The sequence below is a fragment of the Ruegeria meonggei genome (assembly GCF_042768335.1).
Taxonomy (GTDB): Bacteria; Pseudomonadota; Alphaproteobacteria; order Rhodobacterales; family Rhodobacteraceae; genus Ruegeria; species Ruegeria meonggei.
Map to the genome: position 1 here is coordinate 1,771,113 of NZ_JAXHBT010000001.1, position 56,833 is coordinate 1,827,945.

A 56,833-nucleotide genomic window follows, 5' to 3' on the forward strand; every position below is an offset into this window, starting at 1 on the left:
AGCGGCCCGACGGAATCAGCGGCCAACCCCATGACGTCAATCGGAGCCTCTAGTTGCTCCAGCACAAAGGCGCGTTCTTCTTCGCTGACATCGTCGCCCAGCGTGCCCAGAATTGTCTTTTTCTCCTGCTCATCCAGTTCACCATCCGATTTGGCGGCCTGAATCATGGCGCGCAGCATCAGCTTGGCTTGCTCTTCCATGACCGCACCACCGGGTGTGCCCTTGAAGACGGTCTCCATCATGTCGACAGTTTGCTTGTTGCCGGCCTGCGCCGCCTGCATGGCGTTCATCAGCCCGCCCAGGCCAGCGGCACCTGCCGGATTGCCCATGCCCATCTGTCCAAACATTTTCTGCATACCGTCAGCTGCGCCTGGCATTCCGAACTGTTCGGCCATCTTGCCCAACTGGTCCATTCCGAAACCGCCTCCGGCTCCCTGCATCATGTCCTGCAGCCCGGCCATACCGCCCATTTGCTTGTATTTTTCCATACCTTTGGCAGCCGCAAATCCGACCGCGACAGAAGCCAGTGCTTTCATGAAACTCATGATTATCCTCCCAGTTGTTGCCTAAACGTGCAGCCTAGCAGGTTTTACGGCCCTGTGTTCAAAACAGGGGCTAGTGCGGCACAGCGCCACTTCTGGCTTGGTGTGATTGCGCGCTGGCCAATACTTCGAAGCGACGGCGCAAGGGCGGGTTCCGACCGATGTGGCACGTCCTGAAATTGCGCCAATCACGCGTTCGTGATAGTCATGTCCAAACTTCTTGAGCCATGCGCCCCTCAACGAGCGTGGCGATCGAGGCGCCAGAAACGGGCAAGAACCTCTGTCGGCAGAGTTTGTAACCAAGGAGAAGATATATGCCCATTTTCATTACCTATGCTTCCTATTCTCAATCTGGCGTTCAGGGCATGTTGAAAAAACCTGCAAACCGCACCGGACCGGTCAAAGCGTTGATGGAAAAAGTTGGTGGCAAGTTGCTGGCTTTTTACATGACAACCGGATCGAATGATGTGGTTGTGATCAGTGAAGTTCCTGATGGGACAGATGCAGTTGCAGTTGGTATGGCTGTTGCTGCCTCGGGTGCAGTTGAAAAGATTGAAACTGTGCGCGCCTGGACCGCAGATGATTTTGTGGCAATCACCCAGAAAGCCGCTGGATTGACTGGGGATTATACACCCCCAGGGGGTTGAACGGGAATACGCGCGGAGGGCCTGTAAGCCGGATCTTGTTCCAGGGTTGCCCCCTTCGATGACCATTCCTCTAGGCCGTACATTGCTGCACGGCTCAAGCTGCCAACCCGGTCCCTCTCGGCCAGGACATGCCTAGCGGTGGTATCGGCTGACGCCGACCGACCCGCGCGGGGACCCTATTTGGCATTGCTCCCGGTGGGGCTTGCCGTGCCGCCACTGTTGCCAGCGGCGCGGTGGGCTCTTACCCCACCGTTTCACCCTTACCTCAGACCGAAATCCGGGGCGGTCTGATTTCTGTGGCGCTTTCCGTCGGGTTTCCCCGCCCGGGCGTTACCCGGCACCGTTGTCTTGTGGAGTCCGGACTTTCCTCTCGGGTTTACACCCCAGCGGCCATCCGGCCCTCCGCGCAGAGTGTAGGTATGCTGAGTGCCCACTGCCGTCAAGAGCGGAGAAGGGTAGAAGGGGCCAGCCCCTTTCTACCCCGGGATATTTCCTGCCAGATGAAGGGCGAATCCAGATCAGCGAAATTTGGATGTCAGGGGTACGAAATCTGCCGGAGCAAGGGGGCCATTGGCCCAGGGCCGATATCTGAGACGCACCGCGGCGAGCAGGGTTTCGTCGTCCACATCCGGTGGGAAACCCGCGTTTTCAACCAATGTGCGGAACGTTCGCATGGACGCGCATTGCGGATCGTTGTTCCGGCCGCGTTGGCCAGCCAGGTTCAAATACTCCAGCCGTTGCCAGGGGAACCGGGGGCCCGGATCGATCTTGCGACCTGGGGCCATGTCTGAATGGCCGATAACCCTGTCTGGTGAAATCGACCAACGCGCCATGGTTTGGGTCAGAAGGCGGTCCAGTACAGTCAACTGAGGCTCGGGGAACGGGTGTGTACCGGTGTTGTCTAGTTCGATCCCGATTGAGCGGGAGTTGATGTCTGTTTGGCCGTGCCAGCTGCCGGCACCCGCGTGCCAGGCGCGGTCTTTTTCGTCGACCATCTGCCAGAGCGTGCCATCTGCACCGATCAAGTAGTGGGCCGAGACTTCATACGCAGGGTCGCACAAACGATGCAGTGCGGCCTGAGCACCGTTCATGGCAGTGTAATGCAGAACGATCAAAGATGGCATTAGCCCGTCCCGGCGTGGACCAAAATTGGGGGACGGGTGCCAGATGGGCGATACGGGATTAGTTGTTAACGGCACTGCGGAACGGGCTGGGATCCCAGCTGCAAGCATAGCCATCGCCATCCGGGTCCAAGCCTTTGCGGTCGCGCTGCGGCCCGCCGCTGGACAGGAATTCGATCTGGGCCTGATCGGCTGAGGCGTAGCGGGCACAATTGCGCTGTGCCTTGGCCTGCAGGTTGAACCCTGCGCGGCTGTAAAGCTGAGTGCCGACCGGGTTGGAAGTGCTTAACGCATACTGCACAATATTAGGTTGGCCATCGGTTCCGCGTTGCGGGACGGCGGTTGGTGCGACCACCTCATAGGTTTGGCGGTTTTGTTCGATCAGCGCCGCGTCGGATTCGATACTCCGGCGGTCAGAGACAGCTGCAAAATCCTGTTCGTCGGAAATTGCCGTGTTGTTGCCCGCCTGCGCAGGGGCGCTTTGCCCTGAAGTGCTGGCTAAAGCTGCCGCTGTCGCAGAGGCAAGATCGGCGTCATCGCCCGTTGGCACGGCAGACGCTGCGCCAGGTGCACCAGGTGCGCCAAGCTGCTGTTCGGATACCTCAGCCGGGCTGAGCAGTGTGCCTCCCGAATACCCCTGCCCAGCCAACTGCGCCTCACGCTGGGCCTGATAGGACGGCGTATTGAACTCAGTCCCAGAAACGGGGGCCACCGTGTTGCACGCGGCCACAAACCCAATTGCGGGGATCAGAAGCGTAAAGCGCATTCAGCTGCTCCGTCTTTCGTTGTCTTGCCTGACCTGAGGCTTACCACCATTTCCCGGGCTTTGCCACAAACCCGGCGGCGCTTTCCAGCGCATAGGCTGTGTTCAGCAGATCACCTTCGTCCCATGGGCGGCCGATCAGCTGCAGGCCAAGGGGCAGACCCTGTTTGTCCAGACCCGCAGGTATGGAAATACCTGGCAGACCAGCAAGGTTCACCGTGACGGTGAAAACGTCGTTCAGATACATCTGAACCGGGTCCGCCTCGGTCATTTCACCCAAGCCGAATGAGGCCGAAGGTGTTGCCGGGGTCAGGATCGCGTCGACACCCGCCGCGAAGACGTCTTCGAAGTCTTTCTTGATCAGTGTGCGAACCTTGCGGGCGCGATTGTAGTAAGCGTCGTAGAACCCCGCTGACAGCACATAGGTGCCGATCATGACGCGGCGCTGGACCTCATGCCCAAAGCCTTCGGCGCGGGTTTTCTCGTACATCTCGGTGATGCCGTCACCTTGTGCCATCTGCGCGCGGCGGCCATAGCGGACACCATCGTACCGGGCAAGGTTCGAAGACGCCTCGGCCGGTGCAATCACGTAATAGGCTGGCAGCGCGTATTTGGTATGCGGCAGTGAGATATCGACTATCTCGGCGCCTGCGTCTTTCAGCATTGCGGCCCCGTCAGCCCAGAGCTTTTCGATCTCATCTGGCATGCCATCCATGTGGTATTCTTTCGGAATACCGATTTTCTTGCCTTTGATGTCGCCTGTCAGCATCGCCTCAAAATTCGGCACAGCCAGTTCGGCGCTGGTCGAATCCTTGGCGTCGTGACCACACATGGTTTCCAGCATGATCGCCGCGTCGCGCACGTTCTTGGTCATCGGCCCGGCCTGATCCAGCGAGGAGGCAAAGGCCACGATGCCCCAGCGCGAGCAGCGGCCATAGGTGGGCTTGATGCCGGTTATGCCAACAAACGCCGCAGGTTGACGGATCGAGCCACCGGTATCGGTGCCGGTCGCGGCCAAACACAGATCAGCAGCCACGGCAGACGCCGACCCACCAGATGAGCCACCCGGTGTCAGCTGCGCGTCATCATTGCCACGCCGCCAAGGGCTGACCGCATTGCCGTAAGTCGAGGTCTCGTTTGACGAGCCCATGGCAAACTCGTCCATGTTCAGCTTGCCCAACATCACGGCGCCTGCGTCGGCCAATTGCTGCGATACGGTGGATTCGTATTCCGGCTTGAACCCGTCCAGAATCTTCGAACCCGCCTGTGACGGCACGCCTTTGGTGCAGAAAAGGTCCTTGATACCAATCGGCAGGCCGCACATCGAAGGCGCATCGCCCGCCTTGATCCGCGCATCCGCAGCCTTGGCACGTTCCAGCGCGATCTCGGGGGTTTTGTGGACAAAGGCGTTCAACGCGTCGGCGGCGTCAATGGCCGTGAGGCAGGATTCGGTCAACTCGACCGAAGTTACATCACCTTTGCGCAGCGCATCGCGGGCCTCGGCCAGGCCCAGTTTGTTCAGATCGCTCATGTCTTACTCCACCACTTTGGGGACTGCGAAAAAGCCTTCGCGCGCGTCGGGGGCGTTGGCCAGAACCTTGTCCTGCTGATTGCCGTCGGTGACCACATCTTCGCGGCGTTTCAGGCGCATCGGTTCGACCGAGACCATCGGCTCGACACCATCAACATCCACTTCGTTGAGTTGCTCGATGAACCCAAGGATTGTGTTGAACTCGGACGCCAGCGCGGGCAGCGCGTCATCCTCGACCTTGATCCGGGCCAGTTTGGCCACCTTGGCGGCAGTGCTTTGGTCAATCGACATCGGAAAACCTCATATGCGTTAGGGGGCATTTACCCGTCTGATGCTCCGGTCGCAAGACCGCCAGAGGAGGGATGTCGCCCTGTCATGCTCTGTTTGCCCAATCTGCCATTCAATTTTGCATATGCCCTATGCACAATAGTAAACCGATTAGTTCATTTCTCGCCTTGAAAAACTAAACCGTACTGTTCATTTCATTTCGTACGACACAACGCAAACCGGAGAACGAAAATGAAAACCCTCATTACTGCCCTTGTTCTGTCTGCGACCACCCTGACGGCCCCCGCATATGCATTTGTTCAGGTCGGCAGCCTGCCCCCGACGCTGACCTTCCCCAAACCTGCTCCTGATACGGTGACGCAGGATCAGACTAAGGTGGACAAATAAGTCTTCTACTGTCCCGGGCCAGGGCCCCCTGACCTGGCTCGGGAATTTTTCAATTGAGTGCTGCACTTGCCCTGACATACCGCTACGATGGTGATGAAAAACCCGCCCGGGCTGCACCGCAGATCGGGCCAGCCAACGGAGCGTAAGATGAGTGCGCGAAAGCAATCGGTTCTGGACTCTATCGATGCGGCCAATATCCAAGACCCAAACCTCGAAGACGGCCAGCCAGCCGCCCTGTTGTACGGCCAGCGCATGAGCGCCGAGCTGAACCGACTTGTCCCTGACGCATCAGAACCGCTGCAGATTGCAGCACGTGGCCAGCATGTGGAACGCTGGAAACTTGCCCGCACCGAATATCCAGAAGGCCGCGCCGGATATCTGGCCTGGCGCAAGGCGCAGGGGGTCCACCATGCCGAGATTGTCATGACTCTGATGGAACAGGGCGGCTATGGCGCCGACGAAGCCGAAGCCGCGGGTCGAATGCTGCGCAAACAAGGCATAAAACGCGATGCCGAAGTCCAATCGCTGGAGGACGTCATTTGTTTCGTGTTCCTCAAATGGTATTTTGCGCCCTTCGCCGCCAAACACTCGGCAGCGAAAATCCAAAGCATTGTTGAGAAAACCGCGCGCAAGATGTCAGCCGATGGTCGCGCGCGCGTGCTGACAGAGTTTGACCTGCCCCATGACCTTGCCGCCGCGTTTCAGGCCTGACGGGTACGGATCAGATGCCTTCGATACACCTCGATCATCCAACCCAGCATGATGGCGTTCAGGATGTGCCACAGAAAATGGATGCCCAACGGGATTTGCCCACACAAGGGTTCATCCAGGGCGCGGAAGGTAATTGAGGCGACAAGAATCGCCGCACCAATCGCCAGACCTCTGGCCGTCTCTGGTACCCTGCCCCGCAGCAAGGCCGCATAGATCAGAATCAACAAGGGCACGGGCGCATAGGCCGCAGATCCGCCCAACCCTGGGATAAGCTGAAACACCGGCACAGTGACCACCGCATAGGGCACGAACAAAACCGTGCCTCCAAAGGCATAAAGCGGCCGCATATGCCAGACATCCCGGTTGATCGCAAAGATATAGACGAGAATGAACAGCATTATGGGCGTCGTGTCCGCAATGGCCGCCCAAACCTGTGCATGGGTGTGGAACAGATAGCTACCGACACCGATTCCGGCGAGAATGACAACCAAAGCCACCGCAACGGGCATCCCCTGCCCCCGCACCCGTCGCCACATGATCCAGGCGGCGACCAGAAAGGCGGCGTTTGTCACCGCATTTATTGGTTCGGCCCAATAGGTGGGCGACAAACGTTCGCAATAGCCGTCAATTTCCTGCAACCAGTCCATGAACTTTTACATAACCGATGCTAGATTGAAGCCAACAGTTTGTTTTGGGAGGACGAATTCATGAACATCATCTGGTTAGGTCACGGCAGCTTTCGTATTGAAACCCAAGGGCAGGTCCTGCTGATCGATCCCTGGCTGACTGGCAATCCCGTTCTGGGCGAAGATCAGCACGACGCAGCGCTGGGCGGGGCAACGCACATCCTTTTGACGCATACGCATTTCGACCATGTGGCTGATGTCGTCTCATTGGCTAAGCATCTCAACGTGCCAGTGGTCGGCCAATACGATCTGATGGGCTATTGGGCCGAGGCCGAAAGCCTGGAGACCATCGGCTTCAACAAGGGTGGTACGGTGAACCTGAATGGTATCAAAGTCTCGATGGTGCCAGCCTCACACAGTTCAACTTTTTCCACACCAGATGGCCTGCGCACTGGTGGCAGTGAGGTTGGCTTCATGATCGCCTCCGAGGGCCACATGGTATATGTGTCCGGCGATACGGATATCATGGCCGATATGGATTGGATGGGGGATTTCTACAAACCCGATATCGGCATCCTGTCGGTGGGCGGTCATTTTACCATGGATATGAAAGGCGCCGCTTACGCGGCCAGGCGGTATTTCAACTTCAAGACGGTGATTCCCTGCCATTACAAGACCTTCCCCATTCTGGAACAGTCCGCTCAGGTGTTGGCGGATGGCTTGCCCGGTGTCGACGTGATTGAGCCCGAGTTGATGCAGGCGATCACCCTTTAGGCTCAGCGCCGCGCGGCGAAGAACTCTTTCAACATCGCGGCAGCCTCTCGCCCCCCGATGCCATCGTAGACCTCAGGCACGTGATGCGCCTGACTGTGGGTGAAAACCCGCGCGCCATGGGCCACACCACCAGATTTGGGATCAGCCGCCCCGTAATAGATGCGCCGAATGCGCGCTGCTGCCAACGCTGCTGCACACATCGCACAAGGTTCAAGTGTCACATAAAGGTCGTGATCCGACAGCCTCTCGGATCCGGCGGCGGCGCAGGCTGCGCGCAGGGCCAGAATCTCGGCATGGGCGGTGGGATCGTTCAGTTCGCGCGTCCGGTTGCCCGCCTGTGCCACCACGTGACCGTCAGGCGCGACGATGACGGCCCCCACGGGAACCTCGCCGCGATCCGCGGCAGCGCGGGCTTCTACCAGTGCCTTGTCCATATGCGATTTAAACACCATGACCCTGACTGCATCAGAAACCCGCCTTTCGCAAGCGGACGGGATGCGCTATGGCCTGCGGATGAACAAAACCCCTCCTCCCGGCGACCGGATCGCCAAAGTGCTGGCCCGCGCGGGCGTCGCCTCGCGCCGCGAAGCCGAACGCATGATCGAAGCCGGTCGTGTGACCGTGAATGGCAAGGCCATCGACAGCCCGGCGCTCAACGTCACCGCCAAGGACAAGATCGCCGTAGATGGCAAACCTGTATCCGAACCGGAACCCTCGCGCCTGTGGTTGTATCACAAGCCCTCGGGCCTGGTGACGACAACCCGCGACGAAAAAGGGCGCGCGACGATCTTTGACAAACTGCCCGAGGACATGCCCCGCGTCATGAGCGTTGGCCGGCTGGACTTGAATTCCGAAGGTCTGCTGCTTTTGACCAATGACGGCGGCATCAAACGCAAGCTGGAACTACCTTCGACTGGCTGGCTGCGCAAATACCGTGTCCGGCTGAACGGCCGCCCCAAAGACGAAGATTTCGCCCCTCTGCGCAAGGGTTTGGTGATCGACGGCGAGCGGTTCTTGCCGATGGATGTGTCACTGGATCGTCAGCAAGGGGCGAATGCCTGGCTGACCATCGGTCTGCGCGAGGGCAAGAACCGCGAGATTCGCCGCGCGATCGAGGATATCGGGTTCACCGTGAACCGCCTTTTGCGTGTCTCTTACGGCCCGTTCCAACTGGGCAATCTGAAACCCGGCGAGGTCGAAGAAATCCGCCGCCGCGTGATGCGCGACCAATTGGGGCTGGAAGCAGAAGCAGACGCGCCGGTCAAACGCCCCGCGCGCCCACAGCGAAAACGACCCGTTGTTGGCAAGAAACCTCGCAAGTGACGCAGGTTATGCAACCTTTCCCCTAGCGCCCGGCCCCCTCATCCCCTAAATTTTCCGTGAGGAACGTCATTGAGGGGCACCATGTCCGGAACCGGAGTACAGAAACTGGCCTATGCGGCGCTGCTGGTGTTGCTGTTTGGTGTATGCACCGGCGTGTTGGGGGGCTTGTAGGCGCATGGCCAAACGCTATGGCGGGAAATTCAGCCCTGACGGCAGCTCTGACCCATCCGAGCCACCCCGGCGCGGTCAGTTTGACGGCGCACGGGTGGAACCTGCCGGAGCGCGGGTGAACTTGTTGTTTCTGCCTGCCGTTCCGCTGGTGTTTCTGTCGCTGAATGACGGTGCTGTCGGGATGACACTGGGTTTGGTTGCGGCGGGCTTACTGACAGGGGCTGCGTTCCTGTTGCGCGAAGGTCTGCGTGCCGAGGCCGCCTATAAATCGCGGCGTACTGCGCGGCGACCGGCTTTCCCCCGCAAGATATTCTCCAGCGTTCTCACCGGTCTGGGCGCGGCTCTTGCCTCGTACCGGACCGAGTTCCTGGATGCGACAACTGCGGCCGAGGCCAGCCTGATTGCGCCCATCCTGTTCGGTGTCGTGGCAACCGCTTTGCATTCGGTGTCCTTTGGGCTTGACCCTATGAAAGACAAGGGGATGGAGGGGGTCGACACCTTTCAGCAAGATCGTGTTGCCCGCGTGGTCGAGGACGCCGAAACCCACCTGACCCAGATGACCGATGCCATCAAACGGGCCGGTGATCGCCGGATCGAGGCCCGCGTCGAACAGTTTCAGGACACCGCCCGCGATTTGTTTCGCACGGTCGAGGAAGATCCCCGCGATCTGGCCGGGGCACGGAAATATCTGACCGTGTACCTGCAGGGCGCACGCGACGCGACAGTCAAGTTTGCCGATGTCTATGCCCGCACACGCGATGCACAGGCCATGAAAGACTACTCATCCCTGTTGGATGATCTGGAACAGAATTTCGCAGCCCGTACCCGCAAGATGCTCTTGGACGATCGCAGCGATCTAACAGTTGAAATTGACGTGTTGCGTGAGCGTCTGCAACGCGAAGGCGTCCGGTTGGACTGACCGGCCAAAATGTTGAGGAAGGATTATCCCCATGTCCGATGAGATCAAGAACAAGGCGGTCGAAGCCGAAACGCTGGTTCAGGAAGTGACCGCCGTGGCGCTGCCCGATCCAACGGCCGAGGTTATCACACTGGAAGAGGCCGACGAGCCTGTCAGCGCGGAAATCCGCAAGCGCATGTCCGAGATCGACATGAGCAATACCAATTCCATCGTCTCGTTCGGGTCGTCCGCACAGGCCGAGCTGCAGGAAATCAGCCAGGCCATGCTGGCGGATGTACGCAACAAGGATGTTGGCCCTGCCGGGGACAGCCTGCGCAATATCGTGACCACCATCCGGGGCTTTTCTGTATCTGAGCTGGACGTTCGCCGCGAGCGCAGCTGGTGGGAACGCCTGCTGGGGAAGGCTGCGCCTTTCGCCAAATTCACCGCGCAATACGAAGAGATACAGAACCAGATCGATCGGATCACGGACGACCTGCTGGGCCACGAACACACGTTGTTGAAAGACATCAAGTCATTGGACCTGCTCTATGAAAAGACGCTGGGGTTCTATGACGAACTGGCGCTGTACATTGCGGCAGGTGAGGAAAAGCTGACCGAATTGGACAGCCAGGACATTCCCGAAAAAGAAGCCGAAGTTCAGGCTGCACCCGAAGATCAACAAGTGATGAAGGCGCAGGAATTGCGCGATCTGCGCGCGGCCCGTGACGATCTGGAACGCCGTGTCCATGACCTGAAGCTGACGCGGCAGGTGACCATGCAGTCACTGCCCTCGATCCGGCTGGTACAGGAAAACGACAAGTCACTGGTGACCAAGATCAACTCGACCCTGGTCAACACCGTGCCGCTTTGGGAAACGCAGCTGGCGCAGTCCGTCACTATTCAACGCAGCGCCGAAGCAGCTGCTGCGGTGCGCGACGCCAACGATCTGACGAATGAGCTGCTGACCACAAACGCGGCCAACCTGCGTCAGTCGAACAAGATGATCCGCGAGGAAATGGAACGTGGCGTGTTCGACATCGAGGCCGTCAAGCAAGCCAATGCGGACCTGATCGGCACAATCAACGAAAGCTTGGCAATTGCTGACGAAGGCAAAGCCAAACGCGCCGCCGCCGAACAAGAGCTACAGAAGATGGAGGTCGAGCTGCGCGACACGCTGGCCTCAGCAAAGGCGCGCAAGGACGGGATCGGCGACAACGCCGGAACTGCGGTTCCGGGCTAACGGCGGGCGGACCGTGCGGTTGCGGGGATATCTGAGGCCTGTACTAGGGGTTTTGTTGCTGTTGGCTCTGGCCAATTGCGATGAGACTTTGACATCCTCGGTTGCTCCGGAACCGCGACCTGCGGTGCCCGCCCCTGCGCCCAACGCTTATGTCCCGCCTTCGGCGGCCAGTCAGGATCTGGCGCGGTTTTACCAGCGGATCGAACGCGACCTGCTGACGCGCGGTTTGCTGCGAACGGATGGTGGCGGACCTGATACGCCCTATGACGCCAGTGATCTGGAGCGCAATTTCGAAACCATTGCCTTTTACAGCGAGTATCCGGATCACGCGGTAACAACGACGGCCTACACAACAGAAGGGCAGCTTAGCCGCTGGTCTGGCCCCGTTCGCGTTCAGGTCGAATTCGGCCCCACGGTGTCTCCCGAGACACGTAAAAAGGATGCAGCCGAGGTCGAGGCGTTCACCGCGCGGTTGGCTAAACTTACGGATCATCCGATCTCGGTTGTCAATCGCAAGGCCAATTTCCACGTGTTTTTCGCCGGCAAGGATGACAGCGCCTATGTGGTGTCACGGCTGAAACAGCTTGTCCCCGGCATCAGTCAGCCGTCGCTTGATCTGATAGCCAATCCGCGGTCCAATATAGACTGCTTTGTGTTTGCGTCGCCAACCAAGGCAGCCCCTTATCGGTTTGTGCGGGCGGTGACCCTGATCCGGGCCGAACTGCCTGATCTGACACGCCGCAGCTGCATTCACGAAGAGATCGCGCAAGGTTTGGGGCTGTCCAATGACAGCCCCAAGGCGCGCCCATCGATCTTCAACGACGATGATGAATTTGCGCTGTTGACCAGCCATGACGAAAAACTGCTGACAATGTTATACGATCCGCGCCTTCAACCCGGCGTGACAGTGCAAGACGCCCGCCCTGTGGTGCGCATCATTGCACGCGAATTGATGGGCCAGCCGCTCTGAGCCCAAAAAGAGGAGACCCCTAATGGGCATTTTCGATTTTCTGACCGGCGAATTTATCGACGTCATTCACTGGGTGGATGACACCCGCGACACCATGGTCTGGCGATTCGAACGTGAAGGCCACGAGATCAAATACGGTGCCAAGCTGACCGTGCGCGAAGGGCAGGCAGCGGTCTTTGTCCATGAAGGGCAGCTAGCGGATGTGTTCACGCCGGGTCTCTATATGCTTGAGACCAACAACATGCCGATCATGACCACCCTGCAGCATTGGGATCACGGCTTTCAATCCCCGTTCAAATCCGAGGTCTATTTCGTCAATACGACCCGGTTCAATGATTTGAAATGGGGCACCAAGAATCCGATCATGCTGCGTGATCCCGAGTTCGGACCAACCCGCATACGCGCCTTTGGGTCTTACACAACGCGGGTCAAGGACCCGGCGAAATTCATGATCGAAATCGTCGGCACCGATGGTGAGTTCACGATGGATGAGATCAGCTTTCAGGTCCGCAACATTATCGTGCAGGAATTCAGTCGCGTGATCGCCGGGTCGGGCATCCCGGTTCTGGATATGGCGGCAAACACTGCCGATCTGGGCAAGCTGATTGCGGCCGAGGTTTCCCCGGTGCTTGAAGGTTATGGCCTTGAGATGCCGGAATTCTACATCGAAAACATCTCTCTACCACCGGCGGTTGAGGCTGCGCTGGACAAGCGGACCTCGATGGGTTTGGCAGGTGATCTGGGCAAGTTCACTCAGTATTCAGCGGCCGAAGCGATGACCGCAGCCGCCAACAATCCCGGACAGAGCGGCGGCATGGGCGCTGGCCTTGGCATGGGTATGGGCATGGCGATGGCCAACCAGATGGCGAATATGGCAGCGGGCCAGCCGAGCGGTCCGTGGGGCGGACCTGCCCCCGCTGCCCAGCAACCGGCAACGCATGCGGCCCCGCCGCCGCCCCCGCCGGTTGAGCATGTCTGGCACACCGCAGTGGATGGGCAGACCAACGGGCCGTTTTCCAAGGCCAAGATGGGCCGCATGGCGACAGACGGCGAGATCACCCGGGACACCCATGTCTGGACCGCTGGTCAGGACGGTTGGAAAAAGGCTGGGGATGTTCAGGAACTGGCGCAGTTGTTTACAATCTTGCCGCCACCTCCGCCGGGGAGCTGAGTTTTTTGCCGGGCAACGATCAGACGGCGCCATATTCCAGGCGCGACATACGGCGCGCAGTAAACCTGTCCGCCTTGCTGGGATGGACAGTGTTTACTGGATTTGCGATTGTTTCATACGGCGTTGGAACTGATTATTGGGCCTCTACGCTGAGCCTAGTTTTTTGGTACGGCTTGTTCGGCATCCCGACGGCCTTGCTGATCTGCTGGATACTTGTTGCGCCATTTCTGAAAATCATGATGCGTAACCGCGTGAGTTTTTTTCGCGCCGCGCGGTGGGGCACTGGGATCGGTGTTTTTCTCGTGACCCTCACCATTGCGATTGGGCGTTACCGGGGCTGGCGCCAATCTCTCAACCCCAACTTTAGTTCTCGCATCGGTGGTGACGGAGCCATTCGTTCCGTCGACGGGATACTTACCCCTTACGGTTGGTGGGTGCTGGCGCAGAACTCCATTTTCTTCATCTTTTTGTGCATATTGGCTGCTCTTGTAATTCGCATGATCATCGGGTCCGGCTCCTTCGCTGGATCAACCGAGGCACAGAAATGACACAAGAACATCGTTTCCCCTGCGATCAGTGTGGTGCAGATTATCGCTTCAACCCCGGAGACGGCACTCTGACCTGTGACCATTGCGGGCATTCTGAGGTCATCGGGGCCGGACCCTGGGGTGGAGCCAGCCTGAAAGAGCTGGATTTCGACGCCGCCCTCGCCGATAGGCTTCCCGACAGTGACATCGAAGAAACCCGGGTTCTGACCTGCCCGAATTGCGCCGCTCAAGTCGAGTTTGATCCCGACACGCATGCAGCAGAATGCCCGTTCTGTGCCACACCGGTGGTGACTGACACAGGGGTCAGTCGGCACATCAAACCGCGCGGTGTGCTGCCTTTTGCACTGGATGAACGCGCGGCCCACGCAGCGATGAGCGATTGGCTGGGCGGATTGTGGTTCGCTCCCAACGGATTGAAGGAGTACGCCCGCAAAGGACGCAAGATGCAGGGCATTTACGTGCCCTACTGGACTTTTGACGCGGACACGAAATCCAGTTATCGCGGCGAGCGCGGCGTGGTTTACTATGAAACCCGTACCGCTATGCGGGACGGAAAACGGGTTCAGCAACGTGTGGCCAAGGTCCGGTGGTCGCCAAAATCTGGTCGCGTTGCACGGTTTTTTGACGATGTGCTTGTGCTTGCATCGCAATCGCTGCCCAAAAACTATACCGACGCTCTGGAACCCTGGGATTTACCCGCGCTTGAGCCTTACCAGCCCGAGTACCTGGCCGGTTTTCGGGCCGAGGCTTATACGGTTGCATTGAAGGACGGCTATACCGAGGCGCGCGGTCACATGGCCCGCGTGATCGAACGCGATGTCCGCTTTGACATCGGCGGCGACCGGCAACGCATACATGCAATAGACACGGATGTGCGCAATGTAACCTTCAAGCATATTTTGCTGCCGGTGTGGATGGCCGCCTATAAATACCGCGGTGAAACCTATCGTTTTGTGGTCAACGGGCGAACCGGGCGCGTTCAGGGCGCGCGCCCTTGGTCCGCCATCAAGATCACCATCGCCGTCGTATTGGGCCTGCTGGTGGCGGCAGGTGTCGGATATCTGGTGGCGACAGGCCAGCAATAAACTCTGGGATCCGGCCCCCGCCAACATTGCGTTTTAAGCGCTTGATCATCCACCTGTCTGACGCCATCCTGCGCCTCGTCAACGCGGAGTGGAGGCCAGTGTGACGCTATCCGATCTTAACAGATTGCTGACCGGGCGGCATTCCTGCCGGGCATTTCGCCCGGACCCGGTGCCGCAAGATCAAATCGAACAGATTCTGACCAGCGCCTCCCGCGTCCCTAGTTGGTGCAACGCCCAACCCTGGCATGTGGTCGTCACCAGTGGCGTAGAAACAGACCGGTTTCGCGCAGCGATGCAGACAGAGGCCGCAACTGGTGCCCCCGCACCGGACCTGCCCTTTCCGACCTCGTATTCCGGTCCCTATCAGGAACGCCGCCGTGAATGCGGCTGGTCTCTGTACGAAGCCGTCGGCGTAGAACGCGGTGACCGTGCGGGCTCGGCTCGGCAAATGATGGAGAATTTCAGCCTGTTTGGCGCACCGCATTGCGCCATCCTGTCCAGCCCCGCTGAGCTTGGCCCCTATGGTGCGATGGATTGCGGCGGGTTCATTACTGCCTTTTCACTGGCGGCTCAGGCATTGGGGGTGGCAACAATCCCGCAGGCCGCCCTTGCCACTTACAGCCCCTTCCTGCGCCGGTACTTTGAGATTCCGGACGACCGGATCGTTTTATGCGCGATTTCATTTGGATATGCAGATAAAGACCACCCAGCCAATAGCTTTCGAACCGACCGCGCCGATCTGAGTCAGATCGTCAACTGGGTCGGGTGAGCATCGCAGCAAACGGAGACCGATTTTGCGCGCAGTTTTACAACGGGTTTCACATGCCAAAGTATCCGTCGAGGGTCAGGTGATCGGACAATCAGGTCCGGGGCTGATGATTCTGGTCTGTGCGATGCAGGGCGATGAGGAACACAAGGCCGATCAACTTGCTGCCAAAGTGTCAAAGCTGCGCATCTTCAAGGATGAGGCCGGCAAGATGAATTGCTCGGTCGTCGATACCCAAGGCTCGGCGTTGGTGATCAGTCAGTTTACTTTGGCTGCCGACACGACGCGCGGTAACCGGCCCGGTTTTTCCGAGGCCGCCCCACCCGAGGTTGGTAAACACCTTTATGAAGTCTTTGCCCAGCGGCTTCGAGATCATGGCGTACCAACCGAGACCGGGCAATTCGGGGCGGATATGGCGGTGGAACTGGTCAATGATGGGCCAGTCACGATTTGGATGGAAAGCTGATGGACAGAAAAGATCAGGCAATTCGCATCTGGAAAGCCGGTGTTGACGCGGTTGGCGGTCACTCGGCGACCAGCAAAGTGTTGCACGCTATTCCTGAACCGGATCAAATTCTGGCAGTCGGCAAGCCTGCGGCGGCAATGGCCCGCGCGGTGCTAGAGCATTTCGGACCGATCCCAACACTGGTTGTGACCAAAGATGACCACGGGCGCGATCTGCCCGAGCATGTGACGGTGATCGAAGCCTCTCACCCAGTGCCAGATGATCGCAGCCTGTTGGGCGGTCAGGCCCTGTGCAAAGCGGTTGAGGCGATGCCCTCCGGGTCGCATTTGCTGCTGCTGGTTTCAGGTGGTGCCTCTTCGCTGGCCGAAAACCTGGTGCCGGGAAAAACTCTGGACGATCTGGAGCAACTAAACAAAACTCTGCTGGCCCAGGGGCTGGACATCACTGCGATGAACACCGAGCGTCGCAAGCTTTCGCGGATCAAGGGCGGTGGGCTGCTGTCTCATTTTCAAGGTGACAGGGCGACGGTTTTGGCAATCTCGGACGTGCCCGGCGATGACCTGAACGTTGTTGGTTCGGGGATAGGTGCCGTGCCGGATACTTATGATTTTCACGCCAGCACGCAGATCGTGGCGTCCAATGCCCACGCACGTACGGCTGCTGTTCAAAAGGCAAAGGACGAAGGCATCGCCGTGCTGGCCAATGAAGAATGCCTGCATGACGATTTCCTGAAAGTTGCCGCGTCGCTGGGCGAGCGTCTTCGCAACATGCCCAAAGGGGCCATGATTTTCGGAGGTGAGCCAACAGTTGTTTTGCCGGACAACCCAGGTCGAGGCGGGCGCAATCAGGCGCTGGCACTTGCCCTGGCGCAGGAAATTGCCGGGTGCACAGGGATCACGCTGGTTGTTGGCGGAACCGATGGAACGGACGGCCCGACGCAGGCAGCTGGCGCCATCGTAGATGGGTCAACCTGGGGAGATGGAGCCGTAAGCGCTCTGCGCGCGGCAGACAGCGGCAGCTTTCTGGACCGTCAGGGCGCGTTGCTGGTCACTGGCCCGACGGGGACAAACGTGATGGACCTGCTTGTCGCAATCCGCCAGTGAATTGACGGTTTTGTTAAGTCCTGAAATGTCGAAGGCGCTGAAAGTACTGCGATGACGCGACCCTCCAATGCGCTGCCAGATATTGAAGCACAACCAGACATCGGTATCACGATGCCCGATAACTGCCGGTTGTCCGCAAGAGATTTGCGTCCCCTGGATGCCGCAGGCGATCCTGCCGCCGCTAGTCTCGAATATTCACCTAATCGCAAACGCGACGACACCCGCAATTCCTGCTGGACGCAAGAATTGAGTCGGAACGGCATCAAACTGCGAACTGAAACCTCCTGCCAGATACGGCCGGATCGGGAAAACTTGTTCCTGAAGGCAAAAATAAATGCCTTTAAAGACGAAACCTTGGTAATTTCCAAACCAACGGAGGATTCCGCACCTCGCAACCAGATGTAATTCTCGCGCGCGTTTGGGGCAGACTTTTGCTCTTGCCCGCCAGATAGAAATGCGCCTAGTTTGACTCATGCGTCAATAAAAAGCCTGAAAAAGGCCACCAAAACAATCCACAGGGAGAATTCTTGATGAACGAACAACTCACTCACATGACCAAACAGGTCACGGCCGGCAAGCTGACCCGCCGCGAATTCATGGGCAAAGCAGCGGCTTTAGGTGTTTCCGCAGCGATGGCCAGCACCATGTTCGCAGGCGCTGCACGCGCCGCAGGCCCGAAGAAGGGTGGCGATCTGAAGTTCGGCCTACAGGGCGGTGAATCAACCAACTCACTGGACCCGGCAACCTATGCAAGCTCGGTTCCGTTTCAGAACGGCAAACAGTTTGGTGACCAACTGGTCGAAGTGGCACCTGACGGCACGATCGAACCCCGCCTGGCCGAAAGCGTCGAAGGCAGTGCCGATGCTAAGGTCTGGACCTTCAAACTGCGTCAAGGCGTCGAGTTCCACAACGGCAAGACCATGACCAGCGAAGACGTGCTGAAAACCATGGAGCGCCATTCGAACGAAGATTCGAAATCCGGTGCTTTGGGTATCATGAAGGGCATCGAGTTCGATGAAGGCCGATGGTGACAATTTTCAGGTCACCCTGACCGAGCCAAACGCGGACCTTCCGTATCTGATGGCCGACTACCACCTGATCGTTCAGCCCGACGGTGGCATGGAAGATCCGGGCGCGGGCATCGGTACCGGTCCGTATCAGGTGGAAGTCAACGAACCGGGCGTTCGCCATGTATACAAGAAATTTGCCAACCACTGGAACCCGGATTTCGGCAACTTCGACAGCGTCGAAGTGATTGTGATCAATGACGCAACTGCACGTACCGCTGCACTGCAATCCGGTCAGGTTCACGCGGTCAACCGGGTTGAGCCCAAGGTTGCCGATCTGCTGGGTCGAGCGCCAAACCTGACTGTGCATTCAACTGCAGGCCGTGGACACTATGTCTTTATCATGCATTGCGACACAGCACCGTTCGACAACAACGAACTGCGCCTGGCCCTGAAACATGCGATCAACCGTCAGGATCTGGTCGACAAAGTTCTGCGCGGCTACGGCACGATTGGCAATGACATGCCGATCAACGCGGCTTACCCGTTGTTTGACGGGTCTATCCCGCAGCGTGAGTTCAGCGTCGAAAAAGCGGCAGAGCATTACAAAAAATCCGGCCATGACGGATCACCAATCATTCTACAGGTCGCTGATGGCGCCTTCCCCGGTGCTGTGGACGCGGCCGCGTTGTTCCAGCAAACCGCTGCTCAGGCCGGTATCCCGCTGGAAATCAAACGCGAACCCAATGACGGTTACTGGTCCGAAGTTTGGAACGTACAGCCGTTCTGTGCCTCATACTGGGGTGGCCGTCCGGTACAGGACCAGATGTATTCGACCGCGTATCTGTCGACCGCAGACTGGAACGACACCCGTTTTAAGGTTCCGGCCTTTGACGAGATGCTGTTCCAAGCCCGCGCCGAACTGGACAACGACAAGCGCAAGGACATCTATAGCCAGATGGGTCAGATGGTCCGCAACGAAGGCGGCGTGATCTGCCCGATGTTCAACGATTTTGTCGAAGGCGTCAGCAACCAGCTGGAAGGCTGGGAAAGTGACCCGACACAAGAGATGATGAACGGCAACATGTCGCGCAAGATGTGGTTCTCCTGATAGGGCCCACGGTTAATGCATCCTATCATCAAATTGGTTTCCCAGCGCCTGGCGCTGGGACTCCTATTGCTGTTTGGCGCTTCGGCCCTGATTTTTGGTCTGACTGAAGCCCTGCCCGGAGACGCCGCGCAAGCCGTCCTGGGACAGTCCGCAACTCCTGAAGCACTTGCAAACCTGCGTGAGGAAATGGGGCTGAACCGCCCTGCCCTGACACGTTATTTCGATTGGCTGGGGGGGATCGTTCAGGGTGATCTTGGCAAGTCGTTGACCAACAAGCTCGACATTGCTGATAGCATCGGGAAACGGCTTGGCAACACGTTGTTCCTGGCCAGTGTCGCAGCGATTGTGTCTGTTCCGCTTGCGATCTTTCTTGGCTTGCTTGCCGTCCGGTTCCGCAACCGCTGGCCGGACAAGCTGATTTCGGCCATCACACTTACGACGGTTTCGATTCCCGAATTCCTGATCGGCTACGTTCTTGTCTACTTTATCTCGGTCAAACTGGGCTGGTTTTCATCCCTTGCCATGGTCAACGATTCCATGTCCATCGGCCAGAAGCTGTACGCCGTTGCCCTACCGGCATTTGTTCTGACACTTGTGGTGTTGGCTCAGATGATGCGCATGACCCGCGCTGCAATTTTGAACCTTATGCAATCGGCCTATATCGAAACGGCAGAATTGAAAGGTCTGTCGACCTTTCAGGTCATCGCCCGACATGCTTTCCCCAATGCGATTTCACCCATCGTGAATGTCGTAATGCTGAACCTCGCCTATCTGGTGGTTGGCGTCGTCGTGGTTGAGGTCGTGTTTGTTTACCCCGGCATGGGCCAATACCTGGTGGATGCCGTAACCAAACGTGACGTACCGGTGGTTCTGGCCTGCGGCGTTGTTTTCGCAGCCGTGTATATCGGCCTGAACATGGTGGCTGATATCGTATCAATCGTTGCGAACCCAAGATTGAGGCATCCGAAATGATGAAGAACCTTCCTATTTCGGCAGCCATTGGTCTGTTTTTCACTGGTGCCTACTTCTTTGTGGCGTTCACCGCCCCCCTGATTGCCCCCTACGGGATGGCTGAAGTGGTCGGAGACGTATGGGAACCTTCCAGTGCCCAACACCTTCTTGGAACCGACAATATCGGGCGTGACCTGCTGACCCGCATGATCTATGGCGGGCGCACGACGATCTTCATCGCTGCCGCCGCCACCTTGCTGAGCTTTCTGACCGGCACTTCGCTTGGCCTGCTGGCCGCGGTTCTGGGCGGTTGGGCGGATCAGGCGCTTAGCCGTACGGTCGATCTGATTATGTCGATCCCCACCCTGATCCTTGCGTTGGTTATTCTGGCGATTGTTCCCGTAACCGTTCCGATCCTGATCCTGGTGATGGGCTTCCTGGACGCAACCCGCCCTTACCGGCTGTCACGATCTGTCGCCGTGGACATCAATGTGATGGACTATGTTGAGGCCGCCAAACTGCGCGGCGAAGGACGTATGTGGGTTATCTTCCGGGAAATCCTGCCCAACGCGCTGTCACCGCTTGTGGCCGAGTTCGGGCTGCGGTTCATTTTCATGGTGTTGTTTATCTCGACCCTGTCTTTCCTGGGTCTGGGCGTTCAGCCGCCGCTGGCGGACTGGGGCGGCATCGTGAAGGAAAACAAGGACGGCATTGTCTATGGCATCGGCGCGGCGCTTTACCCCGCTGTCGCCATTGCAACGCTCGCAATCTCGGTCAACCTTGTGGCTGACTGGGTCCTGAACCGAACCACTTCGCTGAAAGGAGGCCGGGGATGAGTGATACCCTTCTCAAGGTCCGCGACCTCAAGATCGGAGCGACCGTTTATCCGCCGGGTGAAAAACCCCATGACATTGAAATCGTGCACGGGGTCAGCTTTGACCTTGAACGCGGTAAGGTGCTGGGGTTGATCGGTGAATCCGGGGCTGGCAAATCCACCATCGGTCTGGCCTCGATGGCCTATGGCCGCGGTGGTGTCGAACTCACGGGCGGAGAGGTCTGGGTCAACGGGCGCGATATCCTGAAGACCCCACATGGTGATATCCGCAATCTGCGTGGGGGTGAGGTTGCCTATGTCTCGCAATCTGCTGCCGCGTCGTTCAACCCGGCCAAGAAGATTATGGATCAGGTTGTCGAAGCCGCAGTCGAGCACAAGAAGTTCAGCCGAAAAGAGGCCGAAGGCCGGGCGCGGGACTTGTTCGCCAAGCTGGGTTTGCCCGATCCGGACAATATCGGAGAGCGTTATCCGCACCAGGTCTCGGGTGGTCAGTTACAGCGTTGCATGACAGCGCTGGCGCTGTGTCCCGAGCCAGACCTGGTGGTTTTCGATGAACCCACGACGGCGCTGGATGTGACCACGCAGATCGACGTTCTGATGGCCATCAAAGAAGCCATTCGCGACACCGGCGTTGCTGCGCTTTATATCACGCATGATCTGGCCGTGGTGGCGCAAGTGAGCGATGACATTATGGTGCTGCGGATGGGTGATACTGTCGAATACGGCAGCACCGATCAGATCATCAACAACCCGCAAGAGGAATACACTCAGGCGCTCGTCTCGGTACGATCTATCGAGCATGAAGAGAAACAGCCCACACCGGAACCGGTGCTTAGCGTCGAGGGCATCACCGCGCGCTACAAGGGGCTTAACTTTGACGTGCTGCACAACGTCAATGTTGACCTGCATCCGGGGCAGACTCTGGCTGTTGTCGGCGAGTCCGGGTCGGGCAAGTCCACTCTTGCACGGGTCATCACCGGGCTGTTGCCCCCGCGCGATGGTGAGATCACCTTTGCCGGGCGCAAGCTGTCGTCCAGTCTGGCGGGGCGCAGCCGTGAAGATCTGCGCGAGCTGCAGATGATCTATCAGATGGCGGATGTGGCCATGAACCCGCGCCAAACTGTCGGGACGATCATCGGGCGCCCGCTGGAGTTCTACTTCAATATGCGCGGCGCAGAAAAGCGTAAGCGGGTCATCGAATTGCTGGATGAGATCGAACTGGGCGAAAAATACATGGATCGCTATCCAGCAGAGCTTTCCGGTGGCCAGAAACAGCGCGTTTGTATTGCGCGCTCGCTGGCGGCCAAGCCCAAGATGATCATCTGTGATGAGGTCACCTCGGCGCTCGATCCGCTGGTGGCGGACGGTATCCTCAAATTGCTGCTGGATCTGCAGAAGATTGAGAATGTTGCCTATCTGTTCATCACCCACGATCTGGCAACGGTGCGTGCCATCAGCGACAGCATCGCCGTGATGTATCAGGGACGCGTAGTCCGCTATGGCTCCAAGTCCGAGGTGCTGAGCCCGCCCTTTGACGACTATACCGACCTGCTGCTCAGTTCTGTGCCCGAGATGCACCTGGGCTGGTTGGAAGAAGTTGTTGCCCACCGCAAAATGGAAAGTGCCGGGAACTGATTCCGGCATATTCCGCACCTTTCTGAAATCCCGGCGCTTGTCATAAACACGTGTCGGGATTTTGTTTTTTACGACGGGAACAGGCGGCCTCGGGGCAACGAATCTCTTAAGGTCACAGGAACCATTCAACAAAGGGGTCAGGGCATGGACCGCAAGCTGCTGCTTATCATTCTGGACGGCGTTCCGTGGCGCAATTTCCGCCGGTTGTTCGGCAATCTCGAAGGCTGGGTCGATAGTGGCGAGGCGCGGGTCTGGAAACTGCGTGCGGGTCTGCCTTCAACCTCGGCCAGTTGCTATGCGTCGATTCATACCGGGGTCACCCCGCAGGAACATGGCTGCACCGGCAATGGCAACGTCTTTCGGCTGAGCCACAAGGACGTCTTTAGCCAGGTACGCGAGGCGGGCGGCGTGACCGGGGCGGTCGCCCACAGTTTCTGGTCGCAATTCTTCAACCGTCACCCGTTCGATTACGTGCGTGACGTGGAATATGACGAACCGGACAGCAAGACCATCAACCACGGCCGGTTCCACACCATGACGGGCTATGGCAAGGCCAATCAAATGACGCCCTGTGATGTGGACCTTTTCGCGACGCTGACCAACATATGCCTGCGGTTCGGTTTGGATTATGGGTTGTTGCACACCAGCACGCTGGACAGCATGGGTCACAGGTTCTTTCACGACTGCGAGGAAATGGACCACGCCTGTTTCGTCATGGACGAGATGCTGGCCCCCTTCATCCCGCGCTGGCGGCAATTGGGGTATGAGGTCATAGTGACTGCCGACCACGGCCAGGACGAGCGTGGTCACCATGGCGGCCGCGGTGCGCTGCAACAGGAAACGGCGTTGTATTACTTCGGTGATGCCGAGGGTCCAGAGGCCGATACTGTAATTGACCAGCTCCAACTTGCACCCACAATCTTGGACCGGACAGGCGCACCGGTGGCTGCAACGATGACTGCGCAGCCGTTCCTCAAGTGAGTTATCAGTCGTAGGGCCAGATGCTCTGACCCAGGGCCTCAACCGCGACCGAGATGCGTTCGAAACTGTCGGCGGCGCGTTTTACGCTGGTGCGTGCGCGCAGGTATCCGTGCACAAGGCCCGGCTCATTGATCCAATGCGCCTGCCCGCCGGCTGCTGTGATCTGCTCGCAATAAATCGCCCCGTCATCGCGCAACGGGTCGCAATCCGCGGTCACAACCACAGTCGGCGGCAGCTCTGAGAAATCCGTGTCGTGCAACGGCGCAAAGGCTGGATCGTCTTGCGGCGCCTCACCCCCACATCGTAACTTTTCGTAGAAAAGTATCTCTTCCCGCGTTAACAGCGGCGCGTGGGCGTGTTCGACATAGGAACCTTTCGAAGCGTCCCCACCCAACCCGGGATAGATCAGGACTTGTCCCAGGACGTTTTCCAACCTGCCCCGCCCATGCTGTGCAATGGCGGCCGCAAGGTTACCTCCAGCGCTGTCACCGACCAGAACCAGCGGGTCAGCGAATTCCCCGATCACCCAGTTCGTAGCGGTCCAGCTGTCCTGAAACTGGGCCGGATGCAGATGGTCCGGGCACAGTCGATAATCCACCGCCACCACCCGGTACCCGGTTTGCGCGCAAAGCTCTGCACAGACATCGTCGTGGCTGTCCAGCCCGCCAACGACGAAACCGCCGCCATGGAAATAGACGACGGTTCGTGTTGGGTCTCCTGCGGTGTAAACCCGGACAGGTACGCCATCAGCGGACCTGTCCTGTGTATCCACCGCCATTGGGCGGGGTTGGCGAAAGTCGCGGCACATCGCGTCATACACGCGACGCTGATCTTCGATCGAGAGATCAACGGCGTCCTCAGGATAGCTTTCAGCCGTGCGTCTTATGAACGCCCACGTTTCTTCATCGATCAGGCGTTCATAATCCATGTCCCCTCCTGGTCAGGCAGCCCGTTCCCATTGCTGAGTAAAGGCACCCAGCACGCTGTTAACATCCTCATCAGTCGCACCGTTGGGGTCAAGCTGTGCAACCAGTCCACGCTTTTTGTCGTCCACCACTGATACAACACGCGCGGCGCTGCCCGATTTTTCCAAAGCTTCGTTGTAAATTCGGATGATCGCGTCTTTGCGCAGATCCGGCTTAAAGACTTTGCCGACCGCAGTCTTGGGCAGTTCGTCCAGGATTGTCAGGTGCTTTGGATGGGCGGCCCGCTCGTGGATATGAACCGAGCAATACTCTTTGAGCTCTGCTTCGGTAACCGAGGCACCGTCGATCAGTTCGACATAGACGCATGGTACCTCGCCCGCATGGGCGTCTGGCTGACCGATTGCACCAGCAAAGGCAACCGCGCTATGACCCAGCAGCGCTTCTTCGATCTCGGCAGGGTCAATGTTGTGGCCACCGCGGATGATCAGGTCTTTGGCGCGACCAGTGATCCACAGGTACCCGTCTTCATCAAACCGACCAAGATCTCCTGACCGCAGGTATGTGTCGAAGTGGTACAGGTCTTTGTTTTTGTCGACCTCGGTATAGGTGTGCCCTTCGAAAACACCAGGGTTCGAGATGCAGATTTCGCCGATCTGATCGACACCGCATTCCTTGGGACCTTCGGGGCTGTCCAGCAGGATTTTGACATCCGTGTAAGGCAGCGGGATACCAACCGAACCGACCTTTTTATCGCCGTCAACGGGATTGCAGGAAACCAGACAAGTGGCTTCGGTCATGCCGTAGCCTTCGACGATTTCTACACCGGTTGCCTCTTCGAAGCGACGGAACAGTTCCAGCGGCAGTGGGGCCGAACCAGAGAACGCATTCTTGACGCTTGAGATATCCGCATCGACCGGGCGCTGCATGGTGGCCGAGATCGCCGTTGGAACAGTGATGATGAACGAGACCTTCCAGCGCTCGATCAGCTTCCAGAAGTTGTCGAAGACACCGTCGCCGCGATAACCGGCGGGCGTCGGGAACACCACATGCGCGCCTGACTGCACAGCAGCCATCACGATCACATGGCAGGCAAAGACGTGGAACAGGGGAAGCGGGCAGATCACCGTGTCCTCTGCACCGAACATCAGGGTGCCACCCAGCCAAGCATTATACATCATGCCGGAATATTTGTGCTGCGCGACTTTGGGCATGCCAGTCGTGCCGCCGGTGTGGAAATAACAGGCGACGCGATCTTCCTTGCTGTCCTCGAAAGCAAGGGTCGTCGGTTGTTTGGCTAGTTCGCGGTTAAAGCTTTTGTAGTCCGCGTGGGCCAGATGTTCCTTGTCGGCCATCTTGGGACGCACAAACGGAACGATCCATGATTTCGGCGGGGTCAGATACCGATTCAGGTCAATCTCAAGAACAGTGTTGACGCTGGGTGCATGGCGAACGGCTTCAGCCACTTTCTGAGCCACATCGGTTTTCGGGAAGGGTTTCAGTGTGACCACAACCTTGGCGCCGGTTTCCCGCAGGATGGCGGCGATCTGCTCGGGCTCCAGCAATGGGTTGATCGGGTTTACGATCCCGGCAACTGCACCACCCATCATTGTGATCAGCGTCTCGTTGGAGTTTGGCAGGACATAGGCCACCACATCCTTTTCGCCAACACCCAGCGAACGGAACAGGTTTGCTGCCTGCGTGACCTCGTCCAGCAGCTGTGACCAGGTCAGCGTTTCTGCCGGATCGGTTGGGCCTGACATCAGCTGAAAGCTGGCGGCCGCGTTATTCGGATACTTTTTCGCTGTGCGCGTCAAAAGCTGGTGGAAGGTAACGGGGACGTCCCGATCTTCCCACGACATTTCCTGTTCTAGTTTCGCCTTGTCTTCTATTCCCGCAAAGGCCATTTCGGCTCCTCCCTGTTCGTCTCCCGTGTCACGCACAGGTTTTCCCATACAGGATGGAAGCAAAACCGCGCGCGTGCAAGCAAGGGCTTAGTGGCAGTGCAGTGCTGGGGGTAGAATAACGCTACGGCGGTACGAAAGTTGCCCCTGCGTCACCTCATTCTGCCGCCATGCCGTCAGTGAACTGAAGCCGGGCCAATCGAGCGTACAGCCCGTCTTGCGCCACCAGATCGTCATGGGTGCCCTGTGCCACGATCTGGCCGTCCTCTAACACGACAATCCGATCCGCCTTTTTCACCGTCGCCAGCCGGTGTGCAACGATCAGCGTGGTACGCCCGGCCCGCATCTGATCGACGGCACCCTGCACAGCACGTTCGCTTTCGGCATCCAGTGCTGAGGTCGCCTCGTCCAGCAGCAAAACCGGCGCGTCCCGCAGGATCGCACGTGCAATGGCGATGCGTTGTTTTTGACCACCCGACAGCATCACGCCCCGCTCGCCGACAAAGCTGTCATATCCGTCTGGCAAGGCCGAGACAAAATCATGGGCCGCGGCGGCGCGAGCGGCGACTTCGACCTCGGCATCAGACGCGTCCAGACGGCCGAAGCGGATGTTTTCACGTGCAGAAGCTGCAAAGATAACCGGGTCCTGCGGAACCAACGCCATATGAGATCGAAAGTCCGCCCGGTCGATGTCACGCAAATCCATCCCGTCCAGGCGTACTTGCCCGGATTCGGGGTCGTAGAACCGCTGAATCAACTGAATAACAGTGGTTTTGCCTGCCCCTGACGGGCCTACGAAAGCCACGGTTTCACCGGGGCTGACCTGCAAGCTCAGATGATCCAGCGCCACGACACCAGGCCGCGCGGGATACCGGAACGTCACATCATCAAAGCGGATCTCTCCGCGTACCGGGGTCGGCAAGGTCTGCGCCTTTGTGGGGTCGGTCACGGTGTCCTCGGCGTTCAGCAATTCGACCAAGCGTTCTGTGGCACCTGCTGCGCGCTGCAACTCGCTCCAGATCTCAGAAAGGGCGGCGACCGATCCGGACATTATGATGGAATAGATCACGAACTGAATCAGGACCCCTTCGGTCATCAGCCCGTTGCGTACGTCATTCGCACCCATCCACAACACGCCAACGATCCCTGAGAACACCAGGAAAATCACGATAACCGTCAGCACCGCGCGGGTCTGAATGCGCCGCAGCGACACGACATATGACGTCTCAGTCATGTCACCAAACTGTGTGCGGCTGGCCTGTTCGTGGGTAAAGGCCTGTACGGTCTGGACCGCGCCCAGCGCCTCACCCGCGTTGCCGGATGAGGCGGCGATCCAGTCCTGATTTTCACGGCTGATCACGCGCAAACGCCGCCCCAACACAAGAATTGGAACAATGACCAATGGTATAAGCAACAGCACCATACCCGTGAGCTTGGCCGAGGTCAGCAGCATCAGAACCAACCCGCCGATGAACATCAACAAGTTGCGCAATGCGATCGAGACCGAAGAACCCAGGACCGATTGGATCAGCGTGGTATCGGTTGTAATCCGGCTGAGCACCTCGCCGGTCATGATGCGTTCGTAAAACTCGGGGCTCATTCCGATGACACGGTCGAACACGGCTTTGCGGATATCTGCCACAACGCGTTCGCCCAGCCGGGTCACCAGCGCATAACGGATACCGGTTCCCACCGCCAGAATCGCAGCAATGCCCAGCGCGGCCAGAAAGTACCAATCGAGCAATTCGCCGTCTTCGATACGAAAGTTGTCAACCACGCGACGCACCGCCAGCGGTAGGGTCAATGTCATGCTGGCCGTCAACACCAGTGCCAGCGTGGCGCCCAACATCAACAGCCGATAGGGTTTCATAAAGGGCCACAGTGAGGCCAGCACGCCCACTTTTCTTGACCGGGCGCGTTCTTCGCTGGCACCGGGCGCGGGTTTGTTTGCTGGACTGGCGGGAGCGGATCTTGCCATGTCTGGCCCTTATATCGTGTTCGTACCTGAGTGATCGCTTCTAGTCGGCAGCAAGACACCGGGTCAAGCAAGCTGGCACGGTTTGACGACCCAAATGGGCTATTTGACGCATATCTAAGGGGCTGATTTTGGAGCGGGCGGCGGGAATCGAACCCGCTTCATCAGCTTGGAAGGCTGAGGTAATAGCCAGTATACGACGCCCGCTCAGCGGAGGTCGGTTTATGCGATGCGACTAGTGCCGTCAAGCGCCGTTCGACCCCGAAAATCAATTTCGCAGCAAGGAGTTTGGGGCATCAGTGGTACGGCTAGCCCAACGCAGGCAACCAGTCGCACGCGTCCAGATCGGCCGAAATGCGAATCATCGCATCATACCGCAGCGGCTGCGATCCCGACTGCCCGATCAATTGGCCCGGATAGGTGGTCGCGGCGGCCAGCGCATCCTGCAGCGGTACGCCGACCTGAGTGACCAGAACCTGGATCGCAGTTGTCAGATCAAGGTCCGCCCCAGCCAGCGTCCCGTCATCAAGCGTCAGCCGCCCGTCTGTTCGCGTGATCCGCCGGCCCTCCAGCTCGAACTCGGTCCGATCTGTACCGGCCACGGCCATGGCATCGCTAACCAAAAAGATCTGTCCCGGTGCGGTTTTCGCGGCCCAGGCTGCGCGAATGACTTCGGGGTGAACATGGATACTGTCGGCGATCAGACCAGCCGACAAACTGCCATTGGCCAGGGCAGATCCAACCAGTCCCGGTTCGCGGTTTCCAAGCTGGCTCATGGCGTTGAACAGATGCGTCACGCAGCGCGCGCCGGCTGCAGCATAATGCTGACAGGTGGCAAAATCCGCGTTGCTATGGCCCAACGAGACCAGAACACCGGCTTCGAACAAGCTGCGGACCTGTTCTTTCGTAACCGCTTCGGGTGCGAGGGTAACTTTGAGACAAGGCAACTCAGCTGCCGCGGCGATCAGCGCTTCAAGATCCGAAACCTGCATCGGGCGGATCAAATCCGCATCATGCGCACCCTTTCTCTCAACCGACAGGTGTGGCCCTTCCAGATGCAGGCCCGCGACACCCTGTACGCCGTCCCGAACGGCCTGTATTGCAGCCTCAACCGCCGCGCGGGTTTTTTCGGGCGTATCTGTGATCAGCGTTGGCAACAGGGATACCACGCCCAGCTTGCGATGCGCCCCGGCGATGCGCCGGATCGTCGCGACAGAGGGATCATCGTTGAACATCACCCCGTCGCCGCCGTTGACCTGCAGATCGACGTACCCGGGGCTGATGATATCGCCGTTCAGGTCGATAACCTGCCCTTCGTTGCGCACCTGATCGTCAGGAACCAAAGCAGCCAATGCGCCTTCGCGAAAGACGATCGCTTGGCCGAACTGCAAACGCGTACCGTCGAACAAGGTCCCGTTTCGGAAAGTCACAACACCTGAGGTCATACCGTCTCCGTCACCTTCTTGAGGTGGCGCGGGGCGTCAGGGTCGATCCCGCGCGCGCCCGCCACTGCCTCGACCATACTGTAGAACGACGTGATGGTCGCAACGGGATCGGTCAGCCAATGGCCCGTGCGCGCCACAGGCAACACCTGCGCGCGGGTCACTTTGTCCGTCGCTGCAAACACCGTCGCCCCCTTGCCTGCCAGAGCGTCGGCGGCTTCGGCTGTTGTCTGTTCCGCCGCGTCTCTGGCCGCAAAAACGATCGTTGGGAACCCGTCTTCAACAATCGAAACCGGGCCGTGCAGCACTTCGGCCGCTGAAAAGCTTTCGGCGTGAATCTGGCAGGTTTCCTTGATCTTCAGCGCGGCCTCGTTCGACATCGCATACGACGGCCCACGCCCCAAGGTAAACAACGACCGTCCCGTGATCGTCTCGGCCGCTGCGGACCAGTCGCATGTTGCGGCTCTGGCCAAACAACCCGGCAACGCGTGGATCGCGCCGATCAGTTCATTATCCCCTTTGACTTCTGCCAGCAGCCACAATCCCGACACCAAAGATGTGACAAAAGTTTTGGTCGCGGCCACACTCAGCTCTGGTCCGGCATGCAGGGGCAGAACGGCATCTGTCACCTCGGACAGGCGTGAGTTGGTGTTGTTGGTGATCGCAACGGTTACGCCTCCTGAGGATCTCAGCGACCGGGTCATGCCCACAATATCCGGGCTTTGACCAGATTGAGATATGGACAGGCACAGAGCGCCCTTGGCTTGCAAATCAACACCATAAATCGAATTGACCGACGGCCCGACCGAAGCAACGGGCAGGTTTAAGAAAAGCTCACTGGCGTATTTCAGATAGGTGCAGGCGTGGTCAGACGACCCCCGCGCAACAGTAATCAAAAACCGGGGATCGGCTTGTTTCACCATCTGTGCTGCCGCCTGGATCCCCGGCGCGCCCTGGCTTAACAACCTGTCAACGGCATCAGGGATTTCCAGGATTTCCTGGCGCATTTTCGAAGTTCGTTCGGACATGAAGTTCCGGCCTTTCCGGTTACAACCGCAATTCAGCGACAAAATCATAGGCATCGCCGCGATAAAGGGACCGGGTCAGTTCCGCGACCCGCCCGTTTTTTAGGAATGAGATACGTTCGATATTCAACCCGGCCGCCCCTTCGGGAACGTCCAGCAAATCAGCTTCGCGCGCCGCCAGGTTCAGCGCTGATATCTTTTGAAGCGCCCGCACGGGCCGCCGCCCCAACCGATCCAGCACCTCATAGAGCGAGGTGGTCACTGCAATCGGGTTCGGCAGGATATCCAACGGCAACGCAGCACGTTCCAACGCCAATGGCCGCCCGTCAGCTTCACGCAGGCGATAGATGCGGGAAATCTGCTCGCCCTCTTTCAGGCTTAGCGCTGCAATCTCCTCGGGGGTCGCCGCAAATACACCACGTTCAAGCCATTTGGACGCGGTCTGCATGCCGCGGCTCGACATATCTTCGGTGAACGAGGTCAGATGTTTCAGCGATTGCTCCACCCGCGGCACCGGTTGCCGGATGAATGAACCAGACCCCTGGCGTTGTTCGATGACACCTTCGTGAACCAGTTCCTGTATCGCCTTGCGCACGGTGACGCGCGACAGATCGGTGATCTCTACCAATTCCCGTTCCGACGGCAGGGAGGAATTCGGGGGCAGGACACCGGTATCTATCCCTTCTTGTAGCCTGCGCCGCAGTTGGACGTAGCGCGGTCCGTTTTCCGGGGTCAGCCAGCTCTCTGCGCGCAGGAAATCACTGATGCTCATGTCGGACCTCCTTTGCCAGGGCCAGCGCGCCGGTCAGCGGCTCACCCAGTGACGGGCGTATGACTGATTGCATCTCGGTCGGCAGGTAGTTCGCATAGTGCGCCGCTATTCCGCCGGTCAGACAGACCGCTTGACCGGGTTGCCATCGCAGTTTCCGGGCGGTTCCGGCGATGTAGTCTGCGCTGTCCTGCAGGATGCCCCGGGCCACGGGGTCACTATTTTTGGCGGCAGATGTCACCGAAGGGGCAAGCGCGCCAAACTGTGCGGGCGTGGCGGATCCCGCGAACCGAACAATTCCGGCAGGCCCTTGCAGGTCTGCCAACAGCTTTTGCGTCAAGGCCGTTTCGGCTTGTGTCCCGTCATAGGTGCAAAGTGTTTCAGACAAAGCCCGGCGGCCTACCCATTGGGCCGACGCCTCATCCCCAAGAACAGATCCCCAGCCCCCGGCAAACCGCATCGCGCCATTTGTCTGTACCGCCAAAAACGAGCCTGTCCCGCAATGGGCGATCAACCCATCCCGCGCACCCAAAGCACCACGCACGGCGGCGGGCCGATCATCGTTGATCCGCGCGCAAGCCAGCCCCAAGGCATCTCGCAATCGTCCGGCAATCTCATTATCCGTGACACCCGCCAACCCGACGAAGGCAGGCCATGTCACCATCTGCTGAACCGCAATCCCTACTGTGCGAGAGATTTCCATCATACCCGCCCGAATTTGGGTCAGGGCACCGTCGAAATCACTTGAGACATTGGCCGCGCCGGTTTCAGCGCAATGGACAATACCATCAACCTCACAGGCGACACGGCACCGCGTTCCACCGCCGTCCACCGCCAAAATCGCATTATTCCGAGACTCAGTCATGACAATACCATTATAATACCTATTCACTTCAGGAAAGGCCAAAAAGAACCAAATACCGCCTATATATGCGAATTACACCGCAAATCTCGGTGTTTACATGGAAAAAAGAAAATTGTGGACAGGTGGTATTAGATAGGTATTGTAAAGGGAACACATGGGGGATTCTCTTGACGCTGCCGTCAACCGAACAATTGCACGATGATGCAGACCTGCTGAACCGGGGCGACCTGGTCAGCTCAGCCCGAATTCTGGCCGCCGGCCAGATCGCTGCATCCAAAGCCGCGCTTGACGCGGCCGAGAGCATCGCGGCCGGTGCAAAAGCGATGGCCAACACAATTCGTGAGGGCGGTGTTCTTCACTATGCCGCCGCAGGATCGTCCGGGTTGATGGCAGCAGCTGATGCGCAGGAATTGGGTGGCACATTTTCGATCCCGACGGCTCAGCTGCGAATCCATATGGCTGGTGGGTTGCCGACCGGGGCTGAGATGCCGGGCGGTGTCGAGGATGCTGATGACGGGCTGCAGGATGCGCTTGGCTTCGTGCAGGCCCGTGACACGGTGATCACCGTGTCGGCCAGCGGCTCGACCCCCTACACACTGACAGCCAGCCGCCTTGCACGCGCTCATGGAGCAACCGTGATCGGGATTGCCAACAACGCGGGCAGCCCGTTGCTGCAAGACGCCGACATTCCCATTCTGCTGGCCACGCCACCCGAGCTGATCTCGGGATCAACACGCATGGGGGCCGGAACGGCGCAGAAAATCGCGATGAACATGCTATCCTCGCTGATGGCGGTTGAGCTTGGGCATGTGCACAGCGGCATGATGGTCAACCTGCGTGCCGATAACGACAAGTTGCGGGCCCGCGCCACTGGAATTGTCGCCCGTATCGCAAAAGTCGACATGACCAAGGCGCAGGATGCGCTGGATAAATCCAAAGGAGAGGTCAAGCCCGCCATACTGATCGCGGCCCAAGACCTGTCTCTGAAACACGCGACGGCACGCCTGCAAGCCACCGACGGAATACTGAATGCTGCTCTGGCGCAAGAGACCTAAATGCAAACCAAACGGGAGAGAACAATGACGTACAGAAGCCTGAAACTGGCCTTACTGGGTACCACCCTGATGGCGACCAGCGCCCTTGCCGAGGACGTGACGCTGACCATCGAAAGCTGGCGCAATGACGACCTGACGCTGTGGCAGGACCAAATCATACCGGCCTTCGAGGCCACACACCCTGGCATCAAGGTTCAGTTCACCCCCTCTGCCCCAGCCGAATACAATGCTGTTCTGAATTCGAAGCTGGACGCCGGATCAGCCGGCGACTTGATCACCTGCCGCCCGTTTGACGCCTCGCTGGCACTGTACGAGGCTGGTCACCTGACCGATTTGTCATCGGTTGAAGCGATGAGCAATTTCTCGGACGTGGCGAAATCGGCGTGGCAGACGGATGACGGATCAGCCAGCTTCTGTGTGCCGATGGCGTCGGTGATCCATGGCTTTATCTACAACAAAGACGCCTTTGCCGAACTGGGTATCGAAGTTCCCACCACCGAGGACGAATTCTTTGCCGCGCTCGACAAGATCCGCGACGACGGCACCTATGTCCCGATGGCGATGGGCACCAACGACCAGTGGGAAGCGGCCACGATGGGTTACAACAACATTGGCCCGAACTATTGGAAAGGTGAGGAAGGTCGTCAGGCGCTGATCGCTGGTGAGCAGAAGCTGACCGACGAGGCCTGGACTGCCCCCTTTGCCACACTGGCTCGCTGGGGTGAGTATCTGGGCGACGGTTACGAGGCGCAGACCTATCCTGACAGCCAGAACATCTTCACTCTGGGCCGTGCCGCCGTCTATCCGGCTGGATCGTGGGAAATCTCGGGCTTTAACGCGCAGGCCGATTTCGAAATGGGTGCCTTCAAGCCGCCGGTTCAGGACGCGGGCGACACCTGCTATATTTCGGATCACACGGATATCGGCATCGGCATGAACGCCGCCACCGAAAACCCCGAAGCAGCTGAGACCTTCCTGTCCTGGGTCGCAAGCCCCGAGTTTGCCGAAATCTTCGGTAACGCCCTGCCCGGCTTCTTCCCGTTGTCGAACACACCGGTCGACCTGCAGGACCCGCTGGCCAAGGAAATCGTCGGCTGGCGTGATGAATGTGAATCGACGATCCGCTCGACTTATCAGATCCTGTCGCGCGGCACGCCGAACCTGGAAAACGATACCTGGGGCGCATCTGTGGCGGCCATCAAGGGCGCAAAATCCCCCGAGGAACTGGGCGCTGAGCTGCAGGAAGGCCTCGCCTCCTGGTACGCTCCGCACCAGTAAACTGAAAGATACCCGGGCGGTTGCGATCGCCCGGGTACCTCTGACCCTCCTATGAAAGCTGTCCCATGAACCGCCCCCGCATCCGCTGGCATATCGTCGTGTTCCTTGCACCGGCCGTTCTTGTCTATACGGCGGTGATGATCTTTCCGCTGTTCAACACGCTGCGCCTGGCACTGTTCACCGAAGTTGATCAGACCCGCGTATACGTGGGATTGCAAAACTTTCGGACGCTGTTTTTTGACCCGATCTGGTCTGAACAGTTCTGGAACGCCCTGGGCAACAACTTTTGGTTTTTCCTGGTCCATATGCTGGTGCAAAATCCCATCGGCATTGCGCTGGCGGCCCTTCTCAGCCATCCAAGCCTGCGGTTTGCGGCGCTATATCGGTCAGCGATCTTCATTCCTACAATCCTGAGTTTTGTGATCGTGGGTTTTGCCTGGAAGCTGATCCTGTCCCCCATCTGGGGCATCGCGCCATCGATGCTGGATGCGGTTGGTTTGAAGTCGCTGTTCGCGCCGTGGCTGGGCAAAGAGGAATACGCGTTGACCACGCTGGCGCTTATCTCGGTCTGGCAGTTTGTCGGCATCCCGATGATGCTAATCTATGCCGCCCTGCTGACCATCCCCGAAGAAATTCTGGAAGCTGGTGAGATTGACGGGATCACCGGGGCGTCCGCCTTCTGGAAGATCAAACTGCCGCTGATCCTGCCCTCGATCGGGATCATCTCCATCCTGACTTTCGTGGGTAATTTCAATGCGTTTGACCTGATCTATGCGTCGCAAGGCGCGCTGGCGGGGCCCGATTTTTCGACCGATATTCTGGGGACGTTCATGTATCGCACCTTCTTTGGCTTTCAGCTGCAACTGGGCGATCCGCATATGGGATCGGCCATCGCCGGGGCCATGTTTGCCATCATCCTTGTGGGCGTATGCATCTATCTGTTTGGCATACAAACCCGCATGCGCCGGTATCAGATGTGAGGGCAAAACGATGAACAAAGCACGCCGCAATCCTTTCAACACCGTCGCAATGCACGGCGCACTGATCTTGTACACGCTAATTGCGCTGTTCCCGGTCTTCGTGATCCTGATCAACAGCTTTAAAACGCGCCGCGCGATCTTTCGCGAGCCGCTGTCACTGCCCAACGCCGACAGTTTCTCAATGATCGGATATGAGACTGTGATGAAACAGGGGGATTTCTTCCTGTATTTCCAGAACTCGATGATCGTCACTGTGGCGTCGCTGTTCTTCGTCCTGCTGTTTGGTGCGATGGCCGCTTATGCGCTGTCCGAATATCAGTTCAAAGGCAACCTGGTTATGGGCCTGTACCTGGCGCTGGGTATCATGATCCCGATCCGCATCGGCACCGTTGCGATCCTTGAAATGATGGTGGCGACCGGGTTAGTCAACACGCTTTGGGCGCTGATCTTGGTTTATACGGCGCAGGGACTACCACTTGCCGTGTTCATCCTGTCCGAATTCATGCGACAGGTCAGTGACGATCTGAAGAATGCCGGGCGCATTGATGGGCTGTCCGAATACACAATCTTCTTCCGCCTTGTTCTTCCCCTCGTCCGTCCTGCAATGGCGACAGTGGCCGTGTTCAACATGATCCCGATCTGGAACGATCTGTGGTTCCCCCTGATCCTGGCCCCGGCCGAGGAGACCAAGACGCTGACGCTGGGAAGTCAGGTCTTTATCGGGCAATTTGTCACCGACTGGAACGCGGTTCTTTCGGCCCTGTCGATGGCGATCCTGCCGGTCTTGATCCTCTATGTCATCTTTTCGCGCCAGCTGATCCGCGGCATCACGTCAGGGGCGGTCAAATGACCCGGGTTCTGATCGCAGGTCTGGGCAATATGGGGCTGAGCCATGCGCTGGCCCATCATCACCTCCCCGACGCGCAGATCGTCGGGCTGGTGAATCGGTCTGGCTGTGTGGATCATCCGGACCTCGCGGGCTATCCGGCTTTCTCAGACTACGAAACGGCATTGGCTGAAACCAAACCCGATCTTGTGGTAATTGCCACCTATTCCGACAGCCACGCAGATTACGCCTGCGCCGCGATAGAAGCCGGGGCGCATGTGTTTGTGGAAAAGCCGCTTGCCACCAATGTCGCCGACGCGCGACGTGTGGTCGACGCGGCCACCCGGCTGAACCGCAAGCTGGTGGTGGGCTATATCCTGCGCCATCATCCGTCTTGGATGCGGTTGATTGATGAGGCACGCGAACTGGGTGGCCCATATGTATTCCGGCTGAACCTTAATCAGCAATCCTCGGGCGCAGAATGGGAAACGCACAAGGCGTTGATGCAAACCACGTCACCTATTGTCGATTGCGGCGTGCATTATGTCGATGTCATGTGCCAGATCACTGACGCACGCCCCCTTCGCGTAAACGGCATGGGTCTGCGCCTGTCGGATGAGATCGCCGAGGAAATGTATAATTACGGCCAGTTTCAGGTGGTGTTCGATGACGGCTCAGTCGGCTGGTACGAGGCCGGTTGGGGGCCGATGATGTCTGAAACCGCGTTTTTCGTGAAGGATATCGTGTCACCTAACGGTTCGGTCTCGATCACGGACGGCAACAAAGGCGCATCCGCAGATATTGATGGGCACACAAAAGTCGGTGGCCTGCTGGTCCACACACCGCAAGGCGACCATACGATCGAGATGCCGGATGAGCCCGGCCATCAGGATCTGTGTGATGCCGAACAGTCCTATATGCTGCGCGCCATCGCTGAAGATATCGACCTGACACGTCATATGAATGACGCCGTCCAGTCTCTTGCCATTTGTCTGGCCGCGGATGAAAGCATCCGCACCGGCCAGCCCGTTTCCCTTGAGGAGCCCGCACAATGACCGCTTTGACGCTGAACAACGTAAACAAATCATTTGGCAATGTGCATGTCCTGAAGGACATCACGTTGGAAGTGGAAGAGGGCGAATTTGTTGTCTTTGTCGGCCCCTCGGGCTGTGGCAAATCCACCTTGTTGCGAGTGATTGCAGGGCTTGAGGACGCGTCCTCGGGTGACATTCACATCGGCGGCCAGCAGGTCAATCTGGTGCCGCCCTCAAAGCGCGGGATTGCGATGGTGTTCCAAAGCTATGCGCTTTATCCCCATCTCAGCGTGCGCGGCAACATGACCCTAGCGCTGAAGCAAGAGAAACAACCAAAATCGATGATCGAAGAGCGCGTGGCCACCGCCAGCCGCATGCTGAACCTTGAGCCGTATCTGGATCGTTACCCCTCGGAGCTGTCAGGCGGTCAGCGCCAGCGTGTCGCCATTGGCCGGGCCATCGTGCGCGAACCCAAGCTGTTCTTGTTTGATGAGCCGCTGTCAAATCTGGACGCCGCCCTACGGATGAACACCCGGATCGAAATCGCCAACCTGCACCGGGCGCTGGATGCGTCGATGATCTATGTCACCCACGACCAGACCGAGGCGATGACGCTGGCCGATAAGATCGTTGTCCTGCGCGACGGGCGTGTGGAACAGATCGGCAGCCCGATGGAGCTGTATAACAACCCGGCAAACCAGTTTGTTGCCGGTTTTTTGGGATCACCATCGATGAATTTTCTGCCCGAAGGGTTGCTGCAAGACGGTGGCCAGTCCACCATCGGCATCCGGCCCGAGGATCTGTTCCTGTCGGACGACGGTCCACTTACCGCACATGTCAGCCATGTAGAAAAACTTGGTGGTGACACCAATGTCATAGCCAAGGTTCACGACCATGATGTCACCGCGCGTCTGTTTGGCCAGCACGCGATTGCGGAAGGTCAGGACCTGCGCCTAGGCTTTGACCCCGACCGGGCCTATCGCTTTGATCCGGACGGTCAAAGACTGCGCTGATCAGGTCGCGACTTTTTTTCTTAACACTGTCAATCGACCCTGCCCTGCATAGTTTATGCGGGCCGATCTGGGCACACGCGTGCTTGTGTCGCTATGTGCCCGACGCGTCCGGCGAAGTTTCGCGTATGGCGTTCACAATGGTATAAAGTCAGTCAGTAGGTATCCTTAATCAGGCTGTTATCAGCCTGTCACATTTGCCGCCTACATCCAATTTCAGACTTAACTCAGATAGCCAGGAGCCATCCATGAAAGACGTTGACCCCACCACACTTTCCGCCGATGACTGGGACGAGCTGCATTTCCCACGCCCTGAAGAAAACGATTTTGACCGCGTCGTAGAAAGCGCCATTTCGCGACGGGGATTCCTGAGCGGTGTTGTTGCTTTCGGTTCGGGCGCGGCCGCTATGGGCGCCGGCCTGCTGACCCCAACCTCGGCGCAGGCGCAGTCTGCATCGCGTTTTGCCTTTACTCCGATTGCGGCCCAGACAGGCGGTGCTGTTCACGTGCCTGAAGGGTACGAGTGGAAGATGCTGATGCGCTGGGGTGATCCGCTGTTTGCCGATGCAGACGGTTATGACCTCACCGATGGTGGACCGGTCGAAAAATCGGATCGCATCTTTGGCGAAAACACCGACGGGATGGAGACTTTTGCATTCCAGGGTCACGAGTTGATCGCGATCAACCATGAATACCCGAACGGCAAGATCAATTTGCCTGCCTCGCAAGAAGGTGTTCCGGCCAGTGCCGGTGACGTTCTGAAGCTGCAAAACCTACAAGGCGTCACCGTGATGGAAATCACAGAGGGGCCCGAAGGCTGGTCTGTCGTCAAAGACAGCCCGTTCAATCGACGCATTCATCACAATACCCCGATGAATATCGTTGGGCCGGCTGCCGGTCACGATCTGCTGAAAACCGAGGCTGACCCAACTGGTACAACCTCGCTGGGCACCATGAACAACTGCGGTGCAGGCAAGACGCCTTGGGGTACCTATCTGACCTGCGAAGAGAACTTTAATGGCTATTTCGGATCGAGCGACGAAAATGCCAGCTATGACCAGAAGGTTGCTGAAGGCTTTAAACGGTACGGCCTGAGAGCAGAAAGCTGGAACGGGTATGAACTTTTCGATCCGCGCTTTGATACTTCAAAGAACCCTAACGAGCCGCACCGCCTGGGCTGGATTGTAGAGATCGATCCAACTCAGCCCGACAGCACGCCGGTCAAACATACCGGCCTGGGCCGCTTCAAACACGAAAACGCCGAGGTGACGCTGGCTGCTGACGGCCGCGTGGTCGTCTATATGGGTGACGATGAGCGGGGCGAATACCTGTACAAATTCGTCTCGAACGGCTCCTATCAGCCCGGTGGTGAGACCGAGAGCCTGCTGAATGACGGCACGCTTTACGTCGCCAAATTCAACGATGATATGACAGGTGCCTGGCTGCCCTTGACGCCAGAAGCCACTGGAATGGAGGCGGCCGATATTTCGATTTTTACCCGCATGGCGGCCTCGGCTGCTGGCGGCACCACGATGGATCGCCCGGAATGGGTGGCCTCCAGCCCTGTCGCGGTTGAGGCCTATTGCTGCCTGACCAACAACAAGAACCGCGGAGTGAAACCCAACGCCGGTGGCGACGACACATCAGCCAATGCCCCCAACCCGCGCGAGGCCAACAAATACGGTCAGATCGTGCGCTGGCGCCCAGTGAATGACGATCATGCAGCCGAAGGGTTCGATTGGGATTTGTACGTGATGGCAGGCAATCCGACCGTGCATTCGGACGCCCGCGCCGGTTCGGCGAACGTGAACGAGGGCAACCTGTTCAATTCACCCGACGGTATGGTCATCGACTCGACTGGCCTGATCTGGATCCAGACAGATGGCAATGACGACAACGAAGAGGATTTCGCAGGTAACGGCAACAACCAGATGCTGGTTGGTGATCCAGTCACCGGCGAGATCGCTCGGTTCATGACCGGTCCGAACGGGTGTGAGGTCACCGGTCTTGCATGGTCCAGCGACCTGCGCACTATGTTTGTCGGCATTCAGCATCCGGGCAGCAATTGGCCCGATGGCGGGACACCCCGGTCCTCGGTTATCGCGATCAAACGGGCCGATAACGGATTGGTTGGTTAAACCCTAAAGAAACGCCCCCGAAGCCAATCGTTTTGGGGGCTTTTCAGATATCTTTACCCAATGGCTCAAGGGGTCCACCGGGTCCCAATAGATGACGCTCGGACAGCCAGGGGTTCAGCTCCAGCGCTTGCGACAGGGCCGTGCGCGCTTCGTCCAGACGTTCCAAGCCCAACAAGGTCAGGGCCCGGCCACTGATTGCGGCAACATGATTGGGCGACAATTCAATCGCCCGATCCAGATCAGGCAGAGCGGCTTCGAAATCATGTTGCAGGTAATTGACGAACGCCCGTTGGTTGTAACCTTCGGCATAGTCCGGGCAATAGATCACCAACGCATCCAGAATGTTCAGCGCATCGGCCAGTTCCCCAGCCTTGAGGCGCTGCATTCCGCGATCCAGCAGCGCCTGTGCCTGCCAGTCTGGGGCATCGGTCCACAATTGCCACATCTGGCCTGATATGACCCGGGCGTCCTGCTCGGTCTCCGCGTCTTGGATCTGCGCGATCAGGACGTCCACGTCTGCTGCATGATCGACCACCTCGGCACAGGATTTCCCGTCCAGTGAATGCGCCGCAACTGGCGCGGCGGTCACGGCGATCATCAGACAAAGAGCTGCAAACCGGATCATTCCCTAATGTTGATGCAAATCCTGTGCCCGTCAACTCTGAGCATCTGGCGGGTTCGGCAACCCCGCCTCTTTTACAGCCTCCATCGCCACAAAGGTCGAGGTGTTCGACACATGTGGAAGGGCTGAAAGCTTCTCGGCCAGAACAGCGCGATATTCAGACATCGAACCCGTGCGAATCTTCAGCAAATAGTCGAAATTCGACGCGATCATATGGGCTTGCTCGATCTCGGGCACCTTGCGCACCGCCGCGTTGAATTCGGCCAGCGCTTTTTCACGTGTGTCCGTCAAACGGACTTCGACAAAAGCCACGTGATCAAGCCCCAACCGGATCGGATCTAGCAAGGCGCGATAGCCGGTTATGATCCCGTCCGCCTCCAGTTTTTTCAGCCGTGCCTGCGTCGGAGATTTGGACAACCCGATCTGACGCGCCAGATCGGCCACCGATATGCGCCCGTCCCTGGCCAGAATCGCCAGAATCGCCCGATCAAACCGATCAAGACCTGAAAAGTCGTTTTGCATCGCAAATCCTCAGAAAATTAGGTCAATTACCTACCTAACCCCAAACATAAGCCGATTGTTCTGACTTGGCGACAGTATACTCATCAAAAGACCGGAGGATACATGTCACACAGCCTGCGCACCCATATCGACAGCCAAACCTATGCCGATCAGTCCACAATACTGGACGCTCTGATCACACAGGCTGATCTGACCCAAGCCGATCGCACCGCGATCAGCGCTGCGGCCGCGCAATTGGTGCGCGACATCCGGGGCAGTACTTCGCCCGGCATGATGGAGGTGTTTTTGGCCGAGTACGGCCTGTCCTCGGATGAGGGTATCGCCCTGATGTGTCTGGCCGAAGCGTTGTTGCGCGTGCCAGACGCCGATACGATTGACGCGCTGATCGAGGATAAGATTGCGCCGTCAGATTGGGGCAAACATCTGGGGCAGTCCTCGTCCTCTCTGGTCAATGCATCGACATGGGCGCTGATGCTGACGGGTAAGGTTCTGGATGAGGGCAAATCTTCTCCGGTTGGCGCGCTGCGCGGGGCTATCAAACGTTTGGGCGAGCCTGTGATCCGCACCGCCGTTGGCCGCGCGATGAAAGAGATGGGTCGCCAGTTTGTTCTGGGCGAGACCATTCAATCGGCCATGGAACGTGCCAGCGGGATGGAGGCCAACGGTTATACCTATTCCTACGACATGCTGGGGGAAGCCGCCCGGACGGACGCAGACGCCGCCCGGTATCACCTGTCATATTCCCGAGCCATTGCCGCGATTGCCGATGCCTGCACCCATGACGACATCCGAGCCAATCCGGGGATATCAGTAAAGCTTTCGGCCCTGCATCCGCGTTACGAACTGGCGCATGAACAGCGGGTTATGAACGAGCTGATGCCACGCCTGCGCGCCCTATGCATCCTGGCCAAAGCCGCCGGGATGGGGTTGAATGTGGATGCAGAAGAGGCCGACCGCCTGTCGCTGTCTCTGCAGGTGATCGAGGCTGTGATGGCCGAGCCTGCTCTGGCCGGGTGGGATGGGTTCGGGATCGTGGTACAGGCCTATGGGCCACGTGCCGGGGTCGTTCTGGACACGCTGTACAACATGGCAGAACGCCATGACCGCAAGCTGATGGTACGTCTGGTCAAAGGTGCGTATTGGGACACCGAGATCAAGCGCGCGCAGGTCGAAGGTGTGGACGGATTCCCGGTGTTCACCCGTAAGGCGGCAACGGATATCTCGTACATCGCCAATGCGCGCAAACTGCTGAACATGACCGACCGGATTTATCCTCAGTTCGCAACCCATAACGCCCACACGGTCAGCGCGATCCTGCACATGGCCGACACCCAACCGTTTGAGTTTCAGCGCCTGCACGGCATGGGCGAGACCTTGCACCAGATCGTCAAGGAACAGAACAATGCACGCTGTCGGATTTACGCCCCGGTCGGCGCGCATCGCGACCTGTTGGCCTATCTCGTCCGCCGCCTGCTGGAAAACGGTGCAAACTCATCTTTCGTGAACCAGATCGTGGATGAGACCGTTCCACCAGAGGAGGTCGCCGCAGACCCCTTTGACACCATTCAGGAACCAAAGCCGCATTTACCCACTGGTCCCGACCTGTTTCAGCCCGAGCGGCCCAATTCAAAGGGGTTCGATCTGCAGCACACCCCCACGCTCGACCGGATCGATGCCGCGCGGGATCAGTTCCGGGCACATCACTGGTATGCGCGGCCCCTGCTATCCGATGACGCACATCCCGAGGGTGACCAACCCGTGATCAACCCGGCCCAGCCACAAGACCGGCCTGGGGCCATTGCCCCTGCCAGTGCGCGCGACGTAGAACAGGCTCTGGCCTCGGCCGTTCCATGGCAGGCAACTGCGTCGGTTCGGGCGCAAATTTTGAACGCAGCCGCCGATCTGTACGAGGCGAATTATGGCGAGCTTTTCGCCCTTTTGGCCCGCGAAGCTGGGAAATCCCTGCCCGATGCGGTGGCCGAGCTGCGTGAGGCGGTTGATTTCCTGCGCTACTACGCGGCCAATATCCCCGACGCCAAACCGGCGGGAACCTTTACCTGCATCAGCCCGTGGAACTTCCCCCTGGCGATTTTTACCGGTCAGATATCTGCCGCGCTGGCCACCGGCAACGCCGTGTTGGCTAAACCCGCCCCTCAGACGCCTCTGATTGCGCACCGCGCTGTTCAACTGTTGCACGAGGCCGGCGTGCCGCAGGACGCTCTTCAATTGCTGCCGGGCGGACCGTCGGTTGGCGCAGCACTAACCTCGGATACGCGGGTGTCTGGCGTAGCCTTTACCGGATCAACCGCGACCGCGCTGAAAATCCGCGCGGCCATGGCCGAGAACCTCCGCCCGGGCACGCCGTTGATTGCGGAAACCGGCGGGCTGAATGCAATGATCGTCGACAGCACTGCCCTGCCTGAACAGGCTGTGCAATCCATCATCGAAAGCGCCTTTCAATCCGCGGGGCAGCGATGCTCCGCTTTGCGGTGCCTTTATGTGCAAGAAGATATCGCCGCCGACCTGCTGACCATGCTGGCCGGTGCAATGGATGCCCTACAGGTGGGTGAACCCTGGTCAATCTCAACCGATTGCGGCCCGGTGATTGACGACACCGCACAGCAGGGTATTGCAGATCACATCGCCAAGGCGCGCGCGCAAGGGCGCGTTCTGAAGGAACTTGGCACCCCACCCGAGGGCACCTTTGTCGCGCCCACATTGATCGAAATTCCGGGAATCGCCGCGTTGGAACGTGAAGTGTTTGGCCCGGTCCTGCATGTTGTACGGTTCAAGGCATCCCAGATTGATCGGGTCATTGCCGATATCAACGCAACTGGCTATGGCCTGACCTTCGGCTTGCATACCCGCATCGACGACCGCGTGCAGTACATCACCGAGGCCATCCACGCGGGCAACATCTATGTCAATCGCAATCAGATCGGCGCCGTCGTAGGCTCGCAACCATTCGGGGGCGAAGGCCTGTCAGGAACGGGACCAAAGGCTGGCGGACCCAACTACATGGCGCGGTTCTGCACTCCGGACCGGCAAGTCAGCGCCGGAGCATGGCAAAGCACCCAAAGTGACCTACCCGCAGCACAGAGTCGTGCGGTCAGTGTCCAGACCCAGTCCTTGCCCGGCCCGACGGGTGAATCCAACCGGTTGAGTGAGTTCCCGCGCGCGCCTCTGTTGTGCATAGGGCCGGGCGCGGACGCCGTACTGGCCCAGGCCAACGCGGTTGAGGCCCTGGGAGGCACTGCAATCCGCGCCACTGGAATGCTGGATCTGCACGGGCTGGAAAACGTCACCGGCATCTCGGGCGTACTCTGGTGGGGGGATGACGACACTGCGCGGCAAATCGAACGCCATCTGGCCCGACGCGATGGCCCGATCCTGCCGCTGATCCCAGGCAAACCGGATCGCGCCCGAGTTCTGGGCGAGCGCCACGTGTGCGTAGACACAACAGCTGCTGGTGGCAACGCAGCGTTGTTGGGGGGTGCGGCCTAAGCATGCCTTGACGCTGGGCCGCGAAAAGCCCAGCGTCGCGCCATGTTCCCGATCCGAGACCACAACCCGTCAGGGCGCACGCCCTATGTCGTTTACCTGCTGATGGCTGCCAATATCCTGATCTTTCTCAGTTATGTGGGGATCATGGGTATCGATCAGCAGATAAGTCAGCTGTATTATGAATACGCTGTCATACCTGCACGGATCATGGATGGTTTTGCGTATGAAACCCTTGCGACATCGATGTTTCTGCACGGCGGCTGGATGCATCTGGCGGGCAATATGCTGTTTCTGTGGATCTTCGGCGACAACATGGAAGACGAGATGGGCCACCTGCCATTTTTGCTGTTTTATTTGGCCGCGGGTATCGGGGCCGGTCTGGTCCATGTCGCCACCGCGCCGGGCTCACCCGTGCCGACCATCGGCGCATCTGGTGCGATTGCCGGGGTTATGGGGGGCTATTTGTTGCTGTTCCCCAAGGCACGAGTGGACATCCTGCTGATCCTGATCGTCTATTTCCGCGTGTTCACCATCCCGGCTTTTGTCATGCTGGGTGTCTGGCTTGGCATTCAATTCACCGGTAGCCTGTCCAGCAATCCTGACGAAGGCGGCATCGCCTATTGGGCCCATACCGGCGGCTTCTTCGTCGGCCTGGTACTAAGCATCCCGCTTTGGCTGAAACGCGGCGGTCCTGGATTCTGGAACCGCACGCACGGGCACCCACCCCATCCCGAGAATAAGTTCAAACTGGAACAGTCGCGTATTCCACGCGTACCGCGCAAATAACCGTCACGCGTCAGAGTGCTCTGGCAAGCGGCCGCCACTTAGCTGCGTGATTTCCTGCGCAGCAGCCTTCACCATTTCACCCAGTTCCGGTGCGCGATCGGCTTTGAACCGAACAGTCGGGCCGGACACGGAAATCCCGGCGCAGGGCTCCGCCCGGTCGTTAAAGATCGCAGCACCGATGCAGGACATGCCCTCGTACCGCTCTTCGCTGTCATGGGACCAGCCTCGGGTGCGTGTCTGTGTGAGATCGACTTGCAGCGTATCGCCGGGAACACGAGTGTGATCCGTGAAACGTTCGGCGCTTGCTGCGCTTAGCGCCTTGTCCATCGCAGGGGCGCTCATCGCGGCAAGAATCGCCTTGCCGATACCAGAGGCATACATCGGCGTTCGCGCGCCCGGCGGGAAGAAGGCCCGGATTGGGTTCGGCGTTTCGACCTGCCCGACAAACACCACCTCGGCTCCGTCCGGCACCGCCAGATTGGCGGTCTCACCGCTGTCCTGCATCAGGCGCCGGAGGAACGGGCGTCCGATCTCTAGCACGCTGTTACGGCGCAGAAAGGATGCGCCGGTGCGATACGCCTCAATCCCGATCATCCACTCTTGCCTGTCCTCGTCAAAGGCCACGAAACCGCGGTTTTGCAGGGTCACCAGAATGCGGTGCGTCGTGGCGGTAGGCACATCGACTTCGCGGGCCAGATCGCTGAGCACCACGCGTTCCAACCGCGCAACGGTTGTCAGTACGCCCAGCGCCCGATCCAGCGACTGCATCGTCCCCGCTGAGCTTTCCTTGAACAGCGATTTGGGCCTGCCGCGTGGTCTTTTTTGCGCGTCCAATGCCGATCCTCCCCTGCATCCTGCCGCAGTTAATTTGCAAACTGAATTTTCCGGTTTCAAAAATGAAAAACGGAAAACGACAAACATTCAGCATGTTAGGTATTTTATGTCAAAAATGAAAATGTTTTTCAAGAAAATTGCACGCCACCGCCTTTTCCCTGACACTCAGGTCCAAAGCGGAGGAACCACAGATGTCCAACCAAAACCCGGTCTTTATACCCGGCCCTACCAACATCCCGGATCGGTTGCGGCTTGCCATGCAGGTCCAGACGCAGGATCACCGTGCGCCTGACTTTGTCGAAACTTTTGCACCCGTGCTAGAAGACACCAAAAAGGTCTTCGGCACGACAAGTGGCCAGATCGTTACGTTCCCGTCCAGTGGCACTGGTGGGTGGGAGGCCGCAGTGACCAATACGCTCAGCCCCGGCGACAAGGTTCTGGTGGCGCGCTATGGCGTGTTCAGCCACCGCTGGATCGATCTGTGCGAACGCCATGGACTGGATGTTCAGATCGTCGACTGCACCTGGGGCACCGGCGCACCTGCGGGTAAGTTCGCAGACATTTTGGCCCATGACACTGCACATGACATCCGCGCTGTTCTGGTCACCCATAATGAAACGGCGACCGGCGTACGTTCAGACATCAGCGCAGTGCGGCAGGCAATGGACAGCGCGGATCACCCGGCAATGCTGTTTGTGGATTGCGTCAGCTCTTTGGCATCAATGCCGTTTGAGTTTGACCGCTGGGGTGTGGACATCGCAGTGTCGGGTTCGCAAAAGGGGTTCATGTTGGCCACCGGCATGGCGATCTTGTGTGTCAGCCCCAAGGCGCAAGAGGCGACGAAAACGGCAAAACTGTCCCGCACGTTCTTTGATTTTGGGGACATGATGGCTGCAAACGCGTCAGGTGGGTTTCCCTATACACCGCCCCTGCAGCTGATCTATGGCCTGCGGGAAAGTCTTAAGATGCTGTTCGAAGAAGGCCTTGAGAACGTCTATGCCCGCCATCACCGACTGGCCGAAGGCGTACGCCGCGCGGTGGGCGTGTGGGATCTGAACCTGGTTGCTCAGTCGCCAGAACTGTATTCGGACACGGTCAGCGCGATCTATGTCCCCCAAGGGTTCGACAGCAACGCCCTGACTGACCATGCGTTCAACGTCTATGGCGTGTCATTTGGGGTCGGGTTGGGCCAGATGAACGGTCAAGCCTTTCGCATCGGCCATCTGGGCAGCCTGACCGACGTGATGGTCCTGTCCGGGCTCGGCGCCATCGAAATGGCGATGGCCGATCTGAACTATCCGATCACGTTGGGCAGCGGTGTTGCCGCCGCACAGGACTATTATCGCGCGGGCTCGTCCGGACGCGCCAAAGCCGCTGCATAAGGGGACGACATGTTGGATCACACTTCTGCCGCAGACCTGACCATCGCAGATATGCACGCCGCGCATGATCGGATCAAACCCTATATTCGGCGCACGCCGGTGATGGTTTCGGACTATTTGAACGACATGACCGGCGCGCAGTTGTTCTTTAAATGCGAGAACTTTCAGGAGGCTGGCGCATTCAAGGTGCGCGGGGCAAGCAACGCCGTGTTCGGCCTGAGTGATGAGATGGCAGCCAAGGGCGTCTGCACTCATTCAAGCGGCAATCACGCGCTGTCCCTGTCGTATGCCGCCGGACGACGCGGCATTCCCTGCAACGTGGTCATGCCCCGCACGGCCCCGCAAGCCAAGAAGGACGCCGTGCGCCGGTATGGGGGTACGATCACCGAATGCGATCCGTCGACCTCATCCCGTGAGGCGACATTTGCCGAAGTGCAAGCCCGTACAGGAGGCGAATTCGTTCATCCGTATAACGATCCTCGTGTCATAGCCGGTCAGGCCACATGCTCGGCTGAATTGTTGGAACAAACTGACGGAGTGGACGCGGTCATCGCCCCGATCGGAGGCGGGGGCATGATCTCGGGCACGTGCCTGACGGTTTCGAACTTGGCCCCCGGCACCGCAATCTATGCCGCCGAACCAGAACAGGCGGACGACGCATACCGGTCCTTCAAAGCAGGCCACATCATCGCTGATGATGCGCCAAAAACGATCGCCGACGGGCTGCTGGTGCCGCTGAAAGAAAACACGTGGCACTTTGTGTCCAACCACGTGACCGACATTTTCACCGCGTCTGAAGATGAGATCATCGAAGCGATGAAACTGACATGGAAATACCTGCGCGTGGTGATGGAGCCGTCTTCGGCCGTGCCCTTGGCGACCATTCTCAAGAACCCCGAAGTGTTTCGGGGCAAGCGCGTCGGCGTGATCATCACCGGCGGCAATGTGGATCTGGACAAGCTACCCTGGCTGAAAGGGTAAGGAGGAACGACATGAACAAACCTATAAACGTCAAAGAGCTCGACGTGGGGTTCGACATCCCCGCCGCCATCGGCATGGACGAATCCGAGATTCAAACACCCTGCCTGATCCTTGATCTGGACGCGTTAGAGCGGAACATCAAAAAGATGGGGGCGTATGCCAAGGACCACAGCATGCGCCACCGGGTTCACGGTAAGATGCACAAATCCGTCGATGTCGCCAAGCTGCAGGAGGAGCTTGGCGGTGCGGTTGGCGTGTGCTGTCAGAAAGTCTCTGAAGCCGAGGTTTTTGCCCGGGGCGGCATAAAGGATATTCTCGTCTCTAATCAGGTGCGGGACCCGGCCAAAATCGACCGTCTGGCGCAGCTGCCCCAATTCGGTGCCCGTACGATTGTCTGTGTGGACGATATCGACAACATCGCCGATCTGTCTGCCGCGGCCGTTCAACACGGAACAGAGCTGGAAGTCTTTATCGAGATCGACTGCGGCGCTGGCCGTTGTGGCGTAAACTCCACAAGCGCAGTGATCGAGATCGCCAAGGCGGTTCAGGCTGCGCCCAACCTGAAATTCTCTGGCATTCAGGCCTATCAGGGTGCGATGCAGCACCTCGACACTTATGAAGCGCGTGAGGAAAAACTGAACGTTGCCATCGCAATGGTTAAGAATGCTGTGGACGGACTAAAGGCCGAAGGGATCGACTGTGATCTGGTCTCGGGTGGCGGCACCGGGTCTTATTATTTCGAAAGCAATTCAGGTGTTTACAATGAATTGCAGTGCGGATCTTATGCCTTCATGGACGCCGATTATGGGCGCATTCTGGATCAGGATGGCAAGCGGATCGATCAGGGCGAATGGGAAAACGCGCTGTTCATTCTGACCAGTGTCATGAGCCACACCAAGGTAGACAAGGCCATCTGCGATGCGGGCCTCAAGGCGCAGTCGGTGGATAGCGGCCTGCCCTTTATCTATGGGCGCGACGATGTGGAATACCTGAAATGTTCGGACGAACATGGCGTGATCGGTGACCCGGACGGCGTTCTGAAGGTCAACGACAAGTTGCGGCTGGTGCCCGGTCATTGTGACCCCACCTGCAATGTCCATGACTGGTATGTGGGTGTACGCAACGGCAAGGTTGAAACCCTTTGGCCCGTCTCGGCGCGCGGAAAGGCCTTTTGAACGATGAGGGATGTCATGAATACACAAACCGATGGCCTGCTGATCGTGGGCGAGGATCTTTGCGAGCAACTGGTAGGCCGCCAACAAGCCTTTGAGGCTGTGCAATCCGTCTTTGGCGCGATGGCCAGCGGCGGGGCGCGGAACTTTCCCGTCGTTCGCGAAGCCTTGGGCTATGCCGATGCGCTTTACGGCTTCAAATCCGGGTTCGATCAGCATGGTCAGGTGCTAGGGGTCAAATCCGGCGGGTACTGGCCGGGAAACGCGGAGCAGGGCCTGACCAATCACCAGTCCACGGTGTTTCTATTCGATCCAGATACCGGGCGGTTGTCTGCGCTGGTTGGTGGCAATTATCTGACAGCGGTGCGCACTGCGGCCTCATCAGCTGTGTCGATTGCACATCTGGCCCGCAAGGATGCCAAGGTGTTGGGCATGGTTGGCGCGGGTCATCAATCAACCTTCCAACTGCGCGCAGCGGCTGAACAACGCGATTTTGAAAAGGTCGTCGCCTGGAACCCGCATCCCGACATGTTGCCTCGTCTGGCTGCCGTCGCCGAGGAACTGGGACTAAGTTTCGAATCTGTCAGCCAGCAGGAGCTGGGCGCGCAGGCGGATGTGGTCATCACCATCACATCAGCGTTTGAGCCGCTGCTGATGGCAGACTGGATTAAACCAGGCACGCATCTGGCCTGTATGGGCACGGACACCAAGGGCAAGATGGAGGTTGATCCCGCGTTGTTGGCCCGGGCCACTGTGTTCACAGATGAGGTCGCCCAGTCCGTTTCCATCGGCGAGGCGCAGCACGCCATGAGCAGCGGCGCGATAACCGAGGACGCAATTACACCCATTGGCTCGGTCATCAACGGGAACCACCCCGGGCGTTCCAGCGCAGATGAGATCACCCTGTTCGATGGGACCGGTGTTGGACTGCAGGATCTGGCCGTTGCCTCGGTCGCTGCAAAACTGGCGGATGAGGCCGGGCTGGCACAGCGCGCAACTCTTTAAAACGAAAAAGCGCGCCTCATTCGGGGCGCGCTTGCTCAGCAGATTTTGGGATAAGTCAGTCCCGGACGATCTTGGCAAACTGATCAAAGATCGGCTCGTTCGCACAGATCACTTCGCCATCTTCCAGAATACTGCCTTCGGGGTTCAGCGGCTGGATCAAACCACCGGCCTCTTTGACGATGATGATCCCGGCTGCCAGATCCCATGCGTTCAAACGGCGTTCCCAGAATCCTTCGTAACGACCAGCGGCCACATAGGCCAAGTCCAGCGCCGCAGCGCCCCAGCGGCGCACACCGGCACACACAGGCATAAGACGCGCCAGATCCTGCAGCGTGGCAGGCAGGTCGGAACGGCCGCCAAAGGGCAGGCCGGTCGAAAACACCGACTCGATCATACGATGACGGCCCGAAACGCGAATGCGCATGTCGTTCATCCACGCACCCTCGCCTTTTTCTGCAAAGAACATCTCATCCTTGGCGGCGTCATAGATTACGCCGGCAACGATCTTGCCCTTGTGTTCCAACGCAATGGAAATGGCCCAATGCGGCAAACCGTGCAGAAAGTTCGTGGTGCCGTCCAGCGGGTCGACGATCCAGCGACGGGTGGGGTCTTCGCCCTCGATCACGCCACCCTCTTCGGCCAGCCAGCCATAGGTCGGGCGGGCAGTCAGCAATTCCTCTTTCAGGATCGCCTCGGCGGCAATGTCCGCCTTGGAGACAAAGTCACCCGCGCCCTTCATTGACACCTGAAGGTTCTCGACTTCGCGAAAATCCTTGACCAGAGAACGCCCCGCTTTGCGCGCGGCCTTGATCATGATGTTGAGGTTTGCACTGCCAACCATTGTCCAAAGGCTCCTGTCCGGTCAAACCGCGCGTATACTGGTGCAATGCGCCCTTGCCAAGAGGAATGATGCGCATAGCAGACCCGCGTCTGACGCCTATTGAGACTGCAGCTTGCGCGCCTCGGTTTCAGCCAGCTTGATCAGCTCTTGCACAAAGGGTTTTTCAAGGTCGTCGGTCCGCACCGCAGCATAAAGCCGGCGGGTAATTCCATCCTTGGTCAGCGGTCGGGTAACGTAGTCCGAATTGTACTTCACCTCACGCACGACCCAGTCAGGCAACACAGATATCCCGCGGTTCGACGCAACTAGCAACAGGATCACCGCGGTCAGCTCAACCTGTCGGATCGCGGCCGGTTCAACTCGCGCAGGGATCAGCAACTGGCTGAAAATATCCAGCCTCGTCCGTTCGACCGGATAGGTAATCAGGGTCTGGCCGCGAAAATCCTCGGCATCGATAAAGTCCTTCTGCGCCAGCGGGTGCGCCGACGCCGCAACGAACACTGCATCGTAGTCGAAGAGCTCAATGAATTCGACGCCTGGCAGGTTCTCGGGGTCGGACGAGACGACAAGATCGACCTCTTCTTTTTGCAGTGCGGGCAAGGCATCAAAGGCAAGCCCGGGCCGGATATCGACATCTACATCGCCCCAGGACTTGCGAAAGGTTTCCAGTACGGGAAACAGCCATTCGAAACAGGCATGGCATTCAATGGCGATATGCATCCGCCCGGTGCGCCCATCGCGCAGCGACGAGAACTCTTGCTGCGTTGCCTCGACCTGCGGCAGGATTTGCTCGGCCAGGCGCAACAGACGCAATCCAGCCGCCGACAGTTTCATCGGCTTTGACCGGCGCAGAAACAGCTCAACCCCGGCCTGATCCTCTAAACCTTTGATCTGATGGCTTAACGCAGATTGGGTGATGTTTAGCTGATCCGCCGCCCGGGCCAACCCTCCGCATTCATGGATCGCCTTGATCGTGCGCAGGTGCCGGAATTCGATGTGCATTAGATGAGACTCATGTTGTTCTTGAATAATATGAGTTTGTCTCACAATGCCAGAAGTGGCACAAGGGCTTGGAACGAAACACATGAGGCCAAAATGACCAAGCCAGACATCTCATTCGAGTTCTTCCCCCCCAAGACGCTCGAGGCTTCGTTTCGTTTGTGGGATACGGTTCAGACGCTGGCCCCGCTTGACCCGCGTTTTGTCTCGGTGACCTACGGTGCCGGTGGCACAACCCGAGAGTTGACGCGTGACGCGGTTGCCACCTTGCACAAGTCATCAGGCTTGCCAGTCGCTGCACACCTGACGTGTGTCGATGCGTCCCGTCAGGAAACGCTGGAGATCGCCGATGCGTTTGCACGGGCGGGGGTCCAGGACATCGTGGCATTGCGGGGCGATCCGCCTGCCGGGCAGGATCGTTTCGAGCCGCATCCCGATGGCTTTGCAAACTCCGTTGAATTGATTTCCGCCCTGGCAGAGACCGAGATGTTCAGCATCCGCGTCGGTGCCTACCCTGACATTCACCCCGAAGCACAGAATGCGCGGACGGATGTGGATTGGCTCAAGGCCAAGCTCGACGCCGGCGCTGACGAGGCGTTGACCCAGTTCTTTTTCGAACCCGAGACGTTTTTCCGGTTCCGCGATGCCTGCGCCAAAGCGGGGATCGACAAACCCATCGTGCCGGGCATCTTGCCGATCGAAAACTGGAAAGGGGCCCGCAATTTTGCCAACCGCTGCGGCACCCGAATCCCGGCCTGGGTCGATCAGGCGTTTGAAAAAGCCATTCGTGACGACCGCGAGGATCTGTTGGCCACCGCCCTGTGCACCGAATTGTGCTCGGACCTGATCGAAGGCGGCGTGGACAAGTTGCATTTCTACACGCTGAACCGGCCGGAACTGACGCGAGACGTATGTTTTGCACTGGGCATCACCCCAAAAACCGAACTGCAAAACGTCGCTTGATCTTTCACCGGTGATCGAATGAATCCCTGACCTTTTTTGGGTTCAGAACGTTTGATCACCGCTGACTACTAAGTGCCCCCTTCGGCACGAAAAACAATTGAGGCGTTGATACGGCATTACCATCTTCAATGTGATCAATCGCTCCATAAATTTGACAAAACCGTGAAGCTATAATCACTTAGTAATCAGTGTTTGTTTAATGAGTGAATTGAGTTATGGAGCCTGTTGATAAGATTAGGGCCCGCGCTGACGCGCTGGAGGCCCTTGGGTTGGACCAGAATGCCGGGTCTAACGAAATCCGTGACGCGTGGCGCCATATTGCTTTTCACGCGCATCCCGACCACACCCAAGGTGACTGCTCCAGTTTTTCGCGCGCGAAAGAGGCGTATGACTTGCTGCGGCGCGAGGGGATGACCGCCAAGGGACAATCCGGAAAACCCCGCAGACCCAAGTTGCGCAAACGTGTGATTGAATTGGAAAGCACAGATATCGACGCGTGTCGGGTTTTACTGAACACAGCCCTGTCTCATAATCCTGATGGAGCGGCTGCGGATGCCGAGGACCAGAATGTGGCCGAAGCGGATCATATTCCGGACGCTGTCGGTTTCTTTGGGCGTCACCTGACTTATTTTGTCCCGACACCTGTTTGCGAAGGTGCCAATCGCGTCGCTCTTCCAACGTCATTTCTTGCCGCTGTACGCCGTATGGACACCGAAGTGCTCAGCTTTCAATCAAAGGACTCTGGTGCCGGAGAAGTCATGGTTCCCGAGGCCATCACTGCAAGCAAGTTTCCCGGTGCGCGAAGCGTGCGCATCAAGTTCGATGCAGATCAGCAGATGCGGGACAGTTTCTGGCTGGCAAGCTGACAAGCAAAAAAGCCCGACGCTGAACCGCCGGGCTTTTGGGGGCTAGAGTGGCCACTAGTTGGAAATCGGACCTTCAGAGGTGAACTTTGGAATGACGCTGGTCGACGCATCTGCGGGTTCGATCCCGGGCCAGTTGCCTTCGGCCAGATTGATATTTCCCGGAACATCCTCTTCAAAAAAGCCGACAACGACATCGGTGATGTTTAAATACAGCTTGTTATCGACAATCCGCCACAGGTTGGGGTTGGCAGGAACCTTGCCGCCACGAGACACGCCGTAAGCGCAGTGGCCATCATATTGCGGTGCGTAAAAGGCCGGGTTCTCAAGGAACTTGTCGCGGTTTTCCTCGGTCGCAAACGCCCATGTGGCGCCGTTGTAATCTGCGGTAATGTCAGCGCGCCCGCGCACTGCCTCGGGCTGCGACTGACCGACCGGAGCCTGATCCAGGTTGCGATATGACACGACGTCATAACCAGAGACGGCAAATCCGGTGCCATCCACGTACTGATCACCGGCAAAGGCCGGAACTGCAAAGGCCAGTGTCGTCGCTAGGGTCAGGGCAAAGCGTTTCATGTGGTCAATCCTCTTGTCCTTAGGGTTGTCGACCGGAATTCCGGGTCTGATCGGACAATAGGGTATTTCCGGCCTTACGGCAGTCCTGCTCGCGGCGCTGTGACGTCGAATGAAGAAATGTGAGGTGTTGCCGCCCGATTGTTACAAATCCGCACTTACGTCCGGGGTTGGACTCTGGGCGTTGCAACATTAGCTGTTGAGATGAACGGGCACGTCACCCGAACTATGCTGAGAAAGGCAAGAGATGACCGAGCAATCCACTTACACGCCCCCCAAGGTCTGGACATGGGACAGTCAGAATGGGGGCCAGTTTGCCAACATCAACCGTCCGATTTCCGGAGCCACCCATGACAAGGACTTGCCGGTTGGACGTCATCCCCTACAGCTTTATTCATTAGCGACCCCAAATGGCGTCAAAGCAACGGTGATGCTGGAAGAGCTTCTTGCCCTGGGCCATGAAGGTGCGGAATACAACGCCTGGCTCATCAATATTGGCGAGGGCGATCAGTTCGGTTCGGGCTTTGTCGAGGCCAACCCGAACTCGAAAATTCCCGCGCTTTGGGATCGGTCGGGGGAAAAGCCCGTTCGGGTTTTCGAAAGCGCCTCCATCCTGTTTCATCTGGCCGAAAAGTTCGACGCCTTCCTGCCGAAATCCGGCCCCGAGCGTACCGAAGTTATGAATTGGGTGTTCTGGCAGATGGGCAGCGCGCCTTATCTGGGCGGTGGGTTTGGGCATTTCTACGCCTATGCTCCGGAAAAATGGGAATACCCCATCAACCGTTTCGCAATGGAGACCAAACGCCAACTGGACGTGCTTGATCGTCAACTGGTCGAAAATACATTCATCGCTGGCGAAGATTACACCATCGCAGATATGGCGATCTGGCCTTGGTATGGCCAGTTGG

55 protein-coding genes, 1 tRNA gene, 1 other RNA gene and 1 pseudogene (2 of these 58 only partly in view) are annotated in these 56,833 nt (G+C 58.4%); 36 read left to right on the forward strand and 22 right to left on the reverse strand.

Annotated features, from left to right (window positions below; genetic code table 11):
* Positions 1-545, reverse strand: partial view of a DUF533 domain-containing protein gene (locus tag SJY13_RS08695; protein ID WP_377190161.1) — the 5' portion only. The gene continues 151 nt to the left of window position 1, outside the view; 545 of the gene's 696 nt are visible here — the first part of the coding sequence; its start codon is at positions 543-545; the stop codon falls past the left edge of the window.
* Between the two features lie 311 nt (positions 546-856).
* Between SJY13_RS08695 and SJY13_RS08700 the strand changes: the two genes are divergently transcribed.
* Complete coding sequence (locus SJY13_RS08700) at positions 857-1,189, forward strand: GYD domain-containing protein (protein WP_085821300.1); 333 nt, start codon at positions 857-859, stop codon at positions 1,187-1,189.
* An 8-nt stretch (positions 1,190-1,197) separates the two neighbouring features.
* On the opposite strand, the gene rnpB is transcribed toward SJY13_RS08700, so the two are convergent.
* The 5 genes from rnpB to gatC all read right to left on the reverse strand — a co-directional run bounded on the left by rnpB (position 1,198) and on the right by gatC (position 4,895).
* An RNA gene (rnpB, locus tag SJY13_RS08705) (RNase P RNA component class A) lies at positions 1,198-1,595 on the reverse strand.
* A 112-nt stretch (positions 1,596-1,707) separates the two neighbouring features.
* Positions 1,708-2,421, reverse strand: a complete 714-nt coding sequence (locus SJY13_RS08710; protein WP_377190163.1) for an N-acetylmuramoyl-L-alanine amidase — start codon at positions 2,419-2,421, stop codon at positions 1,708-1,710.
* A complete protein-coding gene (locus tag SJY13_RS08715) occupies positions 2,372-3,076 on the reverse strand; it encodes a hypothetical protein (RefSeq protein WP_377190165.1) in 705 nt (234 codons plus the stop codon). Before SJY13_RS08715 ends, SJY13_RS08710 begins: the two co-directional genes overlap by 50 nt.
* Before the next feature lie 40 nt (positions 3,077-3,116).
* On the reverse strand, positions 3,117-4,604 hold the full coding sequence (gene gatA / locus SJY13_RS08720) for an Asp-tRNA(Asn)/Glu-tRNA(Gln) amidotransferase subunit GatA (RefSeq protein ID WP_377190167.1): 1,488 nt from the start codon (positions 4,602-4,604) through the stop codon (positions 3,117-3,119).
* Positions 4,605-4,607: 3 nt separating this feature from the next.
* Positions 4,608-4,895: an Asp-tRNA(Asn)/Glu-tRNA(Gln) amidotransferase subunit GatC gene (gene gatC / locus SJY13_RS08725; RefSeq protein ID WP_039536649.1), complete on the reverse strand. Its 288-nt coding sequence runs from the start codon at positions 4,893-4,895 to the stop codon at positions 4,608-4,610.
* 228 nt (positions 4,896-5,123) lie between these two features.
* Between gatC and SJY13_RS08730 the strand changes: the two genes are divergently transcribed.
* Both SJY13_RS08730 and SJY13_RS08735 read left to right on the forward strand, forming a co-directional pair.
* Entirely contained in the window at positions 5,124-5,279 is a 156-nt protein-coding gene (locus SJY13_RS08730; protein ID WP_200818529.1) for a hypothetical protein, read from the forward strand.
* 147 nt (positions 5,280-5,426) lie between these two features.
* Entirely contained in the window at positions 5,427-5,990 is a 564-nt protein-coding gene (locus SJY13_RS08735; RefSeq protein ID WP_377190170.1) for a DUF4202 domain-containing protein, read from the forward strand.
* On the opposite strand, the gene SJY13_RS08740 is transcribed toward SJY13_RS08735, so the two are convergent.
* Positions 5,981-6,637, reverse strand: coding sequence for a ceramidase domain-containing protein (locus tag SJY13_RS08740; RefSeq protein WP_377190172.1), 657 nt, complete (start codon positions 6,635-6,637; stop codon positions 5,981-5,983). The two genes, SJY13_RS08735 and SJY13_RS08740, sit on opposite strands and share 10 nt — an antisense overlap.
* Before the next feature lie 60 nt (positions 6,638-6,697).
* Between SJY13_RS08740 and SJY13_RS08745 the strand changes: the two genes are divergently transcribed.
* Positions 6,698-7,390 (forward strand): metal-dependent hydrolase, encoded by a 693-nt coding sequence (locus tag SJY13_RS08745; RefSeq protein ID WP_377190174.1) that lies wholly within the window; start codon positions 6,698-6,700, stop codon positions 7,388-7,390.
* Positions 7,391-7,392: 2 nt separating this feature from the next.
* Here the strand turns inward: SJY13_RS08745 and SJY13_RS08750 are convergent, their stop codons facing one another.
* Positions 7,393-7,842: a nucleoside deaminase gene (locus tag SJY13_RS08750; RefSeq protein WP_377190176.1), complete on the reverse strand. Its 450-nt coding sequence runs from the start codon at positions 7,840-7,842 to the stop codon at positions 7,393-7,395.
* Here SJY13_RS08750 and SJY13_RS08755 point away from each other — a divergent pair.
* From SJY13_RS08755 to SJY13_RS08830, 16 genes and pseudogenes are all read left to right on the forward strand, one after another.
* Positions 7,841-8,713 carry a pseudouridine synthase gene (locus SJY13_RS08755; protein ID WP_377190178.1) on the forward strand — a complete coding sequence of 291 codons (873 nt, stop codon included), beginning with the start codon at positions 7,841-7,843 and terminating at the stop codon, positions 8,711-8,713. The two genes, SJY13_RS08750 and SJY13_RS08755, sit on opposite strands and share 2 nt — an antisense overlap.
* Before the next feature lie 175 nt (positions 8,714-8,888).
* On the forward strand, positions 8,889-9,803 hold the full coding sequence (locus SJY13_RS08760) for a 5-bromo-4-chloroindolyl phosphate hydrolysis family protein (protein WP_377190180.1): 915 nt from the start codon (positions 8,889-8,891) through the stop codon (positions 9,801-9,803).
* Between the two features lie 31 nt (positions 9,804-9,834).
* A complete protein-coding gene (locus SJY13_RS08765; protein ID WP_377190182.1) occupies positions 9,835-11,025 on the forward strand; it encodes a toxic anion resistance protein in 1,191 nt (396 codons plus the stop codon).
* 55 nt (positions 11,026-11,080) lie between these two features.
* Complete coding sequence (locus SJY13_RS08770; RefSeq protein ID WP_377190184.1) at positions 11,081-11,995, forward strand: DUF2927 domain-containing protein; 915 nt, start codon at positions 11,081-11,083, stop codon at positions 11,993-11,995.
* Between the two features lie 22 nt (positions 11,996-12,017).
* Positions 12,018-13,166, forward strand: a complete 1,149-nt coding sequence (locus SJY13_RS08775) for an SPFH domain-containing protein (protein ID WP_377190186.1) — start codon at positions 12,018-12,020, stop codon at positions 13,164-13,166.
* A gap of 5 nt (positions 13,167-13,171) precedes the next feature.
* Positions 13,172-13,714: a hypothetical protein gene (locus SJY13_RS08780; RefSeq protein ID WP_377190188.1), complete on the forward strand. Its 543-nt coding sequence runs from the start codon at positions 13,172-13,174 to the stop codon at positions 13,712-13,714.
* Positions 13,711-14,799, forward strand: coding sequence for a TFIIB-type zinc finger domain-containing protein (locus SJY13_RS08785; RefSeq protein WP_377190190.1), 1,089 nt, complete (start codon positions 13,711-13,713; stop codon positions 14,797-14,799). Before SJY13_RS08780 ends, SJY13_RS08785 begins: the two co-directional genes overlap by 4 nt.
* A 100-nt stretch (positions 14,800-14,899) precedes the next feature.
* On the forward strand, positions 14,900-15,568 hold the full coding sequence (locus SJY13_RS08790; RefSeq protein WP_377190192.1) for a nitroreductase: 669 nt from the start codon (positions 14,900-14,902) through the stop codon (positions 15,566-15,568).
* A gap of 25 nt (positions 15,569-15,593) precedes the next feature.
* Positions 15,594-16,031: a D-aminoacyl-tRNA deacylase gene (gene dtd, locus SJY13_RS08795; RefSeq protein ID WP_377190194.1), complete on the forward strand. Its 438-nt coding sequence runs from the start codon at positions 15,594-15,596 to the stop codon at positions 16,029-16,031.
* On the forward strand, positions 16,031-17,134 hold the full coding sequence (locus SJY13_RS08800; RefSeq protein ID WP_377190196.1) for a glycerate kinase type-2 family protein: 1,104 nt from the start codon (positions 16,031-16,033) through the stop codon (positions 17,132-17,134). Before dtd ends, SJY13_RS08800 begins: the two co-directional genes overlap by 1 nt.
* A 51-nt stretch (positions 17,135-17,185) precedes the next feature.
* Positions 17,186-17,539: a hypothetical protein gene (locus tag SJY13_RS08805; RefSeq protein WP_377190198.1), complete on the forward strand. Its 354-nt coding sequence runs from the start codon at positions 17,186-17,188 to the stop codon at positions 17,537-17,539.
* A gap of 125 nt (positions 17,540-17,664) precedes the next feature.
* Positions 17,665-19,252, forward strand: a pseudogene (locus SJY13_RS08810) (ABC transporter substrate-binding protein).
* Between the two features lie 15 nt (positions 19,253-19,267).
* Positions 19,268-20,224: an ABC transporter permease gene (locus SJY13_RS08815; RefSeq protein ID WP_085821316.1), complete on the forward strand. Its 957-nt coding sequence runs from the start codon at positions 19,268-19,270 to the stop codon at positions 20,222-20,224.
* Complete coding sequence (locus SJY13_RS08820; protein ID WP_085821593.1) at positions 20,224-21,039, forward strand: ABC transporter permease; 816 nt, start codon at positions 20,224-20,226, stop codon at positions 21,037-21,039. The genes SJY13_RS08815 and SJY13_RS08820 overlap by 1 nt, the downstream gene beginning before the upstream one ends.
* Entirely contained in the window at positions 21,036-22,673 is a 1,638-nt protein-coding gene (locus SJY13_RS08825) for an ABC transporter ATP-binding protein (RefSeq protein WP_377190201.1), read from the forward strand. Before SJY13_RS08820 ends, SJY13_RS08825 begins: the two co-directional genes overlap by 4 nt.
* 144 nt (positions 22,674-22,817) lie before the next feature.
* The gene (locus SJY13_RS08830; RefSeq protein WP_377190203.1) at positions 22,818-23,654 is read left to right on the forward strand and encodes an alkaline phosphatase family protein; all 837 of its coding nucleotides are present in this window, start codon (positions 22,818-22,820) and stop codon (positions 23,652-23,654) included.
* 4 nt (positions 23,655-23,658) lie between these two features.
* Here SJY13_RS08830 and SJY13_RS08835 read toward each other — a convergent pair whose 3' ends face one another.
* From SJY13_RS08835 to SJY13_RS08870, 8 genes are all read right to left on the reverse strand, one after another.
* Positions 23,659-24,582 (reverse strand): alpha/beta hydrolase, encoded by a 924-nt coding sequence (locus tag SJY13_RS08835; RefSeq protein ID WP_377190205.1) that lies wholly within the window; start codon positions 24,580-24,582, stop codon positions 23,659-23,661.
* Between the two features lie 12 nt (positions 24,583-24,594).
* Positions 24,595-26,484, reverse strand: a complete 1,890-nt coding sequence (locus SJY13_RS08840) for an acyl-CoA synthetase (protein ID WP_377193593.1) — start codon at positions 26,482-26,484, stop codon at positions 24,595-24,597.
* A 154-nt stretch (positions 26,485-26,638) separates the two neighbouring features.
* Entirely contained in the window at positions 26,639-28,459 is a 1,821-nt protein-coding gene (locus SJY13_RS08845) for an ABC transporter transmembrane domain-containing protein (RefSeq protein WP_377190207.1), read from the reverse strand.
* 129 nt (positions 28,460-28,588) lie between these two features.
* Positions 28,589-28,663 (reverse strand) — tRNA-Gly (locus tag SJY13_RS08850).
* A gap of 101 nt (positions 28,664-28,764) precedes the next feature.
* Positions 28,765-29,901 (reverse strand): N-acetylglucosamine-6-phosphate deacetylase, encoded by a 1,137-nt coding sequence (gene nagA, locus SJY13_RS08855; RefSeq protein ID WP_377190209.1) that lies wholly within the window; start codon positions 29,899-29,901, stop codon positions 28,765-28,767.
* Positions 29,898-30,926 carry an SIS domain-containing protein gene (locus SJY13_RS08860; protein WP_377190211.1) on the reverse strand — a complete coding sequence of 343 codons (1,029 nt, stop codon included), beginning with the start codon at positions 30,924-30,926 and terminating at the stop codon, positions 29,898-29,900. Before SJY13_RS08860 ends, nagA begins: the two co-directional genes overlap by 4 nt.
* A 19-nt stretch (positions 30,927-30,945) precedes the next feature.
* Positions 30,946-31,695: a GntR family transcriptional regulator gene (locus SJY13_RS08865; protein WP_377190213.1), complete on the reverse strand. Its 750-nt coding sequence runs from the start codon at positions 31,693-31,695 to the stop codon at positions 30,946-30,948.
* A complete protein-coding gene (locus SJY13_RS08870) occupies positions 31,682-32,557 on the reverse strand; it encodes a BadF/BadG/BcrA/BcrD ATPase family protein (protein WP_377190215.1) in 876 nt (291 codons plus the stop codon). The genes SJY13_RS08865 and SJY13_RS08870 overlap by 14 nt, the downstream gene beginning before the upstream one ends.
* A 167-nt stretch (positions 32,558-32,724) precedes the next feature.
* Here SJY13_RS08870 and SJY13_RS08875 point away from each other — a divergent pair, with 167 nt between their 5' ends.
* The 7 genes from SJY13_RS08875 to SJY13_RS08905 all read left to right on the forward strand — a co-directional run bounded on the left by SJY13_RS08875 (position 32,725) and on the right by SJY13_RS08905 (position 40,878).
* On the forward strand, positions 32,725-33,612 hold the full coding sequence (locus SJY13_RS08875) for an N-acetylmuramic acid 6-phosphate etherase (RefSeq protein ID WP_377190217.1): 888 nt from the start codon (positions 32,725-32,727) through the stop codon (positions 33,610-33,612).
* 24 nt (positions 33,613-33,636) lie between these two features.
* A complete protein-coding gene (locus SJY13_RS08880) occupies positions 33,637-34,890 on the forward strand; it encodes an ABC transporter substrate-binding protein (protein ID WP_377190219.1) in 1,254 nt (417 codons plus the stop codon).
* Positions 34,891-34,955: 65 nt separating this feature from the next.
* Positions 34,956-35,870 (forward strand): carbohydrate ABC transporter permease, encoded by a 915-nt coding sequence (locus SJY13_RS08885; protein WP_085821328.1) that lies wholly within the window; start codon positions 34,956-34,958, stop codon positions 35,868-35,870.
* Between the two features lie 10 nt (positions 35,871-35,880).
* Positions 35,881-36,720, forward strand: coding sequence for a carbohydrate ABC transporter permease (locus tag SJY13_RS08890; RefSeq protein ID WP_377190222.1), 840 nt, complete (start codon positions 35,881-35,883; stop codon positions 36,718-36,720).
* Positions 36,717-37,751 (forward strand): Gfo/Idh/MocA family protein, encoded by a 1,035-nt coding sequence (locus tag SJY13_RS08895; protein ID WP_377190224.1) that lies wholly within the window; start codon positions 36,717-36,719, stop codon positions 37,749-37,751. Before SJY13_RS08890 ends, SJY13_RS08895 begins: the two co-directional genes overlap by 4 nt.
* The gene (locus SJY13_RS08900) at positions 37,748-38,743 is read left to right on the forward strand and encodes an ABC transporter ATP-binding protein (protein WP_085821331.1); all 996 of its coding nucleotides are present in this window, start codon (positions 37,748-37,750) and stop codon (positions 38,741-38,743) included. Before SJY13_RS08895 ends, SJY13_RS08900 begins: the two co-directional genes overlap by 4 nt.
* A gap of 245 nt (positions 38,744-38,988) precedes the next feature.
* A complete protein-coding gene (locus SJY13_RS08905; RefSeq protein WP_377190226.1) occupies positions 38,989-40,878 on the forward strand; it encodes a PhoX family protein in 1,890 nt (629 codons plus the stop codon).
* Positions 40,879-40,921: 43 nt separating this feature from the next.
* Here the strand turns inward: SJY13_RS08905 and SJY13_RS08910 are convergent, their stop codons facing one another.
* Together SJY13_RS08910 and SJY13_RS08915 are read right to left on the reverse strand one after the other, a co-directional pair.
* Positions 40,922-41,503, reverse strand: coding sequence for a tetratricopeptide repeat protein (locus SJY13_RS08910; RefSeq protein ID WP_377190228.1), 582 nt, complete (start codon positions 41,501-41,503; stop codon positions 40,922-40,924).
* Between the two features lie 30 nt (positions 41,504-41,533).
* A complete protein-coding gene (locus SJY13_RS08915; protein ID WP_085821334.1) occupies positions 41,534-42,022 on the reverse strand; it encodes an Lrp/AsnC family transcriptional regulator in 489 nt (162 codons plus the stop codon).
* A 102-nt stretch (positions 42,023-42,124) separates the two neighbouring features.
* On the opposite strand from SJY13_RS08915, the gene putA reads away from it, so the two are divergent.
* On the forward strand, positions 42,125-45,526 hold the full coding sequence (gene putA, locus SJY13_RS08920) for a bifunctional proline dehydrogenase/L-glutamate gamma-semialdehyde dehydrogenase PutA (protein ID WP_377190231.1): 3,402 nt from the start codon (positions 42,125-42,127) through the stop codon (positions 45,524-45,526).
* A 42-nt stretch (positions 45,527-45,568) separates the two neighbouring features.
* Positions 45,569-46,312 carry a rhomboid family intramembrane serine protease gene (locus SJY13_RS08925; RefSeq protein WP_377190233.1) on the forward strand — a complete coding sequence of 248 codons (744 nt, stop codon included), beginning with the start codon at positions 45,569-45,571 and terminating at the stop codon, positions 46,310-46,312.
* Between the two features lie 3 nt (positions 46,313-46,315).
* Here SJY13_RS08925 and SJY13_RS08930 read toward each other — a convergent pair whose 3' ends face one another.
* The gene (locus tag SJY13_RS08930) at positions 46,316-47,146 is read right to left on the reverse strand and encodes an IclR family transcriptional regulator (RefSeq protein WP_377190235.1); all 831 of its coding nucleotides are present in this window, start codon (positions 47,144-47,146) and stop codon (positions 46,316-46,318) included.
* 191 nt (positions 47,147-47,337) lie between these two features.
* Between SJY13_RS08930 and bhcA the strand changes: the two genes are divergently transcribed.
* From bhcA to bhcD, 4 genes are read left to right on the forward strand one after another with little or no spacing between them, the layout of a single operon-like run.
* Positions 47,338-48,528, forward strand: a complete 1,191-nt coding sequence (gene bhcA, locus SJY13_RS08935; protein ID WP_377190237.1) for an L-aspartate--glyoxylate aminotransferase BhcA — start codon at positions 47,338-47,340, stop codon at positions 48,526-48,528.
* A gap of 9 nt (positions 48,529-48,537) precedes the next feature.
* The gene (gene bhcB, locus SJY13_RS08940) at positions 48,538-49,509 is read left to right on the forward strand and encodes a beta-hydroxyaspartate dehydratase BhcB (protein ID WP_377190239.1); all 972 of its coding nucleotides are present in this window, start codon (positions 48,538-48,540) and stop codon (positions 49,507-49,509) included.
* Positions 49,510-49,520: 11 nt separating this feature from the next.
* Positions 49,521-50,684 carry a 3-hydroxy-D-aspartate aldolase BhcC gene (gene bhcC, locus SJY13_RS08945; RefSeq protein ID WP_377190241.1) on the forward strand — a complete coding sequence of 388 codons (1,164 nt, stop codon included), beginning with the start codon at positions 49,521-49,523 and terminating at the stop codon, positions 50,682-50,684.
* Positions 50,685-50,699: 15 nt separating this feature from the next.
* Positions 50,700-51,686: an iminosuccinate reductase BhcD gene (gene bhcD, locus SJY13_RS08950; protein ID WP_377190243.1), complete on the forward strand. Its 987-nt coding sequence runs from the start codon at positions 50,700-50,702 to the stop codon at positions 51,684-51,686.
* 55 nt (positions 51,687-51,741) lie between these two features.
* Here the strand turns inward: bhcD and SJY13_RS08955 are convergent, their stop codons facing one another.
* Positions 51,742-52,527 (reverse strand): inositol monophosphatase family protein, encoded by a 786-nt coding sequence (locus SJY13_RS08955; protein ID WP_085821342.1) that lies wholly within the window; start codon positions 52,525-52,527, stop codon positions 51,742-51,744.
* A gap of 96 nt (positions 52,528-52,623) precedes the next feature.
* The gene (locus SJY13_RS08960) at positions 52,624-53,529 is read right to left on the reverse strand and encodes a LysR family transcriptional regulator (RefSeq protein ID WP_085821343.1); all 906 of its coding nucleotides are present in this window, start codon (positions 53,527-53,529) and stop codon (positions 52,624-52,626) included.
* A 93-nt stretch (positions 53,530-53,622) separates the two neighbouring features.
* Here SJY13_RS08960 and metF point away from each other — a divergent pair, with 93 nt between their 5' ends.
* On the forward strand, positions 53,623-54,489 hold the full coding sequence (gene metF, locus SJY13_RS08965; RefSeq protein ID WP_377190246.1) for a methylenetetrahydrofolate reductase [NAD(P)H]: 867 nt from the start codon (positions 53,623-53,625) through the stop codon (positions 54,487-54,489).
* Positions 54,490-54,704: 215 nt separating this feature from the next.
* Positions 54,705-55,355: a DnaJ domain-containing protein gene (locus SJY13_RS08970; protein WP_377190247.1), complete on the forward strand. Its 651-nt coding sequence runs from the start codon at positions 54,705-54,707 to the stop codon at positions 55,353-55,355.
* Between the two features lie 54 nt (positions 55,356-55,409).
* Here SJY13_RS08970 and SJY13_RS08975 read toward each other — a convergent pair whose 3' ends face one another.
* The gene (locus tag SJY13_RS08975; protein ID WP_085821346.1) at positions 55,410-55,928 is read right to left on the reverse strand and encodes a YHS domain-containing (seleno)protein; all 519 of its coding nucleotides are present in this window, start codon (positions 55,926-55,928) and stop codon (positions 55,410-55,412) included.
* 244 nt (positions 55,929-56,172) lie between these two features.
* On the opposite strand from SJY13_RS08975, the gene yghU reads away from it, so the two are divergent.
* Positions 56,173-56,833: the 5' portion of a glutathione-dependent disulfide-bond oxidoreductase gene (yghU, locus tag SJY13_RS08980; RefSeq protein WP_377190250.1), read on the forward strand. 218 nt of this gene lie beyond the right edge of the window; only the first 661 of its 879 coding nucleotides appear in the window; its start codon is at positions 56,173-56,175; the stop codon falls past the right edge of the window.

What these genes read in the sequence shown, in the direction of transcription:
- SJY13_RS08700 (WP_085821300.1), top strand. Translation starts at nt 857, where the DNA reads ATGCCCATTTTCATTACCTATGCTTCCTATTCTCAATCTGGCGTTCAG.
- SJY13_RS08710 (WP_377190163.1), bottom strand. Translation starts at nt 2,421, where the DNA reads ATGCTTGCAGCTGGGATCCCAGCCCGTTCCGCAGTGCCGTTAACAACT.
- SJY13_RS08715 (WP_377190165.1), bottom strand. Translation starts at nt 3,076, where the DNA reads ATGCGCTTTACGCTTCTGATCCCCGCAATTGGGTTTGTGGCCGCGTGC.
- gatA (WP_377190167.1), bottom strand. Translation starts at nt 4,604, where the DNA reads ATGAGCGATCTGAACAAACTGGGCCTGGCCGAGGCCCGCGATGCGCTG.
- gatC (WP_039536649.1), bottom strand. Translation starts at nt 4,895, where the DNA reads ATGTCGATTGACCAAAGCACTGCCGCCAAGGTGGCCAAACTGGCCCGG.
- SJY13_RS08730 (WP_200818529.1), top strand. Translation starts at nt 5,124, where the DNA reads ATGAAAACCCTCATTACTGCCCTTGTTCTGTCTGCGACCACCCTGACG.
- SJY13_RS08735 (WP_377190170.1), top strand. Translation starts at nt 5,427, where the DNA reads ATGAGTGCGCGAAAGCAATCGGTTCTGGACTCTATCGATGCGGCCAAT.
- SJY13_RS08740 (WP_377190172.1), bottom strand. Translation starts at nt 6,637, where the DNA reads ATGGACTGGTTGCAGGAAATTGACGGCTATTGCGAACGTTTGTCGCCC.
- SJY13_RS08745 (WP_377190174.1), top strand. Translation starts at nt 6,698, where the DNA reads ATGAACATCATCTGGTTAGGTCACGGCAGCTTTCGTATTGAAACCCAA.
- SJY13_RS08755 (WP_377190178.1), top strand. Translation starts at nt 7,841, where the DNA reads ATGACCCTGACTGCATCAGAAACCCGCCTTTCGCAAGCGGACGGGATG.
- SJY13_RS08750 (WP_377190176.1), bottom strand. Translation starts at nt 7,842, where the DNA reads ATGGTGTTTAAATCGCATATGGACAAGGCACTGGTAGAAGCCCGCGCT.
- SJY13_RS08760 (WP_377190180.1), top strand. Translation starts at nt 8,889, where the DNA reads ATGGCCAAACGCTATGGCGGGAAATTCAGCCCTGACGGCAGCTCTGAC.
- SJY13_RS08765 (WP_377190182.1), top strand. Translation starts at nt 9,835, where the DNA reads ATGTCCGATGAGATCAAGAACAAGGCGGTCGAAGCCGAAACGCTGGTT.
- SJY13_RS08775 (WP_377190186.1), top strand. Translation starts at nt 12,018, where the DNA reads ATGGGCATTTTCGATTTTCTGACCGGCGAATTTATCGACGTCATTCAC.
- SJY13_RS08785 (WP_377190190.1), top strand. Translation starts at nt 13,711, where the DNA reads ATGACACAAGAACATCGTTTCCCCTGCGATCAGTGTGGTGCAGATTAT.
- SJY13_RS08800 (WP_377190196.1), top strand. Translation starts at nt 16,031, where the DNA reads ATGGACAGAAAAGATCAGGCAATTCGCATCTGGAAAGCCGGTGTTGAC.
- SJY13_RS08805 (WP_377190198.1), top strand. Translation starts at nt 17,186, where the DNA reads ATGACGCGACCCTCCAATGCGCTGCCAGATATTGAAGCACAACCAGAC.
- SJY13_RS08815 (WP_085821316.1), top strand. Translation starts at nt 19,268, where the DNA reads ATGCATCCTATCATCAAATTGGTTTCCCAGCGCCTGGCGCTGGGACTC.
- SJY13_RS08820 (WP_085821593.1), top strand. Translation starts at nt 20,224, where the DNA reads ATGAAGAACCTTCCTATTTCGGCAGCCATTGGTCTGTTTTTCACTGGT.
- SJY13_RS08825 (WP_377190201.1), top strand. Translation starts at nt 21,036, where the DNA reads ATGAGTGATACCCTTCTCAAGGTCCGCGACCTCAAGATCGGAGCGACC.
- SJY13_RS08830 (WP_377190203.1), top strand. Translation starts at nt 22,818, where the DNA reads ATGGACCGCAAGCTGCTGCTTATCATTCTGGACGGCGTTCCGTGGCGC.
- SJY13_RS08835 (WP_377190205.1), bottom strand. Translation starts at nt 24,582, where the DNA reads ATGGATTATGAACGCCTGATCGATGAAGAAACGTGGGCGTTCATAAGA.
- SJY13_RS08840 (WP_377193593.1), bottom strand. Translation starts at nt 26,484, where the DNA reads ATGGCCTTTGCGGGAATAGAAGACAAGGCGAAACTAGAACAGGAAATG.
- SJY13_RS08845 (WP_377190207.1), bottom strand. Translation starts at nt 28,459, where the DNA reads ATGGCAAGATCCGCTCCCGCCAGTCCAGCAAACAAACCCGCGCCCGGT.
- nagA (WP_377190209.1), bottom strand. Translation starts at nt 29,901, where the DNA reads ATGACCTCAGGTGTTGTGACTTTCCGAAACGGGACCTTGTTCGACGGT.
- SJY13_RS08860 (WP_377190211.1), bottom strand. Translation starts at nt 30,926, where the DNA reads ATGTCCGAACGAACTTCGAAAATGCGCCAGGAAATCCTGGAAATCCCT.
- SJY13_RS08865 (WP_377190213.1), bottom strand. Translation starts at nt 31,695, where the DNA reads ATGAGCATCAGTGATTTCCTGCGCGCAGAGAGCTGGCTGACCCCGGAA.
- SJY13_RS08870 (WP_377190215.1), bottom strand. Translation starts at nt 32,557, where the DNA reads ATGACTGAGTCTCGGAATAATGCGATTTTGGCGGTGGACGGCGGTGGA.
- SJY13_RS08880 (WP_377190219.1), top strand. Translation starts at nt 33,637, where the DNA reads ATGACGTACAGAAGCCTGAAACTGGCCTTACTGGGTACCACCCTGATG.
- SJY13_RS08885 (WP_085821328.1), top strand. Translation starts at nt 34,956, where the DNA reads ATGAACCGCCCCCGCATCCGCTGGCATATCGTCGTGTTCCTTGCACCG.
- SJY13_RS08890 (WP_377190222.1), top strand. Translation starts at nt 35,881, where the DNA reads ATGAACAAAGCACGCCGCAATCCTTTCAACACCGTCGCAATGCACGGC.
- SJY13_RS08895 (WP_377190224.1), top strand. Translation starts at nt 36,717, where the DNA reads ATGACCCGGGTTCTGATCGCAGGTCTGGGCAATATGGGGCTGAGCCAT.
- SJY13_RS08900 (WP_085821331.1), top strand. Translation starts at nt 37,748, where the DNA reads ATGACCGCTTTGACGCTGAACAACGTAAACAAATCATTTGGCAATGTG.
- SJY13_RS08905 (WP_377190226.1), top strand. Translation starts at nt 38,989, where the DNA reads ATGAAAGACGTTGACCCCACCACACTTTCCGCCGATGACTGGGACGAG.
- SJY13_RS08910 (WP_377190228.1), bottom strand. Translation starts at nt 41,503, where the DNA reads ATGATCCGGTTTGCAGCTCTTTGTCTGATGATCGCCGTGACCGCCGCG.
- SJY13_RS08915 (WP_085821334.1), bottom strand. Translation starts at nt 42,022, where the DNA reads ATGCAAAACGACTTTTCAGGTCTTGATCGGTTTGATCGGGCGATTCTG.
- putA (WP_377190231.1), top strand. Translation starts at nt 42,125, where the DNA reads ATGTCACACAGCCTGCGCACCCATATCGACAGCCAAACCTATGCCGAT.
- SJY13_RS08925 (WP_377190233.1), top strand. Translation starts at nt 45,569, where the DNA reads ATGTTCCCGATCCGAGACCACAACCCGTCAGGGCGCACGCCCTATGTC.
- bhcA (WP_377190237.1), top strand. Translation starts at nt 47,338, where the DNA reads ATGTCCAACCAAAACCCGGTCTTTATACCCGGCCCTACCAACATCCCG.
- bhcB (WP_377190239.1), top strand. Translation starts at nt 48,538, where the DNA reads ATGTTGGATCACACTTCTGCCGCAGACCTGACCATCGCAGATATGCAC.
- bhcC (WP_377190241.1), top strand. Translation starts at nt 49,521, where the DNA reads ATGAACAAACCTATAAACGTCAAAGAGCTCGACGTGGGGTTCGACATC.
- bhcD (WP_377190243.1), top strand. Translation starts at nt 50,700, where the DNA reads ATGAATACACAAACCGATGGCCTGCTGATCGTGGGCGAGGATCTTTGC.
- SJY13_RS08955 (WP_085821342.1), bottom strand. Translation starts at nt 52,527, where the DNA reads ATGGTTGGCAGTGCAAACCTCAACATCATGATCAAGGCCGCGCGCAAA.
- SJY13_RS08960 (WP_085821343.1), bottom strand. Translation starts at nt 53,529, where the DNA reads ATGCACATCGAATTCCGGCACCTGCGCACGATCAAGGCGATCCATGAA.
- metF (WP_377190246.1), top strand. Translation starts at nt 53,623, where the DNA reads ATGACCAAGCCAGACATCTCATTCGAGTTCTTCCCCCCCAAGACGCTC.
- SJY13_RS08970 (WP_377190247.1), top strand. Translation starts at nt 54,705, where the DNA reads ATGGAGCCTGTTGATAAGATTAGGGCCCGCGCTGACGCGCTGGAGGCC.
- SJY13_RS08975 (WP_085821346.1), bottom strand. Translation starts at nt 55,928, where the DNA reads ATGAAACGCTTTGCCCTGACCCTAGCGACGACACTGGCCTTTGCAGTT.